Source organism: Thioalkalivibrio sp. ALE22 (assembly GCF_000381445.1).
In the GTDB taxonomy this organism is placed as follows: domain Bacteria; phylum Pseudomonadota; class Gammaproteobacteria; order Ectothiorhodospirales; family Ectothiorhodospiraceae; genus Thioalkalivibrio.
On sequence record NZ_KB906509.1, the window covers coordinates 55,729 to 104,902 of the forward strand.

The following is a 49,174-nucleotide window of genomic DNA, read 5'->3' on the forward strand; positions in this document are numbered from 1 at the left end:
CGCCTTGGCCGCCTGAGTGACCAGGCGCCGCGCCATGCTGATGATCCGCAGCTGGCGTTCCATCTCGGCCATGCTCAGCGAGCCGAAGGTGCCCTCGCGTAGCAGGGCGGCCTTCAGTTCGGCATAGGCGGTTTCCACCGTGTCCACGGCCTCGGCGGCGGCCAGGTCATGGCCGTTGTCGCCATCGTCCGCCTCCAGGTTGCACAGGTCCAGGGCGCGGATCGCCTGTTCCTGCCAGGCGCGGCGCTGCTCGGTCACGATCGGGCGCTCCTCGCCGCTGGACTGGCGGCGCAGGTCAGCGATGTCGTCGGCCAGTATGGCGACCTCGCGGTGGTAACGGGCGATGCGCACGGCCTCGGCGATGCCGTGCCCGACCTGTTCCGGCATCGGGTGGTTGGCGGTATGCGCCGCGAACTCGGCAATCGCCTGGGTCAGCTGCTCCGCGGCCAGGCGCCGGCGATCGAGGATGCCGGCCGCCGGCGGTGCGGTCTGCAGGGCCTCGCGCGCCATCGAGTGGCCGATGTCGGCCAGGCGTTCGGTCTCCTGGATCAGCGACTGCAGGGCGAGATCCGGGACCCCGGAGCTGCTGCGGTCCAGATAGCGGGGCCGGGCGATGTCTTCCTCGATGGTGCGGAAGCGGCCCTGCAGCCAGCGGATCATCGGCGGGGCGACCGGGACCATCAGCGCCACCCCGAGCAGGTTGAACGCGGTATGGAACAGCGCCAGCAGCACCGCCGGGGCCGGGGCCTCGCCGGTGCTGCCCCAGATCCAGGCGATCGCGGCCAGGAACCAGGGCAGGATCAGCAGCGCGACGATCGCGGTCAGGCCGTTGAAGATCACATGGGCCGCGGCGACACGCTTGGCGTTCGGGGTCGCGCCGATCACGACCAGCAGCGCCTTGACCGTGGTGCCGAGGTTGGCGCCGATCACGGCGGCGGCCGCCGCCTCCAGCGGGACCGCGCCGCTCATTGCGGCGGTCAGGGCCATGGCCATGGAGGCCGAGGAGCTCTGCATCAGCACCGTCAGCAGCGCGCCGATCCCGACCATGATGACCAGCCCGAGGAAGCCGGGGCGGGCCAGCGCGCCGAGGTCGAAGGTGGTACTGAGCCCCTCGAAGGCCTCGCGCAGGACGTCGATGCCGAAGAACAGCAACCCGAAGCCGGCCAGGGCCAGACCCAGGTAGCGCGGCCGCGCGGCCTTCATGAACAGGTAGAGCAGGGCGCCGATGCCGATTGCCGGCAGGGCAAAGGCCTCGATACGAATATTGAAGCCGATCAGCGCGACCAGCCAGCCGGTCATGGTGGTGCCGACGTTGGAGCCGAAGATCACCCAGACCGACTGTCCGAGCGTCAGCAGGCCGGCGTTGGCGAAACCGATGGTGGCAACGGTGACCGCGCTGGAGGACTGCACCAGCGCGGTCACGCCCATGCCCGAGGCGAGGGCGCGCGGTCGGGTGCGGGTCCACTGCCCGAGGATGTGCTGCAGCGCCTTGCCGCCGGCGGTCTTCAGGCCGTCGGTCAGCAGGGTCATCCCGAGCAGGAACAGGCCGAGGCCGCCGAGAAAACCGGCGATCAGGGCGTAGGTGCTGACGGCTTCGGCCTCCGGCATCGCAGCTCTGGGGATGCGGCGTTACAGGGTGATGGTCTCGCCGAAGGCGGGCACATGCGCCTCGGCCCCCAGCTCGTCACGCAGGCCGGCAGCCAGGGCCTCGCGCGCCTCTGGCTCGCCGTGTACCAGATGGAACACCGGCTGGTCCTGAAAGCCGCGTGCCCAGTCGAGCAGCTGGCTGCGCCCGGCGTGAGCGGAAAAGCCGCCCAGGGTATGGATCTTGGCGTTCACCGCGACCTCGTCGCCCAGCAGCTTGACCTTCTCGGCGCCGTCCACCAGACGCCGCCCGAGCGTGCCGGCGGCCTGGAAGCCGACGATCACCAGATGCGCCTCGCGCCGCCACAGGTTGTATTTCATGTGGTGACGAATGCGCCCGCCATTGCACATGCCGGAGCCGGCGATGATGATCGCGCCGCCCGTGATGCGGTTGATCGCCATGGATTCGTCCACCGTGCGACAGACCTGCAGCCCGGGCAGGTAGGCAGCCGGATCCCCATTCGCGGCCTGGTGCAGCCGGTCCATGTCCTCCGGGTCCAGCGTCCGGCGCAGGCGGGCGTACAGCTCGGTGACCTTGATTGCCATCGGGCTGTCGAGGAAGACCTTTTGCTGCGGCAGGCGCCCGGCGTGGTGCAGCATGCTCAGGTGGTAGAGGACCTCCTGGGTACGGCCGACCGCGAAGGCCGGGATCAGCACGTTGCCGCCGCTCTTGTCGGCCTCGGCCAGCACCTGCGCGAACTCTTCGACCGTTTCCTCCATCGGGCGGTGGTCGCGGTCGCCGTAGGTGCTCTCCAGCAGCACGTGGTCGGCGTGTTCCGGGCGCGCGGGCTCGTGCATCAGCACGGCGTCGGCATTGCCGAGATCGCCCGAGAACACCAGATGCCGGTCGCGACCGCCAGCGGGCACGATCAGGTCCACGATCGCGGAGCCGAGGATATGCCCGGCATCGCGAAAGGTCAGGCCAATCCCGCCCGCGATCTTGCGCGCCTGGCCGTAGGGCACGGCCTCGCACAGCCCGAGGGTGGTGGCGACATCATCGATGTCGTAGACCGGCTCCAGCAGCGGCTTGTCCGCACGCCGGCGCCACTTGTTCTCCCACTCGATGTCCTTGCTCATTACGAACGCGGCATCCTCGAGCATGATCTCGAGCAGCTCCTCGGTGCCCGGCGTGCAGTAGATCGGGCCGCGGTAGCCATCGCGCACCAGCTTGGGCAGGAGCCCCGAGTGGTCGAGGTGGCCGTGTGACAGCACCACCGCGTCGAGGCTTTCCGCCAGTTCGGCGAGCGGGGCGCGGTTCGCCTCGTCCGCATCGCTGTTGCCCTGATACATGCCGCATTCCAGCAGGATGCGGGCATCGTCGGTCTCGAGGAGATAACGCGATCCGGTGACCTCGCCGGTCGCCCCCTGAAAGGTCAGTTGTGCCATGGGGAGAAGTGTACGCGGGACGCGGGTGCGATGGGCAGTCAAAGTGTCCGGGCTTGATCCCGATCAATCCGGCCCCGGATTGTCCGACGCACGGCTTGACCCGCCCTCGGCCGCGGGCGAGCCTGTAATCGGGTCATGGAGGAGGATGCGGGCCATGCGATTGAGCAGTCCGGCGTTTGCTGACGGAGAACGGATGCCGGTCGAGGTCTCGGCGCGGGATGCCAACGAGCTGCCGCAACTGGAGATCCGCGAGGTGCCGGCGGGCGCGCGCAGCCTCGCGCTGATCCTGGAGGACCTGGATTCGCCGCTGGGGGAGGTCACTCACTGGCTGGTCTGGAACCTGCCGCCGGATACGCATTGCGTGGATGCCCTGCACCTGCCCCGCGAGGGGCGCTTGGGGATGGATGCCTTCGGCAAGGTCGGCTATCTCGGTCCGGTACCGCCGGAGGGCTGTCATCACTACCGCTTCCGCCTGCTGGCGCTGGATGCCGAGCTGGAGCTGGAGGCGGGGGCGACCCGCAGCCAGTTCGATGCCGTGGCCGAGGGGCACGTGCTGGACGAGGCGGATCTCACCGGGGCGCTGTGCTCCGCCGACGAGGGCACGGATCCCGATGCGCCGGGCTGATCCGGCCCGCGGGGAGGCCGCGGCATGAGCCACTATCGCCCGGAGGCCTTCTTCGCCACGGTGAACCCGACGGTGTTCACCGCCTCCGCGATCATGGTGGTGGTGTTCGTCGCCTTCGGGGTGATCTTCCCCGCCACGGCCAGCGAGGTGTTCGCCAGCATCCACGGCTTCATCACCGAGTATCTCGGCTGGGGCTACCTGCTGGTGGTGACCTTTTTCCTCGGCTTCCTGATCTGGCTGGGTTTCAGCCGCTACGGCGTGATCCGGCTGGGGCAGCCGGACGACCGGCCGGAGTTCGGCTTTGCCGCCTGGTTCGCGATGCTGTTCTCCGCCGGCATGGGGATCGGCCTCGTGTTCTGGAGCGTGGCCGAGCCGATCCTGCACTACCAGCACCCGCCGACCGGCGATGGCGAGACCGATGCGGCCGCGCGCCAGGCGATGGTCTACACCTTCTTCCACTGGGGCCTGCATGCCTGGGCGGTGTACGTGGTGCTGGGGCTGTCGGTCGCCTATTTCAGCTTCCGGCACCGCCTGCCGCTGACCATCCGCTCGATCTTCTACCCGTTGCTGGGGGATCGCATCTACGGTCCGATCGGGCATGTGATCGACATCCTGGCCGTATTCGGCACGCTGTTCGGGCTGGCCACCTCGCTGGGGTTCGGGGCGATGCAGCTCAATACCGGGCTCAACGTACTGGTCGACATGCCGGTCTCGCACTGGTGGCAGGTGGGCATCATCACCGCGATCACCGCGGTGGCGGTGCTGTCGGTGATCTCCGGGCTGGATCGCGGGCTGAAGTGGGTCAGCGTGTTCAACCTGGTGCTGGCGGTCAGCTTCATGCTGTTCGTGCTGATCGCCGGGCCCACATTGTTCATCCTGCGCTTCTTCCTCGACTCCACCGGCGGCTATTTGCAGCAGATCGTCCAGCTCAGCCTGCACACCGACGCCATTGGCGGCTCGCAGTGGCAGAAGGACTGGACCATGTTCTACTGGGCGTGGTGGATCGCCTGGTCGCCGTTCGTCGGCATCTTCATCGCGCGCATCTCGCGCGGGCGCACCATCCGCGAGTTCATCGTCGGCGTGCTCGCCCTGCCCAGCCTGTTCGTGTTCGCCTGGATGGCGATCTTCGGCGGCACCGCGCTGCACATGGAGCTGTTCGACGACGGCGCGGGCATTGCCGCAGCGGTCGCCGAGGACACCACCGTGGCGCTGTACGCAACCCTCGCGCAGCTGCCCTGGACCACGATCGCCTCCGGCGTGGCAACCCTGCTGATCGCGACCTACTTCATTACCTCGTCGGCCTCCGGCACCTACGTGGTGGATGCGCTGATCTCGCGCGGCTCGAAGCACTCGCCGAAGCGCCAGCGCGTGATCTGGGGGATTACCGAGGGCGCGGTGGCCGCGACCCTGCTGATCGTCGGCGGCGAGCGCGCGCTGGACAGCCTGCAGACCGGTTCCCTGACCGCCGGGCTGCCAGTGGCAATCATCCTGGTCTTCTGCTGCGTCAGCCTGCTGCGCGCGCTGGGTCGCGAGTACCGCGTCGAAGGCGTGGACCCGCCCTGGCGCTGAAGGGAACTATTCGGGCGCGTCCGGCAGCGTGCGCAACAGATGCTCGATCTGTTCCGGCTTGATGCCGGCGATGTCCTTGATCGGCAGGGTCACGGCAAACCCGTTGCCCAGCCGGCTCAGTTCCAGTTCCGCGTCCAGGTGTTCCAGCATGCGGCGGGCCAGACCCGCCTCCAGCACCATCAGCAGCACCTTGCGGCCAGAGGTGTCCTTCAGGTCCATGACCGGGTTGCGCCGCAGCTGGGCGATGCCCTGGGCATCCAGTAGGGTCAGGCCGGCGGCCCCGTCGCGCTGAACGATCTCGATCGCGCGGTCGGCCAGGCTGCGCGGGATGACGGCGGCGAGCAGAACGAATTGCATGGCAGAGTCTCCGTATCCGGGCGCGTCAGGGCGTGGTGGTCAGGTGGCCGACGAACTCCATGCCCTGAAGGGCGTTCACGTCCAGGGTGAAGGCAAGCCCGTTGTAAGGCTGGAACAGGTCGAGCTCCAGGTTCAGGCGCTGCGCAATGCGTTCGGCGCGCGCGGTATCCAGCTGCCAGATGCAGACCGACTCGTTGCCCTGGTAGGTCACGCCGAGAAAGGTCATGTGCTCGGGGAAACCGAGGCCCGAACCCTGGATCACCGCCCCGTCCGCGCCGCCTTCCTCGGCGGCGATGGCCAGGGCCTGCTCCTCGCGGTCCTGGTCGACGATCGCGATCAGAAAGGTCTCCTCCATGATGGTGTCCCCCCGTGACGGGCTCCGTCAGTTGCCGAGATAGCGCCGCAGCACCCGCTGCCACTCGTCGGATTCCAGAATCTCGAGGATAGCGACGTTCATCGGCGCGCGCAGTGGCGACCCCTGGGGCAGGGCCAGGGCATAGTCCTGGCGCAGAAACTCGACCGGCAGGACCTCCAGTTGCCCCGCAAAGTGCTCGCGGACCTGATAGCGCAGCAGCGGAGCGTCGTAGACCATGGCGTCGGCGCGGCCCTCGGCGACTGCGCCCAGTGCGGTGGCGAGGTCCGCATGGTCGCGGTAGGCAAAGCCCTGGTCGTCCAGCCAGGCGGCGGCACTGGAGCCGCCGATGGTGGCGATGCGCTGGCCCTCCAGGTCGGAGACATTCTGGATGCCGGTATCCAGCGAACTGACCGTCAGCGTGGTCGCAATGGCGGCGGTGAAGGTGGAGACCAGAATCAGCGCCGCGAACATCCAGACCAGCGCAATCGCGCGGCCGGGCAGCGTGCGCGGGGCCTTGTCGCCATAGCCCACCGTGGTCATGGTCACGGCGGCCCACCAGAACGCGGAGCCGAGCCCTTGTGCGGCACTGCCGCCGAACTCGTCAGCGTTGCGCCGGCGTTCGAACAGCCAGAGCAGCGCACCCACCAGCAGGAGCAGTCCGGAGAGCGCGAGGATGACCATCAGGAAGGGTATGGAGATGAACGCGCGCAGGGCCCCGGCGACCGGGTTGCCCTGCTGGGGCACGGCAATCGACAGCCCGGTGCTGTAGTACGGATGGGTGAAGTCGACCCGTTCGGCGCGTTCAGCGGTCGCGGTTAGGGCCGCGACCGAGATATCGATACGGTCATCCCCCAGGCCCCCGATGAGTCCCTCGAGGCTGGTCTCCCGGTAGTTGGAGTCGAGTTCCATGCGTTCCGCGACCCGCTCCCACAGTTCGATGGCAATGCCGGAAGGAGCGGCGCCCGGCTCCTCCGGCGCAATCACGAACGGTGGCACGAAGCGCGTCCCCACGCGCAGGGTCGAGTCGGCGCCGATGCCGCGGGCCCCATCTCCCTCGGCCTGAGCGGACGGCAGGCTCAGCAACGTGGCGAACACGAACACTGCGCCGGCCAGCAGCGACACAAACGGGAGCGAGCAGAGGGTGCGGGGCATGCGGACATCCGGTGGGGGCTTGCCCGTACCATAACCGTAAGATCGTCAACGAGGCAGTCTACGGGAGGGTGTTCATGCGGGATCCATTCGCCAATCCGAATAACAGTGAAGCGCGACCGACGCAGGGAATGGCTGTGGATGTCGGCTTCACGCTGGACTGGGTGAGTGCCGAGGCCCGTCACCGGGAGTGTCTGTTCCTGCCGTGGCTGGAGCCGGAACGGGACCGCTGGCCGGGCGATCTCGGGGCCGCCCTGCGCGGGTGGGGGGCGGGGGCGGCGCACGAGGCCTCCCGCGAGGCCGCCGCGGCCCTGGTTCCGCAAGGGGAGCCCGATCGCGTGCTGGAGCTCCCGGCGTCGGCGTTCAACCGGGGCTTGCGCCGGCATCGCCGGGTGGAGCCCCGTGCGGGGCGTTTCTACCCGCGTGCGTTCCTTGCCGGTCATGCGGGGATCGAGGCCGGGGATCGCGAGCTGTTCCGGATCGGGGCGCTGGAGGGTGATCACCTGGTGGCGGATCTGAATCATCCGCTGGCAGGGCACGACCTGCGGCTGCAGGCGCGGGTTATGGCGCGCCACGAGGTTGGGCGTGACGATGAGCGGGCGGTGGATGTCGCCCGGCTGCTGACGGCCCGCGGGCCGGGCATGCAGGCCCGCTGGCGTGGACGGCCGACTGATTTCTGGGTCGACGGGGCGCTGGGGCGCGCGGACCCGGGGTCCGATGCGGTGTTCTATGCCGCGCCGCGCCGGGTGCACCACCTGGACGCGACCGCGCGGGCCGAGATCGCCGCGCTGTATGCCGCCTGCATCCCGGCGGGTGCGAGGGTGCTCGACCTGATGAGCAGCTGGGAGTCCCACCTGGACCGGGTCGAGGCACCGGAAGCCGTGATCGGGCTGGGCATGAACGCCGAGGAACTGGCGGACAATCCCCGGCTGACGTCATCCCTGGTGCACGACCTGAACCTCCGTCCGGAACTGCCATATGCGGCGGCGAGCTTCGATGCCGTGGTCTGTACCGCGTCGGTCGAGTACCTGACGCAGCCCGAGGCGGTGTTCCGTGCGGTACGCGAGGTGCTGCGCCCGGACGGGGTGTTCATGGTCACGTTCTCCGATCGCTGCTTTCCGACCAAGGCGATCGCGGCCTGGGAGCCGCTGTACGACTTCGAGCGTATGGGGCTGGTCCTCGACGTCTTTCTGCGCGCCGGCTTCGTGGATCTGTCGACCTTCTCCCTGCGTGGGCTGCCGAGACCCCCGGACGACCCGTATGCCGGGCGACTGGAGCATGCCGATCCGGTGTTCGCGGTCTGGGGCCGGCGGCCGTGAGCGGCACCGTCCGCATCATCGGGGTCGATTGTGCGACCCAGCCACGCAAGACGGGCCTGGCTCTGGCCCGCTGGTCCGGCGGGGTTCTGCGTCTGGAGGCGGCACGGCGCGCATCCCCGACTGAACCGCCCGCCGCGATCCTGGGCGGCTGGATGGATACGCCGGAACCCGTTCTGCTGTGCCTGGATGCGCCGCTTGGCTGGCCATCGAGCCTGGCAAGCGAGCTGGCCGGGCACCAGGCCGGGGCGGGCATCGCGGCGCACGCCGATGCAATGTTCCACCGTCATACGGACCGGGTGATCCGGGAGCGCCTTGGCAAACGCCCGCTGGAGGTGGGGGCGAACTTCATCGCGCGCACCGCGCTGGCGGCGGTCAACCTGTTGCAGGCCCTGCGCGACCACAGCGGGCAGTCGCTTCCGCTGCCCAGGGTGGCCGGGCCGATTGCCGATTCGACCGCGATCGAGGTGTATCCGGCCGCCTTGCGCAAGGTCCGAGGCTGGGAGACTCGGGTCGACGTCCGAGCCCGGCTTCCGGGGTCCTTCGAGGTGTCCGTGCCGGACCTGGACGATGTCACTGACGATGTGGTGGATGCCGTGCTGTGCGTACTGGCCGGGGCCGATTTTCTGGACGGGCAGGCGGTTGCGCCGACGGCAGACGAGGCCGCGATCGCCGCGCGCGAGGGATGGATCTGGTCCGCCGACCCGGAACCGGTTCGCAGCCCGGGCCGGGCGCGCCCACGAACGCCGGTTTAACCGGTAAACTGCGCGATGATTCGAGTTGCCCGCGGCGCGGGCCTGACCAGTGGGGAGTGCATGGCCGCAAGCAAGGCCAAGACCGGGGGCAAGGGCAAGAAGACGGCGGAGCCGGTGGCCCCGCCGAGCCTGAGCGGGCAGCTGCTGCGCGGGCTGCGCGAGGGCGCGCTGCTGATCTTCGGCATGCTGGCGCTCTATCTGCTGGTGGCGCTGGCCAGCTATCACCCCGGCGATGCGGCGTGGTCGACCACCGGCGACGGCGAGGGCCTGCGCAATCTCGGCGGTACCACCGGGGCCTGGTTCGCGGATATCGCCTTTCACCTGCTGGGCTATCTGGCCTACCTGATCCCGCTGGCGGTCGCCGGCATTGGCTGGTGGCTGTTCCGGCATCGCCGCGAGGCGCAGATCGCCAGCCCGATGGAGCTGACCGTGCGGGGCCTGGCGCTGATCGTGGCGCTGATCGCCGGGTCGGCGCTGGCCGCGCTGCACCTGATGCCGGGCGGCATGCCGGTGCATGCCGGCGGCATCCTGGGCGATCTGTTCGGTGGCTGGGCGGTCGCCGGGTTGAGCCTGGTGGGTGGCACGCTGGTCCTGCTGGCGCTGTTCCTCGCGGGGGTGACCCTGTTCACTGGGTTGTCCTGGTTTCTGCTGATGGACCGTCTTGGCCAGCTGGCCGTGCGCGGTTGGGAGCGGACCCGCGCGGCGATCGACTCAGCCCGTGACCGGCGTATCGGCGCCCGCGAACGCGCCGAGCGCGAGACCCGCGTGGAAAAGGAACGCAAGCGCACCGAGAAGCGGCCGCCCTCGCGGGTAGAGCCGCGCATCGAGACGCCGCCGCCCAGCCCGCGCGTGCAGAAGGAGAAGCAGGTCCCGCTGTTCACCGAGGGCAGCGGGGCCGATCCGCACCCGCCGCTGTCGCTGCTGGACGAGCCGCCACCGCCGCCCGAAGGTTTTTCGGAGGAGTCGCTGCAGGCGCTGTCGCGGCTGGTCGAGCTGAAGCTGAAGGATTTCGGCGTGGAGGTCGAGGTGGTCGCGGTGCAGCCGGGCCCCGTGATTACGCGCTTCGAACTGCAACCGGCCGCCGGGGTCAAGGCCTCGCGTATCTCCGGGCTGTCCACCGACCTGGCGCGTTCGCTGTCGGTGATGGCGGTGCGCATCGTCGAGGTGATCCCGGGCAAGTCCACGGTGGGCCTGGAGATCCCGAACGAGAATCGCGAGATCGTGGCGCTCTCCGAGATCCTGCGCTCCGACCTGTTCGACTCGAACAAGTCGCCGCTGACCATGGCGCTGGGCAAGGATATCGGCGGTGCCCCGGTGATGGCCGATCTGGCGAAGATGCCGCACCTGCTGGTGGCCGGGACGACCGGTTCCGGGAAGTCGGTGGGCGTGAACGCCATGCTGCTGTCGCTGCTGTACAAGGCGACCCCGGACGAGGTCCGGCTGATCCTGATCGACCCGAAGATGCTGGAGCTGTCGGTCTACGAAGGCATCCCGCACCTGTTGTGCGAGGTCGTGACCGACATGAAGGATGCCTCCAACGCCCTGCGCTGGGCGGTGGCGGAGATGGAACGCCGCTACAAGCTGATGTCGGCAATGGGCGTGCGCAATATCGGCGGCTACAACAAGAAGGTGCGCGATGCCCAGGCGGCCGGCGAGCCCCTGAAGGACCCGCTGTTCAAGCCCGAGGAGGCGATTACCGAGACCGAGGCGCCGGAACTGGAGCCGCTGCCGTTTATCGTGATCGTGGTCGACGAGTTTGCCGATATGATCATGGTGGTCGGCAAGAAGGTCGAGGAGTTGATCGCGCGCCTGGCGCAGAAGGCCCGCGCCGCCGGTATCCACCTGATCCTGGCGACCCAGCGTCCGTCGGTGGACGTCATCACCGGCTTGATCAAGGCGAATATCCCGACCCGCATCGCCTTCCAGGTTTCCTCGCGGGTGGATTCGCGCACCATCCTCGACCAGATGGGGGCCGAGCACCTGCTGGGCCACGGCGACATGCTCTACCTGCCGCCGGGCAAGGCGATGCCGGAGCGCGTGCATGGTGCCTTCGTCGGCGACAACGAGGTACATCAGGTGGTCGAGTACCTGAAGTCCACCGGCGAGCCGGACTACAACGAGGCGATCCTCGAGGAGCCCGAGGCGGGTGCGGCCAGCATCCCCGGGCTGGAGTCGCCCGAGGGGGGCGAGAGCGAGTCGGATCCGCTGTATGACCAGGCGGTGCAGGTAGTGATCGAGTCGCGCAAGGCCTCGATCTCGTTCGTCCAGCGGCGCCTCAAGATCGGCTACAACCGCGCTGCGCGCATGGTCGAGGACATGGAGGCCGCCGGCCTGGTCAGCCCCGTCCAGTCGAATGGTAACCGCGAGGTCCTGGTGCCCGGGCCGAACGACTGAGCACCTTGAACCCCGGCGCAGCGACAGGGTCCATGTTCCCGATCGGTGACGTGGTGCGCCATCCCCGAACGATACATTCACGCCCGGTTAAGCGACCGGGCGCAGGATGAGGTCAACCATCCTTCCGGAGCTTGCATGAACGTTCGTCTTCTTCCCCGCTTGTTGGTGGCCGTGGTCGTCGCGACCGTGCTGTTCGCCGGCGCCGTGCAGGCGGCTGACCGCACGCCCGCCGCGGATGCCCGCGCCGCGCTGGATCGCTTTGTCGACGGGCTGGAGAGCTTCTCCGCCGTGTTTACCCAGACGGTGCGCGACGACACGGGGTACGTGCTGCAGGAGTCCGACGGGCGCATGCAGCTGGGCATGCCCAACCGCCTGCACTGGGAGGTGACCGAGCCGTTCCCGCAGACCATCGTCTCCGACGGCCAGGACCTGTGGATGTACGACCCGGACCTGTCGCAGGCCACGGTGCGCCCGCTGGGCGATGCCTTCGATGCGACCCCGATCGCCGCGATCACTCAGCCGGAGCGCCTCGACGAACACTTCCGCATGTCATTGCAGCCGGTGCCGGATGGTGACGCCCTGCGCCTGGTGCTGGTGCCGCGCAACGAGCAGGCCGACTTCACCAGCCTGGACCTGGACCTGACCGCGGAGGGGGATCTGACCCGCATGGCCTTCCGCGACATCTTCGGCCAGGAGACCGTTATCCGCTTCCACGAGACCGAGCGCAACGCCGACCTCGACCCGGCCATCTTCACCTTCGACCCACCCTCCGGCACCGACATCTACCGCCCGTAACCAAGCCCGCGCCCTGTTATTCACCACGAAGCGCACGAAGGCACGAAGAAGGTCAAGGGCTTTTGCAGGAGGGTGGGTAGACTGCAAGGAGGGCGCAGGAACTGTGGCGCTTTGGCCTGAATGCCGACGGCCCGGGCTACGTGACGACGTTGGTGTAATCCCGACCACCCCGCAACGCCGAACCATCCGTCATGGTGTGTCTGGACGGACGCCCTGCGCGCTGTCATTCCGGCCGGAGCGTTCGTACATCCTCTTTGCTGTGGAGTTTGCAACGCCAACAACAGCTCTTCTCCGTGTTCTCTGTGCCCTCCGTGGTGCAATCCGGCCTTGACCTTCTTCGTGCCTTCGTGCGCTTCGTGGTGAAAAAAGGGTTTTCGCCCGAAGGGTTACAATCTCCGTTATGAGCGATTCCCCCGAAGGCGATCTGTTCGGTCCGGATCCGGACATGGCTTCGCCCGAACCCGAACCGGAGCCGCCCCCGGCTGGCCCCGACCCGACCGCGCCGCTGGCCGAACGCATGCGTCCGGCGCGGCTGGACGAGATGGTCGGCCAGGATCACCTGGTCGGTCCGGATGCCGCCCTGCGCCAGGCGATCGAGCAGGGCCAGACCCCCTCCATGATCCTGTGGGGCCCGCCCGGCTGTGGCAAGACCACGCTGGCGCGGCTGGTCGCGGCGGCCGGCGCCCAGCGACTGGTGACGCTGTCCGCCGTACTGGCCGGGGTGAAGGACGTACGCGCGGTGGTGGAGTCCGCGAAGGCTCGGCGGCGCAACGGCGTCGGCACGCTGTTGTTCATCGACGAGATCCATCGCTTCAACAAGGGCCAGCAGGATGCGCTGCTGCCGCATATCGAGGACGGCACGCTGACCTTCGTCGGCGCGACCACCGAGAATCCGTCGTTCGCCTTGAACAGCGCTTTGCTGTCGCGGGCGCGGGTGTATCGCATGGAGGCGGTGGGGGCGGACGCGGTCGAGTCCCTGATCGAGCGCGCCCTGAACGACCCGGAGCGGGGCCTGGGCGACCGCGGCCTGACACTGGATGCGGAGGAACGCCAGCGCCTGGCGCGGGCGGCGGACGGGGATGCGCGGCGCGCGCTGAACTGGCTGGAGACCGCCTCCGACCTGGCCCGCGACGGGGCGATTACCGGAGACGCCCTGCGCGCGGTCATGGGCGCGCAGTCGCTGGCCTTCGACCGCCAGGGCGATGCCTTCTACGATCAGATCTCCGCCCTGCACAAGTCGGTGCGCGGTTCCGACCCCAACGCGGCGGTGTACTGGCTGACCCGTATGCTGGATGCCGGTTGCGATCCGGACTACCTGGGCCGGCGGCTGCTGCGCATGGCCTACGAGGACATCGGCCTGGCCGCAGTCGGACTGGGCGCGCGGGTGCTCGCGGCCTGGCAGACCCTGGAACGCCTGGGCCGGCCGGAGGGCGACCTGGCGCTTGTGCAGGCGGTGATCGAACTGGCCGCCGCACCCAAGAGCAACAGTGCCTACGTTGCGTTGAACCAGGCGCGCGCGGCGATCCGCGAGACCGGGAGCCCGGGCGTGCCGCTGCATCTGCGCAACGCGCCGACCGAGCTGATGCGCGCGGAAGGTTTCGGGGCCGGGTACCGCTACGATCACGACGAGCCCGATGGCTTCGCCCGCGGGCAGGTCTACCTGCCGGAGGGTCTGGAAGACGAGCGCTTCTACAGCCCGCGCCGGGACGGCACCGAGCGCGCGCTGGCGGAGCGCCTGGACCGTCTGCGCGACGCGGGTGGAAACCCCGGCGCGGAGGGCTGACCGGGTTGCGCATCCGGCATCACAAGCGGTGGCTGACGGTGGCGGCGATCCTGTTCGGCGTGTCGCTGGCGTGGATCCTGCTGACCACCGAGTGGCCGAGCCTTGGCTTCCCGCTGGGCGAGGTGGAGGCCTGGCTGCGGGGCTGGGGTGCGGGTGCCTATCTGGTGTTCGTGCTGGCCTTCATGCTGCTGGCCCTGTTCCCGCTGCCCAGTACCTTCTGGATCCTGCTGGGCGGGGCGTTGTTCGGCCCCTTCACCGGCGCCGCCCTCAGCCTGCTGGCAGCGACCCTGGCGGCGGTCATTGCCTTCCTGCTGGCGCGTACCTGGCTGCAGCCCTGGCTGGCCCCGCGCATGGGCCCGCGTAGCACGCGGCTGCGCGCCGATGTGGAGGCCGAGGGCTGGCGGGTCGTGGCCCTGACCCGCCTGGTGCCGGTGTTTCCGTTCGCCCCAACCAATTACGCCCTGGGGCTGGTGCGTCTGCCGCTGCCGGTCTTCGCGCTGACCACCATGCTGGCCCTGATCCCCAGCCTGTTCGCCTATGCCTGGCTGGGGCACGCCACCCGGGAGATGGCCAGTGGCGCCGACAGCGGGGTCCAGCTGGGGCTGGCCCTGCTCGCGGTGCTGGCGCTGTTGCTGTTGCTGCCCCGCCTGGTGCGCCGCATCTGGCTGGGCCAGAAGACACTGCACACCGAGGCGCCGTTGACTTCAGTATCTTCCTCAGACCCAGGCGAGCAGGACCCCGATGCCCAGGGCGAGGAACAGCAGGGCGGCGAGCGCGCGTAACAGCCGCAGGGGCAGGTGGCAGGCGAAGCGCTGGCCCAGCCACACCACCGGGGCATTCGCGAGCACCATGCCGATGGTCGAGCCGATCACGACCAGGGTCAGGCTGTCGAAGGTCGCGGCCAGCGCGCCGGTGGCGACCTGGGTCTTGTCGCCCATCTCGACCAGGAAGAACAGCACCGTGGTGGTCCAGAACACGCCGTGTTTCGACGCGGCCGGCAGCTCGTCCTCGCCATCCGGGACCAGTACCCAGGCGGCCATCACGATGAACCCGATCCCCAGACCCCAGCGCAGCCAGTCCTCCGGGATGCTGGCGCCGATCCACACGCCCACCAGCGCGGCCAGGAAGTGATTGGCCAGCGTGGCCACCACGATGCCCCAGATGATGGGCCAGGTCTGCTGGTAGCGGCAGATCAGGAGCAGGGCGAGGAGCTGGGTCTTGTCGCCCATCTCGGCGATGGCGACGATGACGGTAGAGACGAGCAGGGCTTCCATGACGGTCTTCCGGGCCGGGTGGGTGGGCAAGACACGTGACATCGCACCACCCACCCGGCCACGGATCGGGGCGCCATGCCACAGGTCTCGCGGGGCCCGGTGCCGCATCGGCGGCGGGGCTGTCCGCACCACGGTCCTCCGGGCGGAGGATCGAATCTGTTGATGCAGACCCCGGTGAGGCCAGGCCACCCGGGTCGCTACTCCCCTGAAGCTGGCCGGATTCTAGTCATCCCGGTCCGCGCGGGCAAGGACGATCGCGGCTCCGGGCTGCGGCGCTGACGAGGCTTGGGTAGCATGCGCGCGATGAAAACCTTCGTTCACTGGGTCGATCGCGCACCCCTGTGGCTGTTTGCCCTGCTGGTTGCGACCGTCGGCCTGGCCCCCTGGACCCCCGAGCCGCATGTTGCGGAGAAACTGCGCTGGCTGTTCGCCGGTGAGCTGACGCGGCTACCGGACATTCTTGACCTGGTCCTCCACGCCACACCGTGGCTGTTTATGGCCTTCAAGCTCTACCGCAACAGCGTCACGGCCCGCGGCACCCCCTGACCCGAGTGTTTCCCCGCCGCTTGTGGGAAATCGACGCCGCGATCACCGGCCGCTACCGTTTTCGCACCTTTTCAACCCCGGGAGACTCCCATGCGCTTTATTGTTGCCGTCACCGCCGGTACCGACGACCCGACCCGCGCCACGCTTGGCATGATTGCCGCCAATGTGGCCAAGCAGCAGGGCCACGATGTGACCGTCTGGCTGCAAGGCGAGGCCGTGAACATCGCCAACCGCAACGTGTACGACAAGATCGTTGGCCACAACATGCCGGCAATGAAGGACATCGTGGATTCGCTGGTGAGTGAAGGCGTCCCGTTCTGGGCCTGCGAGGCCTGCGCCAAGGGTCGCGACGTCGGCGAGCACAACTTCCTCCCGAACGCCGAGATGGCCGGCATGGGCCACTACGTCCAGGCCGTCGCCGAGTTCGACCGCTCCATGAGCTTCTGATCGGCCGGGCCGTTCCGCGGGCGGGGCGTGATGCCCCGCCCGTTTTTGCTTGTACCCCCCGCTGTCAGTCGGTCGAACTGGCACATCGCATGCTTGTTTGTTCCGGGAGTGATTCACGGACGACGAGCATGACCCAGAACACATCCCCGAATTTTTCCCTCGAAGAGTCCATTGGCGATTTCCTGGTCGCCTCGCGCAAGTGCGAGGTGGTGAGCCTGGAGCGCCTGCTGGAGGCGGTGCAGCTGGTCGGGCGCATCCGCGCGCTGGTGCATGCCCTGCAGCGCGAGCGCGGGGCCTCCAGCCTCTGGATCGGGTCCGGCGGCCAGCGCTATACCCGCGAACTGGAGCAGTACCGGGCCGAATCGGACGCCGCCGCGGCCGCGTTCCGCGAGCACCTGGATGGCTGGCTGGCCCCGGACGCCTGCGCCCATGGCCGCAGTCGGCTGCTGGGGCGCATGGCGCTGGCGCTGCATGGCCTGTCCGGCCTGGGCAGCCTGCGCGAGGAGGTCCTGGAGCTGACCCTGAGCCCGATGGACTCGACCCGCGGCTTCAGCGAGCTGATTCGCGCCCTGATGGCCCTGGTGTTCGAGGCTGCGGATTCGGCGACCGATCCCGAGGTCTCGCGGGCCCTGGTGGCCCTGCTGAACTTCATGCAGGGCAAGGAACTGGCAGGGCAGGAGCGCGCGATCGGGGCCGCCGGGTTTGGCGCCGCGAACTTCGAGCCCGAACTGCGCCAGGCGCTGGTCCATCGGATCGATGCCCAGGAACGGGCGTTCCGCATCTTCTCCGAGTTCGCGGCACCGGCGGCCTGTGCCGCCTGGCGCGAGCTGCAGACGGCGGCCTTCGCCGCCGACATCGAGCGCCTTCGCCGTCGGGCCTGTACCGAGGCTTCCGGGCACCACGACCCCGCCCGGGCCGAGGAATGGTTTGCCTGTACCACCGCGCGCATCGACGCGATGAAGGAGATCGAGGATCTGCTGGAGATGCACCTGAACGAGTGCTGCTCGGCACGCATCACGGCGGATCGCGCGGACCTCGGCGCGGTGCGTGACCGGGTCGCGCAACTCGCCGAGTCGGAACTGCGCGACAGCGTCCCGTATGCGGTGTTCTTCGGCGCGCCGGAGGGCCTGGAGCCCGCGCAGGAGGAGGGCGATGCCGCACTCAACGTACCCATCGTCGGACACTCGGTGATGGACCTGGTGCAGCGCCAGGCGGCCCGGCTGCAGTCGGTGGAGGACGAGCTGCATGCGGCACGCCAGGCCCTGGCCGAGCGCAAGACCATCGAGCGTGCCAAGGCGCTGCTGATCCAGCACCGCGGCCTCAGCGAGGATCAGGCCTACAAGCTCCTGCGCCAGACGGCGATGAACCAGAACCGGCGCCTGGCCGAGGTCGCCGAGGCGACCGTCGCGATGTCCGATCTGCTGGGAAAGGGCGGCCTGTAGCTAATACGCGGGGAAAGGGATTCCGCCCCTGTGGGAGCGGGCTTGCCCGCGAAGCCCCTGCCAGTGTCCGACAATGGCAGGGGCTTCGCCGCCAAGGCGGCTCCTACAGGTAGTGCACCAGCGCGGTTCATCTGCACTGCCGGTGTGCCCCAGGGTGGTGCCCCTTGCGGGTGGTATTTCCCTGCGAATATTCGATTGAGTACCGGGAACCGTCCGATTTTTCCGCGTCAGGATAGGCTTTGAGCCCTATCGGTCGATTAGCAACGGCTAATTGGCACACCTCCTGCAGGAATACCGGCAAGACGAGCCAACGGCGGTTCGTCGCCTGACAACAGGGAGACCCGACGACCGGGCCTCCCACGGGACTGGACAAAGGCGTCCATCACCCGGCTGCAAACGCGGCCGGGCTGATGCGACGCCTTTTTTCGTTTTTGGGATGTGTTTGCTGACAAGGGGAGTGAACCCGCAATGACCGATCACACGAATGACACGAAAAAGACCTCCGGCCTGTCGCGCCGGCGTTTCCTGGGCGGCATGGCCGCCGGGATCGGCGCGACCGCGCTGGGTGTTTCCGGGGCCGCGCCGTGGGGCTATGCGAAGGCCGGCAACGGCAAGCCGGAGACGACCGAGGCGAAGCTGGGCTTTATCGCCCTGACCGACGCCGCGCCGCTGTTCGTCGCGCTGGAGAAGGGATTCTTCGCCGCCCATGGCATGCCCGACGTGCAGGTGCTGAAGCAGTCCTCCTGGGGCACGGTGCGCGACAACCTGGAACTGGGCTCGCGCCGCGGCGGTATCGATGGCTCGCACATCCTGACGCCGATGCCCTACCTGATCCACCGCCGTGGCACGCCGATGACGATCCTCGCGCGGCTGAACCTGGCCGGGCAGTGCATCTCGGTGGGCGACGAATACGCGGACCTGAAGGTCGGGACCGACACTACCGAGTTCAAGGGCGCGCTGGCCGAGAAGGCCGCCGGCGGTGACGACATCCGCGCGGCGATGACCTTTCCCGGCGGGACCCATGACCTGTGGATCCGCTACTGGATGGCCGCCGGTGGGATCGACCCGGATCGCGACATCGCCACCATCGTCGTCCCGCCGGCGCAGATGGTCGCCAACATGCGCGTCGGTTCCATGGACACCTTCTGTGTCTGCGAGCCCTGGAACATGCAGCTGATCAACCAGGGCATCGGCTACACCGCGAACACCACCGGCGAGCTCTGGCACAACCACCCGGAAAAGGCGCTGGGGATGCGCGCGGACTGGGTGGAAGCCAATCCGAATGCGGCCCGCGCCCTGACAATGGCGGTAATGGAGGCGCAGATGTACTGCGAGGATCCGGCGAACAAGGAAGAGGTCGCCGAGATCTGTTCGCGCCGGCGCTACATCCACGCCCCGTACGCCGACATCATCGATCGCATGCAGGGGAACTTCGACTACGGCACCGGCCGCGTGGTCGAGGACCACCCCGACCAGATGCGCTACTGGAAGGACCAGGCCTCCTATCCCTTCAAGAGCCACGACCTGTGGTTCCTTACCGAGGACATCCGCTGGGGTTACCTGCCGCCGGATCTCGACATGCAGGCCCTGGTAGACGAGGTCAACCGCGAGGATATCTGGCGCGAGGCGGCCGACACGCTTGGCATCGATTCGGCCGACATCCCCGAATCCACCTCGCGCGGCCAGGAAACGTTCTTCGACGGCAAGGTCTTCGACCCGGAAGACCCGCAGGCCTACCTCGACAGCCTGGAGATCAAGGCGATCGCGTCCTGACGCGGTGGCCCGCCGACACCTGCACAGACGATTCAAGAGGATTCGATGATGAGTGCCATTCTCGATCGCAACATGACCTTCGGCGCCGGGCGCGAACGCCCGGCGGCCGCGGAGACCTCCACGGCCCCGGTGGCCCGCTCGGCCCCGCCGTCGGCCCGGTCCGGCGGTGCCCCGCCGCCCGACCCCGGGCTCTGGGGCCGGCGTATGCGCCACGCGGCCACCGTGGTGCTGCCCCCGGTGATCGTGACCGCGATTTTTTTGTTTCTGTGGGAAATGATGACGTCCTCCCAGGGAGCCGTACTGCCCGGCCCGAGTCAGGTGATCACCGACACCTGGGAACTGATCGTCAATCCGTTCTATGACCACGGTGGCAACGACGTGGGCATGGCCTGGCAGCTGCTTGCCAGCCTGGAACGTGTGGCCTACGGCTATGCCCTGGCGGTGGTGGCCGGGATCGGTCTCGGCGTGCTGGTCGGCCAGTCCACCTGGGCGATGCGCGGGCTGGACCCGCTGTTCCAGGTACTGCGCACTGTACCGCCGCTGGCCTGGCTGCCGATCTCCCTGGCCGCGTTCCAGGCCAGCAACCCGTCGGCCATCTTCGTGATCTTCATCACCGCGATCTGGCCGATCATCATCAACACCTCGGTCGGCATCCGGAACATCTCGCAGGACTACGTGAACGTGGCCCGCGTGCTGCGCCTGAACGGTCTTGAGTACTTCACCAAGATCATGCTCCCGGCCGCCGCGCCGTATGTCTTCTCCGGTCTGCGCATCGGCATCGGCCTCGCCTGGCTGGCGATCGTCGCCGCCGAGATGCTGATCGGCGGGGTCGGCATCGGCTTCTTTATCTGGGATGCCTGGAACGCCTCCATGCTCAGCGACATCGTGCTGGCCCTGGTCTACGTCGGCCTGGTCGGGTTCTTCCTCGACCGCCTGGTCGCGATCGTCGGCAAATGGGTCACCCGCGGCACGCAGGCCGGCTGATCCGGCCCCTCACAGGAGAATCATCATGACCAGCTATCTCTCCATCGAACACGTCCACAAGACCTTTGGCGAAGGCCCGACGGCCAGCGAGGTGCTGCGCGACGTCGACCTGCACGTGGACCGCGGCGAGTTCATCTCCATCATCGGCCACTCCGGCTGCGGCAAGTCGACGGTGCTCAACATCGTCGCCGGGCTGCTGGAGACCAGCACCGGCGCGGTGATCCTGGATGGCAAGGAGGTCAGCAAGCCGGGTCCGGATCGCAGTGTCGTGTTCCAGAACCACTCCCTGCTGCCCTGGCTGACCGTGCGCGACAACGTGGCGCTGGCGGTGGACAAGACCTTCAAGGGCACCAAGTCCGCCGCCGAACGCCGCGAGTGGATCCTGCAGACGCTGGATATGGTCGGCATGAGCCACGCGCTGGACAAGCGCCCGGACGAGATCTCCGGCGGCATGAAGCAGCGCGTGGGCATCGCCCGGGCGCTGGCGATGGAGCCGAAGGTCCTGCTGATGGACGAACCCTTCGGCGCGCTTGACGCGCTGACCCGGGCGCACCTGCAGGACGAGGTGATGCGCATCCAGTCGGAGCTGGGCAATACCGTGCTGATGGTCACTCACGACGTGGACGAGGCGGTGTTGCTGTCCAACCGCATCGTGATGATGACCAACGGCCCGGCGGCGACCATCGGCGAGATTCTGGAGATCGACCTGCCGAAGCCGCGCGAGCGCCTGGCGATGGCCGACAACGCCGATTACAACCACTACCGGGCCGAGGTGCTGCGCTTTCTCCACGAGCGCCACAAGAACCCCGAGTCGGAGGCCGCGTGATGGATACCGCGAACGACAAGCCGCGGCTGGTCCTGATCGGCAACGGCATGGCCGGAATGCGCACGGTCGAGGAGCTTTTGAAGCTCAAGCCGGACATGTACGACATCACCGTGTTCGGTGCCGAGCCCTGGGGCAACTACAACCGCATCATGCTCTCGCCGGTACTGGCCTCGGAGAAGACCGTCGACGAGATCATGCTGAACGACGATGCCTGGTATGCCGAACGCGGCATCACCCTGCACAAGGGCAAGCGCATTGAGCGGATCGACCGCGTAAACCGGCGGGTGATCGCCGAGGACGGCACCGAGGCGCCCTATGACCGCCTGCTGCTGGCGACCGGCTCCGACCCGGTGATGATCCCGGTGCCGGGGCACGAACTCGAGGGCGTGGTCGCCTTCCGCGATATCCACGACGTGGACGCGATGCTCGCGGCCAGTCGCGCACACCGGCATGCGGTGGTGATCGGCGGTGGCCTGCTAGGCCTGGAGGCCGCCAACGGTCTGATGCGCCAGGGCATGGAGGTCACCGTGGTGCACCTGATGGATCACCTGATGGAGCGCCAGTTGGATGCCGAGGCCGCCGGGATGCTGCGCGGCTCGCTGGAGCAGCGCGGCATGCGTTTTCGCATGGCGCACCAGACCGAGACGATCCTGGGCGAGGACCGCGTCACCGGCGTGCGCTTCACCGACGGCAGCGAGGTCGATGCCGATCTGGTGGTGATGGCGGTCGGCATCCGCCCGAACACCGCGCTGGCCGAGTCCGCCGGGCTGCACTGCGAGCGCGGCGTGGTGGTGAACGACACCATGCAGACCTATGACCCGTCGATCTATGCGGTCGGCGAGTGCGTGCAGCACCGCGGCGCCACCTACGGCCTGGTCGCGCCCCTGTGGGAGCAGGCGAAGGTCTGCGCCAACCACCTGGCCGAGTACGGCATCGGGCGTTACGAGGGCTCGATGACCTCCACCAAGCTGAAGGTGACCGGGATCGACCTGTTCTCTGCCGGCGACTTCACCGGCGACGAGACCACCGAGGACCTGGTGTTCAAGGATGCCGCGCGCGGCGTCTACAAGCGCCTGGTGCTGAAGGACAACCGGATCCAGGGGGCGGTGCTGTACGGCGATACCCTGGACGGCTCCTGGTACTTCCAGCTGATGCGCGATGCCACGCCGGTGGCCGACATCCGCGAGAACCTGCTGTTCGGCCAGGCGCATATCGGTGACTCCGGCCACGGCGACGAGGCCTCGCGGGTCGCGGCGATGCCCGACGAGGCCGAGATCTGCGGCTGCAACGGCGTGTGCAAGGGCGAGATCGTCCAGGCAATCAGCGAGCACAAGCTGTTCACGCTGGAGGACGTGCGCGCCCACACCAAGGCGTCGAACTCCTGTGGCTCCTGCACCGGGCTGGTGGAGTCCGTGCTCGCCACCACGCTGGGCGGCGACTACTCCGACGCCCCGGCGAAAAAGCCGGTCTGCGCCTGCACCGACTACAGCCACGACGAGGTGCGCGCGGCGATCAGCCGCGACGGGCTGAAGACCATGGACGCGGTGTTCGAGGCCCTCGACTGGAAGACCCCGAACGGCTGCCATGTCTGCCGCCCGGCGCTCAACTACTACCTGCTGGCGGCCTGGCCGAAGGACTACCAGGACGACGCCCAGTCGCGCTTCATCAACGAGCGTGCCCACGGCAACATCCAGAAGGACGGCACCTATTCCGTCGTGCCGCGCATCTGGGGCGGAGTGACCACGCCGGCCGAGCTGCGCGCGATCGCCGAGGTGGCCGAGCGCTACCAGGTGCCCACGGTCAAGTTCACCGGTGGCCAGCGCATCGACCTGTTGGGGGTCAAGAAGGTCGACCTGCCGGCGATGTGGCGCGATCTCGGCGCCGCCGGGTTTGTCTCCGGGCATGCCTACGGCAAGGCCCTGCGCACGGTGAAGACCTGTGTCGGTTCCGAGTGGTGCCGCTTCGGCACCCAGGACTCGACCGGGCTCGGCATCCAGCTGGAGCGGATGACCTGGGGCTCCTGGACCCCGCACAAGTTCAAGATGGCGGTCTCCGGCTGTCCGCGTAACTGCGCCGAGGCGACGATCAAGGACCTGGGCGTGGTCTGCGTGGACTCGGGCTACGAGCTGCACGTGGGCGGCAACGGCGGGGTGAAGGTCCGCGCCACCGACTTCCTCTGCAAGGTGGAAACCGAGACCGAGGTGCTCGAATACGCCGGGGCCTTCATGCAGTTCTATCGCGAAGACGCGCGCTACCTGGAGCGCACCGCCCCGTGGATCGAGCGCGTCGGGCTGACCCGCGTGAAGGAACGCCTGGTGGACGACGCCGAGAACCGCGCCGCGCTGTACGCCCGCTTCCTGGAGTCGCAGGAGGTGGCGCAGGTGGACCCCTGGGCCGAGCGGGCCGCCGGGCATGCGGCGCACGAGTTCATCCCGATCACGCCGGTGGACGCGGCCCCGCGCCAGGGGGTGTCGGCATGAGCTGGCTCGCGATCTGTCCGCTCGAGGACATCCCGTCGCTGGGTGCGCGCGTGGTGGCGGGCCCGAACGGCGACATCGCCGTGTTCCGCACCGCGGATGACCGCGTGTTTGCCCTGCGCGACCAGTGCCCGCACAAGGGCGGGCCGCTGTCGCAGGGCATCGTCCACGGCGAGCGCGTGACCTGCCCGCTGCACAACTGGGTGATCGACCTGCAGTCCGGCGAGGCCACCGGGGCGGACAGTGGCTGCACCCATGCCTTCCCGATCCGGGTGACCGACGGTCAGGTGTGGCTGGATCTCTCCGGCGCCACGGCCAATTCCGCGGACGATCCCTCGGCAGTGCCGGTCGCCTGCCGCGAGGCGGGCTGAGATGGCCACGGCTGAGCCGGCGACCCGCACCACCTGCCCCTATTGCGGGGTGGGCTGCGGCGTGGAGGTGACCGCGACGCCGGAAGGCGAGTTTCCGGTCGCGGTGCGCGGCGACCTCGCCCATCCGGCGAATGCCGGTCGCCTGTGCTCCAAGGGCGCGGCACTGGCGGAGACCCTCGATGACGAGGGCCGGCTGCTGCACCCGGAGATCGGCGGGCGGCGCGTCGACTGGGAGACCGCGCTGGATCATGTGGCGGACGGCTTTCGCGAGACCATCGCGGCATACGGGCCGGATGCGGTCGCCCTGTACGTCTCCGGGCAGATCCTGACCGAGGACTACTACGTCGCCAACAAGCTGATGAAGGGCTTCGTCGGCTCGGCCAATATCGACACCAACTCCCGGCTCTGCATGTCCACGGCCGTGGCCGCCCATACCCGCGCCTTCGGGGTGGATGGCGTGCCGGGGAGCTATACCGACCTCGAGCAGGCCGATCTGGTCGTGGTGACGGGCTCCAACATGGCCTGGGCCCACCCGGTCCTGTTCCAGCGCCTGCAGGCCGCCCGCGCGGCGCGGCCCGGGATGAAGCTGGTGGTGATCGACCCGCGGCGCACGGCCACCGCCCAGGCGGCCGACTTGCACCTGCCGCTGGCGCCGGGCACGGATGCCTGGCTGTTCAACGGCCTGCTGGACCACCTGCGCCGGGAGGATGCGCTGGACCCCGGCTTCCTGGAGCGCCACGTCGACGGCTTTGCCGATGCCCTGGCGGCCGCGCGGGCCTCCAGCCCGTCGATCGCCGCGACCGCCGAGGCCTGCGAGCTGGAGCCGGAGGCGGTGGCGACGTTCTTCCAGTGGTTTGCCCGTACCGAACGCACCGTGACCGCCTTCTGCCAGGGCATCAACCAGTCCGACAGCGGCGTGGACAAGGCCGGGACGATCCTGAACGTCCACCTGGCCACCGGCCGCATCGGGCGCCCGGGCATGGGCCCGTTCTCGCTGACCGGCCAGCCGAACGCGATGGGCGGGCGCGAGGTCGGCGGACTGGCCAGCCAGCTGGCCGCGCATATGGGCTTCGACGACGCGGCCCTGGACCGGGTCGGGCGTTTCTGGGGCGCGCCGAATCTCGCCCGCCAGCCGGGGCTGAAGGCGCTGGACCTGTTCCGCGCGGTCGAGTCGGGGCAGGTGAAGGCGGTCTGGATCATCGGCACCAATCCGCTGTTCAGCCTGCCCGAGGCCGCGCGCTTCGAGCAGGCCCTGGCCGAATGCCCGCTGGTCGTGGTCTCCGACTGCGTGCGCGAGACCGAGACCACGCGGGTGGCCGACGTCCTGCTGCCGGCGACCACCTGGGGCGAGAAGGACGGCACGGTAACCAACTCCGAGCGCCGCATCTCGCGCCAGCGCCCGTTCCGGGCGCCCCCGGGCGAGGCCCGCCACGACTGGTGGGCGCTGGCCCGAGTCGCGCAGCGGCTGGGTTTCGCCGACGCCTTTCCCTATACCCATCCGGGCGAGATCTTCCGCGAGCATGCGGCGCTGTCCGCCTTCGAGAACCACGGCACGCGCGACTTCGACATCGGCGCACTGGCCAGGCTGTCCGACGCCGAGTACGAGGCCCTGGAGCCGGTGCAGTGGCCGCTGCCGGCGGGGAGTCGGACGGGCGCCGAACACCTCTATGCCGATGGCCGTTTCTTCACCGCCAATGGCCAGGCGCGGCTCGCGGCCGTGACTCCGCAGGCCCCGACCGACCCCGTCGCTGCCGACTATCCGCTGCGCCTGAACACCGGCCGCATCCGCGACCAGTGGCACAGCATGACCCGTACGGGATGCACCCCGCGCTTGAGTGCGCATCAGCCGGAGCCGTTCGTCGAGATCCATCCGGTGGATGCCGGGCTGTTCCGGGTCCAGGCCGGCGATCTCGCCGAGGTGACCAGTCGCCACGGACGCCTGCTGGCGCGGGTACAGGTGAGCCGCGAGCAGCGCCCGGGCAGCGTGTTCGTGCCCATGCACTGGAGCCGGCCGATCGCGCGGCTCGCCCGGGTCGATGCGCTGGTGCCCGCGCATGTCGACCCGGTCTCCGGCCAGCCGGCGTTCAAGCACACGGCCGTGGCCGTGCGCCCGGCGGCACTGGACTGGCACGGCTTCGTGCTGAGCCGCGAGCCGATCGCCGCACCGGACGCGGACTATGCGGTGACCGCCCGAGGTCCCCGACACCTGCGCACCGAACTGGCTGGGCGCGGCGCACCGCCCACGATGGATGCGTGGCGCGAACGTCTGGACGGGCCGGGGGAATGGCTGGAGTTCGCCGACCCCGCCGGGGGGCGCTACCGCGCCGCGCGGATCCACGAGGGCCGGCTCGCCTGCGTGCTGTTCGCGGGCCCCGACCGGGGCCTGCCCGAGCGCGAGTGGCTGGGTGGCCTGTTCGCGGCCGAGACCATCAGCGATACCGAGCGCATGGCGCTCCTGACCGGGCGACCGCCGAATGGCCAGGCCGCGCGTGGGCGCATGGTCTGCGCCTGCTTCGGCGTGGACGAGACACGCATCCGTACCGCGATCCGCGAGCAGGGGCTGGCCACCTGCGAGGCCGTGGGTGCGGTGCTCGAGGCGGGGACCAACTGCGGCTCCTGCCGATCCGAGATCCAGACCCTGTTGAATGAAGAAACCGAGACGCCCACGGACCCCGTGGCGCGGGAGGGATAAGCATGGAACACCTGCCGATCTATATGCAGTTGCACGGCCGCGAGGCCCTGGTGGTCGGGGCCGGGCCGGTGGCCACGCGCAAGGCGGCGCTGCTGCTGGAGGCCGGGGCGCGGGTGCGCCTGCGGGCCCCGGCGTACAGCGACGCCGCCGAGCGCCTGCTGCGCGAACAACCGGGAGCGATCAGCCGCGATCCGGGGATCTATGACACCGAATGCCTGGCGGGGGTGGCGATCGTGATCGCCGCCACCGGCGACGCGGCGGTCAACCGCCAGGTCTCGGAGGACTGCGTCGCGCGCTCGATCCCGGTGAACGTGGCCGACCAGCCCGAGCTGTGCAGCTTCATCCTGCCGGCGATCGTGGAGCGCGGGCCGCTGACCATCGCGATCGGCTCCGGCGGCCGCGCCCCGGTGCTGGTGCGCCTGCTGCGCGCGAAGATCGAGAGCCTGATCCCGGCCGGCTATGGTCGGCTGGCCGAACTCGCCGGGCGGCTTCGCGACCGGGTGCGCGCCCGTTTCGAGCACGTGAACGCCCGCCGCGCCTTCTGGGAGCGGGCCTTTGCCGGGCCGGCCACCGAGCTGGCGCTGGCCGGGCGCATGGACGCGGCCGAGGCGCGCCTGGAACAGGAACTGGCGGACGCTGCGGCTAGCACGCCGGGCGAGGTCTACCTGATCGGCGCCGGGCCGGGCGATCCCGACCTGCTGACCTTTCGCGCGCTGCGCCTGCTGCAGCAGGCGGATGTGGTCGTCTACGACCGCCTGGTGTCCTCCGAGGTGGTGAACCTGGCGCGGCGCGAGGCCGAGCGTTTCTATGTCGGCAAGGAGCGCGACCACCACTGCGTGCCGCAGGAGGAGATCAGCGCGCTGCTCTCCCGGCTGGCGCGCGAGGGCAAGCGCGTGGCGCGGCTGAAGGGCGGCGACCCGTTCGTGTTCGGCCGTGGCGGCGAGGAGCTGGACGTGCTGGCGCGCGACGGCGTGGCCTACCAGGTCGTCCCCGGCATTACCGCGGCCAGCGGCTGCGCCGCCTTTGCGGGCATACCGCTGACCCACCGCGACCATGCCCAGTCGGTGCGGTTCATCACCGGCCATACCCGCGAAGGGCGGCTGGATGTGGACTGGTCGCAGCTGACCAGTACCCGCGAGACCCTGGTGTTTTATATGGGCCGCAAGGGGGTGGGCGAGATCTGCCGGGGGCTGAAGGGTGCCGGCCGCGCCGGACAGACCCCGGCGGCGATCATCGAGAACGGCACCACCGCCCGCCAGCGCGTGGTCAGCGGCACGCTGGATACCCTGGCCGCGCGTGCCGAGCGCGAGCAGGTGGGTTCGCCCAGCCTGATCGTGATCGGCGAGGTGGTGGCCTGCCACGCGCGTCTGGCCTGGTTCCAGCCGGATGACGGGGCCGCCACGGTGTTTCCACAGCCGATGCCGGTGCCAATGTCGGGGTCGGGGCCGCGCACTGCGGCGGCGAGTGCGGCGTGACGGCCGCATCCGTCCTGCCGGAGGCGGCGGCCGGCGCCCTCGCGGGTCGCCGGGTGGCCTTGCCGGAGAGCCGGGCGCTGGAGGTCTTCGCCGGTCTGCTGGAGCGGCGCGGGGCCGAGGTCTGGCGCTGCCCGCTGATCGCGATCCACGACAGCCCCGACCGCACGGCGATCGAGGCCTGGTTGCACAGGGCGATCGAGGCCCCGTTCGATCGCCTGATCTTCCTGACCGGCGAGGGCTTTACCCGCCTGACCGGCTTTGCCCGGCGTGCCGGAGGAGAGGACGCCTGGCTGGCCGCCGTGGCGCGGACGCCCACCCTGGTGCGCGGCCCCAAGCCCGGCCGGGCGATGAAGCCTTTCGGCGTGCGGCCGGATGCGATCGCGGCCGCACCGACGACCGAGGGCATCATCGAGACCCTTTCTGGGCAGGATCTGGCCGGACAGCGTATCGGGGTGCAGCTCTACGGCGCGGAACCCAACCGCCGCCTGCTCGGGTTCCTGGAGCAGGCGGGCGCCGAAGTCTTTCCCGTCTGGCCCTATCGCTATGCGGACGCCGCCGAGACCGGGCGCGTGAGCGGGCTGATCGAGGCCCTGATCGCGGGGGAGGTGGATGCGATCGCCTTCACCAGCCAGGCCCAGGTCCGGCGCCTGCTGCACGTCGCCCGCGACGCGGGGCGCGAGGACGCGCTGCTGGCAGCGCTCGGCCGCACCGTCGTCGCCGCGATCGGCCCGGTGGTGGCCGACGAGCTGCGCGCCCACGGGGTGCACCCGACGGTGGTCCCCGAGAGCCGCTACTTCATGAAGCCCCTGGTCTCGGCGCTCACCCGACATCTGCGGGCGGCTGCGTAGGGAACTTGTGGCCTGGGCGGATGGCCCACGGATTGAATCCCCTGCGGTGATCCGGGCCATGAAACCAACGTCCACACGGCGTTCGCGCCGATCCTTCCTGCGCTGGATGGCCGGCTCCGCCCTTGCGGCCGGGGCGGGCTGGCCGGTCGTCGCGGGCGCCTCCGAAGGCCGTGAACCGCAGCGCAAGCCGATCCCGTCGTCCGGGGAACGCATCCCGGTGATCGGCATGGGGACCTGGATTACCTTCAACGTGCCGGAGGACCCGGAGGCGCTGGCGGTGCGCACGCGCATCCTCGACACCTTCATCCGTCGCGGCGGCGGAATGATCGACTCCTCCCCGATGTACGGCCGCGCCGAGGCGGTGGTGGGCCACGGGCTGCGCGAGCTGGGGCATCCGGAAGGTGCCTTCGCGGCCACCAAGGTCTGGACGCGCAGCACCGCTACCGGGCGCGAGCAGCACGCGAAATCCCGGGAGCTGTGGGGCGTCGACACCCTCGACCTGCAGCAGGTGCACAACCTGCAGAACTGGGAGGCCCACCTGGAGACGCTGCGCGAGCGTCGCACGGCGGGGGAGCTGCGCTATATCGGCGTGACCACCTCGCACGGACGCCGCCACGACGAGCTGGAGCGTATCCTGCGGCGCGAGGATCTGGACTTCGTGCAGCTGACCTACAACATCCTCGACCGCGAGGCGGAACAGCGCCTGTTGCCCATGGCACGGGAGCGCGGGGTCGCGGTGATCGCCAACCGGCCGTTTCGGCGCAAGGCGCTGATCAATCAGTTCGAGGGTCATCCTCTGCCGGACTGGGCGGCGGAGATCGAATGCGCGAACTGGCCGCAGTTCCTGCTCAAGTTCATCGTCTCGCATCCGGACGTGACCTGCGCGATCCCGGCGACCTCGGTCGTGGCGCACATGGAGGAGAACATGGGCGCGCTGTACGGCCCGCTTCCGGATGCCGATATGCGCAGCCGCATGGTTGCCTACGTCGGCGACCTGTAGGAGGCCAGCCCTCTGGCCGACGAGTCTAGTCGCACTCCGAATCGGCCAGAGGGCTGGCCTCCTACAGTAATGACTTTCAACCCATGGATACGGGGTAGATAGATGCTGCCGTTCGATAGCGCCACCTGGCTGGCCATCCTGGGCCAGTACAACACCGCCATCTGGCCGCTGCACGCGGTCGGTGCCCTGCTCGCGCTGGTGGCCGTCGCGCTCGCGTTCACGGGCTGGCGCGGGGCGGCCCGTGTCTTGGGCCTGATGCTGGGCGTGCTGTGGATCTGGACCGGAGTGGTCTTCTTCGGCGGCTCGCTCGCACCCTTCCACTTCGCCTCTGAATGGCTGGCCGGGGTCTTCGTCGCCCAGGGCCTGATGCTGCTGTTCGCGCTGACCCTGATGGGCCAGGCCCGCTTCGGCTGGCCCGGCGGGCTGGCGGGCAGCGGCGCGGTCTTGATGATCGTCTCCGCGCTGGCCGGCTATCCATTGCTCGATCTCGCGCTGACCGGTGCACCCTGGGCCCAGTTGCAGTACGTCGGCGTCGCGCCCGGTCCGACCATGCTGCTGACGCTCGGGCTCCTGCTGCTCGCCCGCCCGCGGCCCCCGCTGGTGCTGGCCATCATCCCGCTCCTGTGGGCGCTGGTCACCGGATTCATCGCCTGGGAGCTGGGCCTCTGGCTGGAATACCTGCCGGCCGCGCTGGGTGTGCTCACCTTCGGGTTGCTGCTGGTGCGCTGGCTGCGTTCGGGTGATCGGGCTCGTTAAGATGACGGCTGATTCCGACAAGGAGACCGTCATGTCCATCGAAGTGATCCATCGGCCGGAGCAGGACCATCTGGAGCGTCTGGGGGTGTTCGACTGGCCGGTGTGGGAGAAGGAGGTTTCGACCTTCCCCTGGCACTACGACGAGCGCGAGGTCTGCTACATCCTGGAAGGCCAGGTGACGGTGACGCCGGATGATGGAGGCGAGCCCGTCACCGTGGGCGAGGGCGATCTGGTGACCTTCCCCGAGGGTATGGGCTGCACCTGGGAGATACACCGCGACATCCGCAAGCACTACCGCTTCGGCTGAGGCTCGTGTCAGTGGATTGAGTTGACCACTGTAACGTTACAGATTACATTTTAGTCGTGTGCCAAGGAAGGCCGATGATCAGGAAGATTCGTCACAAGGGGCTCAAACGGCTTTACGTGAAGGGCGACCGCCGTGGGTTGCCGGCGGACCATGTGGAAGACCTGGAAGATATTCTCGCGCTGCTGGATGCGGCGACCCATCCCGGACAGCTGGATCTGCCGGGATTGGATTTTCATCCGCTACGTGGGGATCGCGCGGGCTTTTTCTCGGTGCATGTGAATGGCAACTGGGTTGTCACCTTCACGTTCAGTGGAAACGATGCGGATCAGGTGGATTATGAAGACTACCATTGAGCCTCAGGAACACGCGGCGATGCGGAACCCGCCCCACCCAGGGCGGATCCTGCGCCGGCGTGTGCTGCCCGGGCTGGGCCTTTCGGTGACCGAGTTTGCGCAGCATCTGGGGATGTCCCGCAACGCGGTCTCGCGCGTCCTGAACGAACATGCCGCGATCTCGCCGGACTTTGCCGTGCGCCTCGAGAGCGGTGGCATCGGCGAGGCGCGCCACTGGCTCGCCATGCAGACGAACTTCGATCTGGCGCGGGCCGAATCCCGCGACGAGAACCACATCCGGCGCTTCGCGGCCGCCTGATTGTGGCGGGCCCTTGCGGTCAGCCGCATTGGGCAAGAAGTTCAGCCAGTCGAAGCGTCGGTTCGCGCCCGGGCTGGCAGCAACCGCCAGCACAGGGTGCGGTTGCGCGCAGCGACACGCACCTTCGGGTCCACGATCCCCGGGCTTCGTCATCCCGGAAACCGCGTAGCGGTTATCCGGGATCTCCGCGGTTGGGGGTGTCCCGACGTGGGAGATCCCGGCTCTTCGCTGCGCTGCGGCCGGGATGACGAGGGGGGGGGAGTGCGGTGGCCGGGGTTGCTCCATCGAGGAACAGGGCCTGGGAGTAGTCCCCCGAGCTTGGGCTTCCTGCGCCGGGCTGTCGCCGGTACGGCTGACGCTCGGCGCCAATCAGGAAGGAAAAGGATTTCGCTCACGCCCTTCCCGCAGTTTTTGTGGGAGCGCGCGTGCGCGCGAATGCAGGGCCCGATCCGGGGCTGACGCCGGTTCGCGGCCAAGGCCGCTCCCACACGGGCTTTAGCGGGCGAGCCAGTGGGTGTCGAGGGGGGTGTTGAAGGTCTCCTCGACGCGGCGCAGGTAGTAGAGCATGTCGACGGGCAGGTTGATGCCGTCGTGCATCTGCAGGGGATAGAGGTCGGCGGCGATCACGCAGTCGGCGATGGAGGGGTGGCCGAGGTAGAAGCGACTGGCGGCCAGGTGTTTGGCCAGTTCCGGCAGGTGGCTGAGCTTGGCGAGCTGGTTGTAGCCGTCGTAGCGGTCGTTGGCCAGTTCTTCCAGCGACATGCCGAAGCGGTGCTGTACCTGAGCCTTGAAGTCGGCCAGGGCCTCGGCGCTCTCGCCGATGCCGTGAAAGCCCGGTGCCAGCGGGGCGTAGAGGCGGTCCAGTACGATCTCCACCTTGGCGCGCCAGTCCACCAGGGCCTGCCAGGCGTCCTCGGCGATCACGCCGTCGGACAGCGGTTCGCCGGTCGGGAACAGGCGGTCGATGTCGCGCAGCGCGGCGAGCGTGTCGGTGACCAGGGTGCCGTCATCCATCTGCAGGATCGGCGACTGGCGCGCCACGCCCAGCTCGAAGAAAGTCTCGTCGTCGAACCAGTCCAGCGCGCGGGTTTCGAGCTCCACACCCTTGTAGCCACAGGCCAGGCGAAGGCGGTCGGCCTTGGCGTCGTGCGGGAAGTGGTAGAGCGTGGCCACGGGGCTATTTCCCGCGCTGGGCGTGGCTCAGGATGAAGTCCCACTGGTCCTGGGTGATGGGCATGACCGACAGGCGGTTGCCGCGGCGCACCAGCGGGCAGTCCTCGAGCTGCGGCTGCTGCTTCAGCCAATCGAGGGTGATGATATCGCCGAATTTTTCCTCGAAGGCGACGTCGACGCGCAGCCAGCGCGGGTTGTCCGGGTCGCTCTTGGGGTCGTAGTGCGGGTCTTCGGGGTCGAAGGCGCAGGAGTCCGGGTAGGCCTCTTTCTCGATACGCAGGATACCGACGATGCCCGGTGGCTTGGCGTTGGAGTGGTAGAAGAAGGCGAGATCCCCCTTCTTCATCTCGTCGCGCATCATGTTGCGCACCTGGTAGTTGCGGATGCCGTCCCAGGGCTCCACGCCGACGCGCTCCAGGTCGTCGATGCTGAACTCGTCGGGCTCGGACTTCATCAGCCAGTAGGCCATGCGGGCTCCTCGTGCCAAGTGAGGGGGTGGTCAGGTGTGCGTATTGTGCCGCGCGCGGTCCGGCAGCGCATGCCAGCCCTGTTCGGTCACGACGGCATCCAGCGGCACGTCCCAGGGCTGGGTGGGCAGCGCCGGCACGCCCTGCAGCGAGTGGGCTACGCCGATCAGCTTCGGCCGGCCGATGCCGAAGCGGCGCCGGGCGAAGTAGCGGTCGTAGTAGCCCGCCCCCATGCCCATGCGGTTGCCAGCCGTGTCGAAGGCCACCAACGGCATCAGTACCACCTGCATCTCGCGGCGCCAGATGCGCGGGGCATCGGGGCAGGGTTCGGCGATGCCGAAGCCGTTGTGGCACAGCGCATCCCCGGGCCCCCAGGCATGGAAGTGCATGCGGCCGGGGCGTTTGTCGTCCATCACCGGCAGGGCAACGCGGGTGCCGCGTCCGGCCAGGGCGACGGTCAGCGGTGTCAGGTCGACCTCGCCGCGCAGGCCCCGGTAGGCGCCGACGCAGCGCGGCTGCCAGCGCTCGAACCAGCGCAGCAGGTGTTCGCAGATGGCGGCGGAGTGCTGGTCAAGCTGGGCGTCCGACAGCGCGGCGCGGGCGCGGCGCAGGCGCAGGCGCAGGGCGCGCAGATCGTCGGGCGATAGCGGGTCTGGGACGGAGACGGTTTCCGAAGACATAGGGATCGGGCTTGAGAAAAGTGGACGCGCCCCGCGGGCGCCGGCGTGACCTTTGACCTTGAACCTGAGGTTCAGGTGGGAGAAGTCTCCGAATCTTTAGGCTTTCCGCTCGAAGACGGACCTGCACAGCGAAACGGAAGTACTCGGTCCCGTGGTGAAGAATTAAGGCTCAAGGGTACCACCGGGCCACAATCGAACGCCGCAGCGACGCGTCCGGCTCCATTATGGACCAATCGCCCCGGGGTGCGCGCAACCCCCGTGACAGTGGGGGATCCACAGGGATATGAGTGCTTCAGCACTGCTCCCAGGGCAGGCCGTGGTAGCGCCAGCCGCCGCGGGTGGAGCGCTGGTGGTGTTCGTCCAGCGGGCCCTCGAAGCCTTCCTCTACCGAAAAAACATGTTCGATGCCGGCATCCACCAGGGCCTGGCCGGCATCCAGAGTGCGCTTGCCGCTGCGGCAGATCAGGTACAGGGCCGGGGCTTCGTCGCTGTGGTCGCTGACGCCGCCCAGCAGCAGCTTGCGGACCTGGGGCACGAACTGCGGGTTCACCGTCCAGTCCGGTTCGTCGATCCAGGGGATGTGGACCGAACCGGTCGGATGGCCGACAAACAGGTATTCCATGGTCGAGCGGATGTCGATCAGCAGGTCCCGTGGGCGTGCCTGCAGCCGCTCGTAGGTCTCCACCGGCGAGATGCGAATGGGGGTTCTGGAAGGGTTGTCTGGGGGCATGGTCTCGATCCGGCTATCGGGGTGGGCGCCGTCCCTGGCGCCCGAGTGGACTACATCACGAAGTCGAGACGTTCCTGGACCCGGTCGATCCCGGCTTGCGCGCATTCCTCGTCGAGGTCGCCGCCCGGCGCCCCGGAGACGCCCACCGCACCCAGCATGCTGCCGGCCGCTTCGACGGGTAAGCCACCGGCCAGCATGATGATGCCGTCCACATGGTTCATCTCCATGCGGATGTCTTCGCGGTTGTCGCGGAAGTTGGCGGAGGTAGTGCCGGACATGGTGACGGCGCGGGCCTTGTCGCCGGCGATCTGGATGGTCTGCACGCCCGCCATGCGATCGCGCAGGACCACCTGGTCGTTGCCGGCCCGGTCGACCACAACGACCGAGGTCTGGTACCCCATGTCGCGGCAGGCCTCGACGGCGCCCATGGCGATGTCATTGGCCAGCTCCAGGGTCATGAAGCGCTGGGTGTAGACGTCATCGGCCTGGGCGCTGCTGGTCAGGCCCAGGCAGAGGGCGGCAACGGCGCCGGTGGCGAGTCGGGTCAGGGATTTCGGCATGGTGTCCTCCTTTTGTGGTCTTTAATGCTGCACACCGATCATGGCAGATAGGGGACGGGGTTGCCGAGGGCTGCATTCCACAGGCTGCCGACCGGCCGCCGGGTAGGGGAACAGGCGACAGCCGCGCCGCCCGCGGCTACACTACGCGCATGTCGGGAAACAGCTTTGGACGACTGTTCGTCGTCAGTACCTTTGGTGAGAGTCACGGGCCGGCCCTGGGCGCGGTGGTGGACGGTTGTCCGCCCGGTCTGGAGCTGTGCGAGGCGGATCTGCAGTTCGATCTCGACCGCCGCCGGCCGGGGCAGTCGCGCCACACTACCCAGCGGCGCGAGCCGGACCAGGTGCGAATCCTCTCGGGCGTGTTCGAGGGTCGCACCACCGGCACGCCGATCGGGCTGCTGATCGAGAACGTGGATCAGCGTTCCAAGGACTACAGCGAGATCATGGATCGCTTCCGTCCCGGGCATGCGGACTACACCTACCATCAGAAATACGGCGTGCGCGACTATCGCGGCGGCGGGCGCAGCTCCGCGCGCGAGACGGCGTTGCGGGTTGCGGCCGGCGGCATCGCCCGGCGCTACCTTGAACAGCGCTACGGCATCACCATCCGCGGCTGGCTGTCCCAGCTGGGCCCGATCGCGCTGGAGGCGAAGCAGCCGGAGATCGCCAACGACAACCCGTTCTTCTCCCCGGACCCGGACAAGGTGCCGGAGCTGGAGGAGTACATGGACGCCCTGCGCAAGTCGGGCGACTCCATCGGCGCGCGGGTCACCGTCGAGGCCACCGGCGTGCCGGCCGGCTGGGGCGAGCCGGTATTCGACCGCCTGGATGCCGAGCTGGCGCATGCGCTGATGAGTATCAATGCGGTTAAGGGCGTGGAGATCGGCGCGGGCTTTGAGTCCGTGACCCAGCGCGGCACCGAGCACCGTGACGAGATCACCCCCGAGGGTTTCCTCTCCAACCACGCCGGCGGCGTGCTGGGCGGGATCAGCACCGGCCAGGCGGTGCGCGCCAGCATCGCGATGAAGCCGACCTCCAGCATCCGTCTGCCCGGGCGCAGCATCAACACCGCGGGCGAGCCGGTCGAGGTGGTGACCAAGGGGCGGCACGACCCCTGCGTGGGCATCCGCGCGACCCCGATCGCCGAGGCGATGATGGCCCTGGTGCTGATGGATCACGCTCTGCGCCATCGCGGGCAGAACGCGGACGTGGCGGATACCGGCCTCGCACTGCGCGATCATTCCGGCGAATGACGCGGCCGTCCGGCCGTAGTCTCCTGAACCGCTAGGGCCCCTGCAATGGCCGTGACGCAGAACGCGCGCCTGTCCGGGGTCTATTTCTTCTACTTCGCCAGCCTCGGTGCGTTCATGCCGTTCTGGGGGCCGTATCTCTCCGAGGAGGGGTTCAGCGGCGCCCAGATCGGCGAACTGATGGCGATCGTGCTGGCGACCAAGATCATCGCCCCGAACGTCTGGGGCTGGCTGGCCGACCGTGCTGGCGCGCACATGCCGATCGCGCGCTGGGGCGCGCTGGGCGGGGCGGTGGCCTTCACCGGCGTGCTGCTGTACACCGGCTACTGGTGGCTGGCGGTGGTGATGGCCGCCTACAGCTTCTTCTGGAATGCGATCCTGCCGCAATTCGAGGCGACCACCATGCGCTCGCTGGGGCAGGATGCGCACCGCTATGCCCTGGTGCGGCTATGGGGCTCGGTGGGCTTTATCGTCGCGGTGGCGCTGCTGGGCTGGGCCTTCGATCACATCGACGTGGCCTGGCTGCCGTGGATCGTGCTGGCGATCCTGATCGCGGTGGTGGCGGCCGCGCAGTTCGTGCGCGAACCGGCGCGCAACCACGAGGAAGACAACAACGCCCCACCGCTGCTGACCGTGCTGCGCCGGCCGGAGGTGATCGCGCTGTTCGTGGCCTGCTTCTTCATGCAGGCCAGCCATGGGCCCTACTACGCCTTCTTCACCCTGTACCTGGAACAGGCCGGGTTCTCGCGCGCGGTGGCCGGGCAGCTGTGGGCGCTGGGGGTCGCGGCCGAGGTGGTGCTGTTCCTGCTGATGCCGCGGCTGATCCTGCGCTTCGGGGCCTGGCTGCTGGTGTCGGCGGCCCTTATTCTGACCACGCTGCGCTGGGGGCTGCTGGCGGCGGTGCCGGATTCGCTGCCGATGTTGCTGTTCATTCAGGTGCTGCATGCGGCCAGCTACGGGGTGTACCACGCGGCGGCGATCTCGCTGATCCACTATTTCTTCCCGGGCCGGCTGCAGGGGCGCGGGCAGGCGCTGTACTCCTCGCTGGCCTTCGGGCTGGGCGGGGCGATGGGCTCGCTGGTGGCCGGCTATCTGTGGGACGGCATCAGCCCGGCCTCGGTGTACGTGTTCGCGGCGTTCCTGGCGGCGGCCGGGGTGATCGCCTCGGTGTACGGCGAATGGCGTTTCCGCACCCCGGTGCGAACCCTGTAACTGGCACGTTGCGGCAAAGCTTCGTAGGGTGCGCATACCCCGATGGAACGACAGAACCGGATGGAACAAACGATGATTCGAATTGCGATTGCGGGCGCCGGCGGGCGCATGGGCCAGAACCTGGTGCAGGCGGTGGACGAGCACCCCGAGGCGCAGCTGGGCGCGGCCAGCGAGCGGCCGGGTAGCGAGGCGATTGGAGAGGTCGTCGGTCAGGAGGGCCAGGTACGCCTGGTCGAGGACTTGGCAACCGTGACCGACGACTTCGACGTGCTGATCGACTTCACCGCGCCGCAGGCCACCATGCAGCACCTGGATCTGTGCGCGCGCGCCGGCAAGGCGCTGGTGATCGGAACGACCGGTCTCGACGCGGAGCAGGAACAGCGCCTGCGTAGTGCCGCGGAATCCTTGCCGATCGTCTATGCCCCGAACATGAGCGTCGGGGTCAACCTGACCTTCAAGCTCGTGGAGCTGGCCGCGCGGGCGCTGGGCGACAGCGTGGACGTGGAGATCCTGGAGGCGCATCACCGGCACAAGGTGGATGCGCCCTCCGGTACCGCGCTGAAGCTGGGGCGTGTGGTCGCGGAGACGCTGGGACGGGACCTGGAGCACGATGCCGTGTATGGCCGCGAGGGCCAGACCGGCGCCCGCGACCGTCGCACCATTGGCTTCGCCACGGTACGTGGTGGCGACATCGTGGGTGAGCACACCACGCTGTTCGCGGGCGACGGTGAGCGTGTGGAGATCACCCATAAGGCCTCCAGCCGGACCGTGTTTGCTTCCGGTGCGGTGCGGGCCGCCGTCTGGCTGGCTGGTGCCGGCAATGGGCTGTTCGATATGCAGGATGTACTGGGGTTGCGGGACCTCTAACCAGCGGCGCCGACAGGCGCTTCATCGGCCTCAGTATCCTTTGCTGTCCGTGTCTCGGTGCCTTCGTCTAGCCGCCTTCCTCGTGGTGGCTGGTCCTGGTTCGACATCCGGTGTTTAGGGTGCCTTCGGTCCGCCGCTTGCGCTGTATTGAAGGCTGGTCCCGGTTCATCCTTCGGTGTTTACGCTGCCTTCGGTCCACGTACTGCCGTGCGCTGACTCGCCAGCGCGCCCCGAGGCACTTTCTTGCTTGCCCAAGAAAGTGCCCAAAGAAGGGCACCCGGATTTCGCCCGGGAACCTTGCTCCAGGGCCCTCGGGCCGGCGGCGCTGAACTCGCTACGCTGCGCTTCGCTCAGACATCCAGCGCCTTCTTCCGGCCCGAGAACCCTTCCGCAAGGGGCTCCATACGGGGGAGGAAGGTCAAGACAGGAGGTATTCCGACCCCGCGACACAACAACGGCCCTGCCGCCTGAAAGCCCCCAGCGCCCGCTTGCGGGCGCGGCACGCAACGGCCAAAGGCCGAGCGTGCCCAAGATGTCCGAAAGCCTAGCCATCATCACATTAGCTATATCGCTGGGATAGCCGTTGTTTGGACCTGCCCCCCGTTGTCGTCGCGCCGAGTGGAGAGGGTTTTCGCGGGATCAGAGGCGCTGGATGTCTGAGCGGAGCCGAAGGCGCAGCGAGTTCAGCGCCGCCCGCGAAAAGCCTCGGAGCGAGGGAAACCCCGGCCCGCGCAGCGGGCCGGGGTCGCGGCAGTCGGGCGTGTTTCTTGGTGACTTCTTTGCACGAGCAAAGAAGTCACTCGGGGCGCGCTGGCGAGTCAGCGCCGGGCAGTATGTGGACCGAAGGCACCGTAAACACCAGAGGACGAACCAGGCCTAGCCAAAAATCGGCAGGTTGCGGACCGAAGGCACCCTAAACACCGGATGCCGAACCAGGACCAGCCACCACAAGGCAGGCGGCAGACCAAAGCCACCGAAAACACCGGATGACGAATATGGGGTAGCGGGTGGAGGGCCGTCCTTGGGCCGGGCATGCCCGGGAGAAAGGGAGGGCGGCGGGGCGGCGCCAACAGCGCTAGCGCGACGAGCCCAGGGTTTGTTCAATGCGGTCGGCGAGGGCGACCAGCCGCGCCGAACTGCCGGCGGAGTCGCCGCCGGCCTTCTGCTGCTGGCATTCCAGCAGCTCGTGCGCCAGGTTCAGCGCCACCATCACCGCGATGCGCTCGGCCCCCACCACGCGGCCGCCATCGCGCAGCTCGCGCATGCGTTCGTCAATCAGAGATGCGGAGGCAAACAGGTCGGCACGCTCGTCGGGCGGGCAGGCGATCTGGTACTCCTTGCCCATGATGGAGACGCGGACGGGTTCGGACTGGCTCATTCGCTGTGCTCCATCGAGCGCAGGCGCGCGATCATGTTCTCGACCCGGTGGCGGGCCTGCTCGTTGCGCTCCTTGAAGGCCGCGCGCTCGCCCTTGAGCTGGCGGACCTGCTCCTGCAGCAGGTGGTTTTCCTCGCGCAGGGCCGCGTGCTCCTCCAGCAGGCGCGTGATTGCGGTCTCCAGGCGTTCGGTCGGGTCGATCGCGGAATCGTCGTTCGGCTGCATGGCCTCGGTCCCGGTTGGCAGGCGGCCTTCGCCGCAGGGCATGTGATCCATGGAGTCTAGGAGGGCTTCGCGCGAAGCGTCAACTTGGGCCATCTTCTTGCTGGAACACCTTCACTTTTTACGGGTCGCATACTTGCCGATCCGAGGTTTGTTGCGGCCTGGTGCCCGCGCTGGCCACAATACGGCGAATCCCGTTCCCAGAAAGTGTTGCTGCCCATGACCCAGCCCCCCGAACCCGGCCCCGAAGCCACCGTGATCGAGGGCACGGCCCATAACGGAAAGCCGTGCCGGATCGTCGACAACACGGGGACCGTGCCGCACGCGGAGCTGGAACAGCTGTTGAACGCCTTGATCGAAGAGAAAAGGTTCGGTCTCAATATGCTGTCCTCCACCGGTTCCAGCGCGATCAAGCTGGGCGAGCCGCAGTTCACCCACCTGCAGGTGGGTGACGATCTCTACCGCTTCCTGCTGTTCCCCTACGAAGCGCGGCTGGAGAGCTTCTGATGGTCGGCGACCCAGGCACCGGCAACGCGAAGGCGCAGGACGGACTGGAGCGCGATCCCGTCGCCCTGCGCGAACAGCTGGAGCACGGACTGCGCAGCATGGGTTTCGCGCAGACCCCGGCCTCCGCCCACGGGCTGTTCACCGGCTGCCTGGTGGCGGACCCGGGCGCCGACGTCGACGCCCTGGTGCGCAGCCTGGGCGAGGCGTTGCCTTTGACCGAGGGCGCCGGGGAGAACTTCGGCAAGACCGTGGAGGCCATCCGCCGCGCGCTGCTGGCCCAGTTGTACGACGTGGAGCTGGGCTTCGGCCCGCTGCTGCCGGAGGACGAAGCCATCGAGGCGCAGGCGCAGGCTCTGTCGGAATGGGTGGACGGCTTCATCGCCGGGCTGGGGCAGACGCCGCGCCTGGGCAAACTCAAGCCGTCGGCCGAAGCCAGCGAGATCCTGCGCGACTTCGCCGAGATCGCGCGTATCGAGCTGGAGCCGGACGACGACGAGGAAAACGCCGCCGCCTTCGAGGAGCTTAATGAGTATGTGCGCGTGGGCGTGCTGCTGATCGCCGACGAGCTGGCCCCGGACGACCCGAAACGGATCCCGATGCAATGACGCGAACGCGACAAGCCCCCCGGCCGGGCCGGATGCCGGAGATCCCCCAGGGCGAGTTCGCCCGGCGCCGCCAGCGTCTGATGCGGGCGCTCGGACCCGAGGCGATCATCGTCGTTCCTGCCGCTCACGAGCGCACCCGCAACCGGGATGTCGAGTATCCCTTCCGTCAGGACAGCGACTTCCTCTACCTGACCGGCTTCCCGGAGCCGGATGCGGTGGCGGTGCTGGTGCCGGGGCGGCCGGCCGGCGAGTACATCCTGTTCTGCCGCGACCGCGACCCGACCCAGGAGACCTGGCAGGGCCGCCGCGCCGGGCCGGACGGTGCGATGGAGACCCATGGGGCCGAGTGCGCCTTTCCGATCGAGGACATCGACGAGATCCTGCCGGGGCTGATGGAGAACCGCGCCGTGCTGGCCGCCCCGTTCGGGCGCGACGAGCCGCTGGATCAGCGCCTGTTCGGTTGGGTTAACCGGGTGCGGGCCAAGGCCCGCAACGGCGTGCGCGCACCGCACGAGTTCGTCGCGGTGGAGCACCACCTGCACGAGCAGCGGCTGTTCAAGAAGGCCCCCGAACTCAAGTTAATGCGCCACGCGGCCGCCATCTCGTCTCAAGCGCATGTGCGTGCCATGCAGGCCTGCCGGCCGGGGCTGACCGAGTTCGCGGTGGAGGCCGAGCTGCTGCACGAGTTCCACCGCTACGGAACCGAGACCGCGTATCCCTCCATCGTCGGTGGCGGCGAGAACGGCTGTATCCTGCACTACATCGAGAACCGCGCGGAGCTGAACGCCGGTGACCTCCTGCTGATCGACGCCGGCTGCGAGGTGCAGGGCTATGCGTCCGACATCACCCGCACCTTTCCGGTCTCCGGTCGCTTCGACGAACGCCAGCGCGAGGTCTACGAGTGCGTGCTGGCCGCCCAGCTCGCCGCGATCGACGAGGTGCGCCCAGGCAACGACTGGGACACCCCGCACGCCACCGCCGTGCGCGAACTGACCCGCGGGCTCAAGGAACTGGGGGTACTCAAGGGTCGCCTGGACAAGCTGATCCGCGACCAGGCCTACCGCCCGTTCTACATGCACCGCACCGGCCACTGGCTGGGGCTGGACGTGCACGATGTCGGCGACTACCGCGTCGGCGACGCCTGGCGTCAGCTGGAACCCGGCATGGTGATGACCGTGGAGCCCGGGCTTTATTTCGGGCCCTACAGTGATGCGCCGAAGGAACTGCGCGGCATCGGCGTGCGCATCGAGGACGACGTCGCCGTCACCCGCGACGGCTTCGAGGTCCTCACCGCCGACTGCCCCAAGGCCGTCGCCGACATCGAGGCCTGCATGGCCGGCGACCTCCCGGGCTGGGACTGACCATGCCCGCCCATCGTCTCTTCCGATTTCGTGAACGACCCGGAGTCCGGACCGGGGCGATTCGCCTGCAAGCAGGCTCCTACAGGAAGCAGCATGCACGATCCTCCGTGGGAGCCTGCTTGCAGGCGAATGGGGCGTCGGACCCACCCTTGCGGGGTGCGTCTTGACAACAAACACCTGCGACATCGCCATCGTCGGCGGCGGGCCGGTCGGCGGCCTTGCCGCCTGCACCCTGGCGCGCGCGGGCTATGCGGTCACGCTGTTCGAGCGCGGGTCACCACCCGCGCCGGATGCACACGCCAACGACACCCGTGGCTATGCCCTGGCGGCCGGCTCCGTACAGTTCCTCGACGATCTCGGGTACTGGGCGCCACTGGCGCAGCGGGCCACCGCGATCCGCTCCATCGTCGTCAGCCGTCGCGGCGGGCTGGGGCGGGTGCATCTGAATGCCGCCGACCATGGCCGCCAGGCCCTCGGGCAGGTGGTGCCGGCCGTCGCGCTGGAGCCGATGCTGGACGCGGCCTGCCGCGACGCCGGTGTGGATGTGCGCTACCAGTCCACGCTGGCGGGCGTGGGGGACGTGACGGATGGGCGCCGCGTGCTGCGCATCGACGGCGCTGAAGGCGAGGACACCTGGGCCGCCCGCCTGATCCTGGCCGCCGACGGCATCCAGTCCCCCACGCGCAAGGCCCTGGGTCTGCCGGTGAACCGCCTGCGTTACGCGGCGGATGCCCTGGTCTTTGACGTGCAGCCGGCGCGGCCGCACAACGGCCAGGCCTTCGAGCGCTTTACCGACGAGGGGCCGCTGGCCCTGCTGCCGCAGGCGGACGGGCGTATGAACGCCGTCTGGGTGGCCCCGCCGGAGGCCTGCGAGCGCCGCCTGGAACTGGACGACGCCGAGCGCCTGCGCGAGCTGCAGGCCCGTTTCGGCTGGACGCTGGGCCGCCTGCGCCCGGCCGGCCGCGTGGTGCGTTTTCCGCTGGAGCGGGTGCATGCCCCCGAGCCGGTCGCGGAACGCGCGCTGTTGCTGGGCAATGCCGCGCACGCAGTGCACCCGGTGGCGGGGCAGGGGCTGAACCTGTCCCTGCGCGATGTCGCGACCCTGCTGGGCGCACTGCGCGACGGCCGTGAGCCGGATGGCACCCCGCGTTTCGTGGCCGACCCCGGCGCGGCGGCCACGCTCGAGGCCTATGCGCGGGCCCGCCGTCGCGATGTGACCGGGGTGGTCGCCACGACCGATTTCCTGGCCCGCGGCATGCTGCACGCGGCTGGCCTGCGCGGACATGCGCTGGGCGGCGGCATGATGGCCGTCGACCGCCTGCGCCCCGCGCGGGACCGCCTCGCCCGCGCGGCCATGGGCCTCGGCCCATTGCCGCGCCACACCGCCCGGCATCTCGCCCGGCCGGATACGGAGGGGGTGGCATGAGCACGCGTGGCGCAGGCGACTTACTCGACCTGCTCGTGGTCGGTGCCGGTGCCGTCGGCGGCGCAATCGCGCTGGGCGCGGCGCGCCAGGGCCTGCGCGTGGGGCTGCTGGAACGCAATGCCGCGCCCACCTTTACTGACGCCACGCCCGTCACGCGGGTGGCCACGCTGAACATCGCCTCGATGGAGTTCCTCGCCACGCTGGGCGTGCAGGACGCGCTGGAGGCGCGCCGCGCCCATGCCTTCTCCGGCATGAGCGTGTGGGACGCGCACGGCCCGGGGCATATCCGCTTCAATGCCGACGATCTGGGTGTGCCGGCGCTGGGCTGGACCGTGGAGCACGCCGCGCTGGAGGCCGTGCTGTGGGCTGAGCTTGAGGCCGCCGGTGTCGACCTGTGGCCGGAGACCGAATGGAAGAGCGTGGATGCGCGCCCGGATCGGGTCGACCTCTACGGACCGAAGCACGCGCGGCTCGCCTCCGCCCGTTTGGTGGTCGCGGCCGACGGTGCGCAGTCCCCACTACGCCACCGCATGGGCATCCCGGTGCGCGAGCAGGACTATCACGCCCGCGGCGTGGTCGCGACCGTGACCACCGAGCGCCCGCACGAGGACACCGCCTGGCAGCGCTTCGTCGACGACCAGATCATCGCGTTCCTTCCGCTGGCGGACGGGTGCAGTTCTATCGTCTGGTCCCAGCCCGAGCACCAGGCGGACGCGACGCTGGCGCTGGACGACGCTGGATTCTGCGCGGCGCTGGCAGAGGCGATCGACCACCGCCTGGGTGTCGTCACCGACACCTCCCGGCGCGCCAGCTTCCCGCTGGTGGCGCGCCATGCCCGTGACTACCACGCCGGCCGCGTCGCGCTGGCGGGGGATGCCGCCCACACCATCCACCCGTTGGCCGGCCAGGGCTTGAACCTCGGTCTGGCCGATGCCCGTGCCCTGGTCGAGCGCCTGCATGGCCCCGCCCGCCGCGACCCGGGTGCGGAGACCGTACTGCGCGCCTACACCCGCGACCGCCGCGCCGGGAACGCCTTCATGCAGCGCGCCATGGACGGCTTCCGCCTGATCTTCGCCACCCACGCCGCCGGCCTCCCAGAGCTACGCGGCCTCGGCATCCGCCTGGTCGACCAGGCCACCCCCCTCAAGCGCCGCCTGGCCCTGCGCGCCTTCGGCCTCGACTAGCCCCAAACGCGCGGCTATCCAACCGCCGAATCTCCTCCGCCCGCATTCGCCCCGTAGGAGCCGCCTCGGCGGCGAAGCTCCTGCCAAAGCTCGGCACGGGCAGGAGCTTCGCCTGCAAGCAGGCTCCCACGGTGCAGCCCCGTAGGAGCGGGCTTGCCCGCGAAGCCCCCGCCAAAGCCCGAACGCCCCGACGGCATCACCTGCGCGCCACAAGCCGAATCATCCCTATACCGCTCCGTCCCAACCGCCGCATCTTCGCCGCCCGCTTTCGCCCCGTAGGAGCCGCCTTGGCGGCGAAGCGCCTGCCAAAGGTCGGCACGGGCAGGCGCTTCGTCTGCAAGCAGGCTCCCACGGTGAAGCCCCCATAGGAGCGGGCTTGCCCGCGAAGCCCCCGCCAAAGCCGGGACTCTTCATCGGCGCTATCAACCTCTTACCCGCGCGCCGCCACAGGTTTTCGTGCGTGCTAAATTGATATCAACCAGTCCACCCACCGGTCCATTAGGGTGCAGCCATGTCTCATCACGAAATCATCGGGGCTCACGATGCCAAGACACACCTTTCCGGTTTCCTCCGAAAGGTGCAGGCGGGCGGGCGTTTTACCATCACGCAGCGGGGCCGTCCTGTGGCTGCGCTTGTGCCACTGGAGGAGGACGATGCGCCCAGGCGTGTGCAGGCCGCGCGGAGTCTCCGGCAGCTGATGGCCGAGGCTCCAGCGCGCGGGGCAGTGGATATCAAGGCCCTGGTCGAGTCGGGGCGTGACTGATGGATCTCGTGTTCGACAATTCCATCGTGATGCGCTGGTTGCTGTCCGATGGTAGTCCCGCCGACCAGGAAGTCGCGGTTACGGTCCTGCGTTCCATCGAGTCGGGCGATATCCGTCTGATCGCGCCATCCGTCTGGCCGTTGGAGGTCGCCAACGTAGTCGCCCGTGCGGAAAGCCAGGGCCTGGTGACCGAGGCTGAAACCACGCGTTTCCTCGCGCTCCTGCAGGATCTCATGGTGGCCGTTGACCCCGGCGGCATCGATCCGGTCTTCGGCCTGACGCTTCAACTGGCCAGGCGTTATGGCCTTTCCGCTCACGATGCCTCCTATCTCGCACTCGCGCTTCAGTACGGCGCCACCCTCGCCACCCTGGACCAGGCCCTGATCACCGCGGCTCGCCGAGCCGGGGTCGCTGTGTTTGCGAGCAGCGCCTGACGGTCCCGTCGAGTTTCAATCGGATCGCCGTAGCCAGCGCTGTCACCCTCGACCCGCCTCAACAGCATGCGCCGCCCGTATCCGCCCCCGTCGGCATCCCGGCCGCACCGAAGCGAAGAGCCGGGATCACCAGCCTTGGAGCGATACCCCGCGTACCTACTACCACCCAGGCACGAGGTTCCGGATAACCCCAGCGTGGTTTCCGGGACGACCGAACGAGAGGCCCTCCCCTCGAGCCTCCGGCCTGCGCCCGGCTACCAGCCTCTCCATTTCTTTCCTTCCACCCTGTGGGAGCGGGCTCGCCCGCGAAGCCCCCGCCAAAGCCCGAAAACCCTCTAGTCGTCACGGCCCACGCTCATACCGCCGCACCGCTGTCTGCTTTCCGCAACACTCCGGGCGCGACCCTGCCCAAATCTCTGCTTGTTGCAAAAACCCAACGCATCCGACCCGTCGATCCGACCCCTTCAGATCCGAGAAATGCCGCGCTGCCCGCAAACCCGAGAAAAATAAGCAAAACCTGATCGAATTCTCGCCGCGCCTCGCGGGGCAACCATAAGCTGTAGCTCATTAACCCAGTAATTCAGCATGTTGCAATCCAATTCAAGCGCCCTCGAAGCCTCCGCACGCAAGTCGTTGATCTACCAAAAAGCGCTCCCCGTCACGGATACCCCCGTACTGTGGCAATTTTTTCCCGCACAGGGGTTGAAACGAGACACCGTGGTGTATATAAAACACCTGTCATTCGCGGCATCGACCGTGGATGCAGGCGTAGAAACGAACACATACCTCTCCTGGGAGATACGCAACATGAAAAAACAGATTCTCGCAGTCGCCGTTGCCGGCGCCTTCGCAGTCCCGGCCTTCGCCGCCGCCGACACCAACGTCACCCTGTTCGGTCAGCTGCAGACGCAGATCGTCCACCACAGCGCCTCGGGTGACGCCACCTTCAACGACGGCTTCCGCATGCATGACGGCGGCGGCGCAGGCCAGCCTGCTGATGGTGCCAACCCGAACCGTCTCGGCGTCATGGTCAACCACGACCTGGGCAATGGCCTGACCGCGCTCGCCAAGCTGGAACAGGACGTGCGCACCACCTCCGGCTTTAGCCGTCCGGCTCGTGACGTGTACGTTGGTCTGGATGGTGACTTCGGTCGCGTTACCGCTGGCCGCATGTCCAGCCCCTACAGCACTGCCGGCAAGGATCCGCTGAACGGCACCTTCATGCAGCAGCGCGTGAACGGTGGTCGCCTGGCCCCGGGTGGCTTCGGCTGGGGTGGCTTTGCGAATGGCTCGTACCTGGACCGCGGCATTCGCTACTCCAATGACTTCGGTATGGTGAACCTGGACGTTGCCGCGTTTATCGACAATGGCAACGACAGCGACACGGCCTACGCCGCGAAGCTCGGCTTCGATGTCGGCCCGGTCGAGATCTACGGTGCCTACCAGCGTGCCGATGACAATAACCAGACCTCCGGGATCCTGGGATTTGTTGACGGCACCGGATCCGACGACGACGCGACGACCGCGACCAAGCTGCGCACCGCCAAGATCGGTGTTGACTTCCGCCAGGGCCCGTGGCGTGTGAACTTCGAAGCGGAAGATTTCACCGCCGAGAACGAAAACAACATCACCGGCATGCAGGAGCGTAGCGGCAACACCTACTTCGCCGCCGGTACCTACTCCATGGGCAGCACCGACTTCACGCTGAGCCTGGGTCATACGGATAACGATCCGGCTGGCCAGGCGAACGTCGATAGCGTCGCCTTTGGTGTTACCCATCACATGAGCAACCGCGTGCGGGTGTTCGGTGGTGTGGCCCACACCGACGTGAAGTCCGGTGGTCCGGACTACACCGCGGTCGGTGGCGGCATGCGGGTGTCCTTCTAAGGGCAGCCACTGCTACCAAGCGGTATAACAACAAGTTTGTAGCTTGTTTTGCGGGGCCCCCAGGGGCCCCGTTTTTTGTGCGTATCTTTCGGCCCCGCTCGGGGTGAACCGCCCCGGGTTTCCCGGAGACCCGTTGGTTTGGGTCACGCTGCACGAACGGACCCCTGAAGTGGTTGATGGTACTGCGCTTCGATCGTTGCCGGCGGTCGATACCCGTTGGATTCCAACAGGCGTCGCCGGTTGAACCAGTCGACCCACTGGAGCGTAGCCCACTCGACGTCGCGTCGATCGTTAAGACGTCCCCAGTAGGCCCGGACCTCGGTCTTGTACAGCCCGTTGATGGTCTCCGCCAGGGCGTTGTCGTAGGAGTCACCGACCCGGCCCACCGAGGGCTGGAGCCCGGCTTCTCCGAGGCGGTCGGTGTAACGCACCGATACGTATTGCACGCCGCGATCGCTGTGATGGATGGGAC

At 68.5% G+C, this 49,174-nt stretch carries 49 protein-coding genes and 1 other RNA gene (1 of these 50 cut by a window edge); 35 read left to right on the forward strand and 15 right to left on the reverse strand.

Annotation, left to right across the window (positions count from 1 at the left end; genetic code table 11):
- Together F793_RS0110795 and F793_RS0110800 are read right to left on the reverse strand one after the other, a co-directional pair.
- Positions 1-1,608: the 5' portion of a Na/Pi cotransporter family protein gene (locus F793_RS0110795; protein ID WP_018881761.1), read on the reverse strand. Its footprint begins 63 nt before the window's first position; only the first 1,608 of its 1,671 coding nucleotides appear in the window; it begins with the start codon at positions 1,606-1,608; its stop codon lies beyond the left edge, outside the window.
- Between the two features lie 21 nt (positions 1,609-1,629).
- Positions 1,630-3,030: an MBL fold metallo-hydrolase RNA specificity domain-containing protein gene (locus F793_RS0110800; protein ID WP_018881760.1), complete on the reverse strand. Its 1,401-nt coding sequence runs from the start codon at positions 3,028-3,030 to the stop codon at positions 1,630-1,632.
- 193 nt (positions 3,031-3,223) lie between these two features.
- Here F793_RS0110800 and F793_RS0110805 point away from each other — a divergent pair, with 193 nt between their 5' ends.
- Both F793_RS0110805 and F793_RS0110810 read left to right on the forward strand, forming a co-directional pair.
- The gene (locus tag F793_RS0110805; RefSeq protein ID WP_018881759.1) at positions 3,224-3,655 is read left to right on the forward strand and encodes a YbhB/YbcL family Raf kinase inhibitor-like protein; all 432 of its coding nucleotides are present in this window, start codon (positions 3,224-3,226) and stop codon (positions 3,653-3,655) included.
- Positions 3,656-3,679: 24 nt separating this feature from the next.
- On the forward strand, positions 3,680-5,224 hold the full coding sequence (locus F793_RS0110810) for a BCCT family transporter (protein WP_018881243.1): 1,545 nt from the start codon (positions 3,680-3,682) through the stop codon (positions 5,222-5,224).
- A 6-nt stretch (positions 5,225-5,230) separates the two neighbouring features.
- Here the strand turns inward: F793_RS0110810 and F793_RS0110815 are convergent, their stop codons facing one another.
- The 3 genes from F793_RS0110815 to F793_RS0110825 are packed head-to-tail and all read right to left on the reverse strand — an operon-like array spanning position 5,231 to position 7,088.
- Positions 5,231-5,581 (reverse strand): hypothetical protein, encoded by a 351-nt coding sequence (locus F793_RS0110815; protein ID WP_018881242.1) that lies wholly within the window; start codon positions 5,579-5,581, stop codon positions 5,231-5,233.
- Between the two features lie 25 nt (positions 5,582-5,606).
- Positions 5,607-5,936 carry a hypothetical protein gene (locus F793_RS0110820; RefSeq protein WP_018876975.1) on the reverse strand — a complete coding sequence of 110 codons (330 nt, stop codon included), beginning with the start codon at positions 5,934-5,936 and terminating at the stop codon, positions 5,607-5,609.
- A gap of 27 nt (positions 5,937-5,963) precedes the next feature.
- On the reverse strand, positions 5,964-7,088 hold the full coding sequence (locus F793_RS0110825; protein ID WP_018881758.1) for a transporter substrate-binding domain-containing protein: 1,125 nt from the start codon (positions 7,086-7,088) through the stop codon (positions 5,964-5,966).
- Between the two features lie 74 nt (positions 7,089-7,162).
- Between F793_RS0110825 and F793_RS0110830 the strand changes: the two genes are divergently transcribed.
- The 6 genes from F793_RS0110830 (at position 7,163) to F793_RS0110855 (ending at position 14,910) form a co-directional block, all read left to right on the forward strand.
- A complete protein-coding gene (locus F793_RS0110830; RefSeq protein WP_026280821.1) occupies positions 7,163-8,404 on the forward strand; it encodes a methyltransferase domain-containing protein in 1,242 nt (413 codons plus the stop codon).
- The gene (locus F793_RS0110835) at positions 8,401-9,156 is read left to right on the forward strand and encodes a DUF429 domain-containing protein (protein ID WP_018876972.1); all 756 of its coding nucleotides are present in this window, start codon (positions 8,401-8,403) and stop codon (positions 9,154-9,156) included. The genes F793_RS0110830 and F793_RS0110835 overlap by 4 nt, the downstream gene beginning before the upstream one ends.
- Before the next feature lie 60 nt (positions 9,157-9,216).
- On the forward strand, positions 9,217-11,550 hold the full coding sequence (locus F793_RS0110840) for a DNA translocase FtsK (protein ID WP_038036977.1): 2,334 nt from the start codon (positions 9,217-9,219) through the stop codon (positions 11,548-11,550).
- 135 nt (positions 11,551-11,685) lie between these two features.
- Positions 11,686-12,345, forward strand: a complete 660-nt coding sequence (lolA, locus tag F793_RS0110845; protein ID WP_026280820.1) for an outer membrane lipoprotein chaperone LolA — start codon at positions 11,686-11,688, stop codon at positions 12,343-12,345.
- Between the two features lie 400 nt (positions 12,346-12,745).
- Entirely contained in the window at positions 12,746-14,128 is a 1,383-nt protein-coding gene (locus tag F793_RS0110850) for a replication-associated recombination protein A (protein ID WP_018881755.1), read from the forward strand.
- A 5-nt stretch (positions 14,129-14,133) separates the two neighbouring features.
- The gene (locus F793_RS0110855) at positions 14,134-14,910 is read left to right on the forward strand and encodes a TVP38/TMEM64 family protein (RefSeq protein WP_018881237.1); all 777 of its coding nucleotides are present in this window, start codon (positions 14,134-14,136) and stop codon (positions 14,908-14,910) included.
- Here F793_RS0110855 and F793_RS0110860 read toward each other — a convergent pair.
- Positions 14,845-15,402: a TMEM165/GDT1 family protein gene (locus F793_RS0110860; RefSeq protein ID WP_018881754.1), complete on the reverse strand. Its 558-nt coding sequence runs from the start codon at positions 15,400-15,402 to the stop codon at positions 14,845-14,847. The two genes, F793_RS0110855 and F793_RS0110860, sit on opposite strands and share 66 nt — an antisense overlap.
- Before the next feature lie 303 nt (positions 15,403-15,705).
- Here F793_RS0110860 and F793_RS0110865 point away from each other — a divergent pair, with 303 nt between their 5' ends.
- The 16 genes from F793_RS0110865 to F793_RS0110940 all read left to right on the forward strand — a co-directional run bounded on the left by F793_RS0110865 (position 15,706) and on the right by F793_RS0110940 (position 31,997).
- Complete coding sequence (locus tag F793_RS0110865) at positions 15,706-15,948, forward strand: hypothetical protein (RefSeq protein ID WP_026279213.1); 243 nt, start codon at positions 15,706-15,708, stop codon at positions 15,946-15,948.
- A 90-nt stretch (positions 15,949-16,038) separates the two neighbouring features.
- Positions 16,039-16,395, forward strand: a complete 357-nt coding sequence (locus F793_RS0110870; RefSeq protein WP_017941855.1) for a DsrE family protein — start codon at positions 16,039-16,041, stop codon at positions 16,393-16,395.
- Positions 16,396-16,523: 128 nt separating this feature from the next.
- Entirely contained in the window at positions 16,524-17,837 is a 1,314-nt protein-coding gene (locus F793_RS0110875) for a nitrate regulatory protein (protein WP_018876965.1), read from the forward strand.
- 468 nt (positions 17,838-18,305) lie between these two features.
- A complete protein-coding gene (locus F793_RS0110880) occupies positions 18,306-19,610 on the forward strand; it encodes a CmpA/NrtA family ABC transporter substrate-binding protein (protein ID WP_018866406.1) in 1,305 nt (434 codons plus the stop codon).
- A 48-nt stretch (positions 19,611-19,658) separates the two neighbouring features.
- A complete protein-coding gene (ntrB, locus tag F793_RS0110885; RefSeq protein ID WP_018866407.1) occupies positions 19,659-20,594 on the forward strand; it encodes a nitrate ABC transporter permease in 936 nt (311 codons plus the stop codon).
- Positions 20,595-20,619: 25 nt separating this feature from the next.
- The gene (locus tag F793_RS0110890; RefSeq protein WP_018876963.1) at positions 20,620-21,420 is read left to right on the forward strand and encodes an ABC transporter ATP-binding protein; all 801 of its coding nucleotides are present in this window, start codon (positions 20,620-20,622) and stop codon (positions 21,418-21,420) included.
- Positions 21,420-23,900: a nitrite reductase large subunit NirB gene (gene nirB / locus F793_RS0110895; RefSeq protein ID WP_018881234.1), complete on the forward strand. Its 2,481-nt coding sequence runs from the start codon at positions 21,420-21,422 to the stop codon at positions 23,898-23,900. The genes F793_RS0110890 and nirB overlap by 1 nt, the downstream gene beginning before the upstream one ends.
- Entirely contained in the window at positions 23,897-24,268 is a 372-nt protein-coding gene (gene nirD, locus F793_RS0110900; RefSeq protein ID WP_018881753.1) for a nitrite reductase small subunit NirD, read from the forward strand. The genes nirB and nirD overlap by 4 nt, the downstream gene beginning before the upstream one ends.
- A 1-nt stretch (position 24,269) precedes the next feature.
- Complete coding sequence (locus tag F793_RS0110905; protein ID WP_018881752.1) at positions 24,270-26,960, forward strand: nitrate reductase; 2,691 nt, start codon at positions 24,270-24,272, stop codon at positions 26,958-26,960.
- A 2-nt stretch (positions 26,961-26,962) separates the two neighbouring features.
- Positions 26,963-28,435 (forward strand): siroheme synthase CysG, encoded by a 1,473-nt coding sequence (gene cysG / locus F793_RS0110910; protein ID WP_018881751.1) that lies wholly within the window; start codon positions 26,963-26,965, stop codon positions 28,433-28,435.
- A complete protein-coding gene (locus F793_RS0110915; protein ID WP_018881750.1) occupies positions 28,432-29,283 on the forward strand; it encodes a uroporphyrinogen-III synthase in 852 nt (283 codons plus the stop codon). Before cysG ends, F793_RS0110915 begins: the two co-directional genes overlap by 4 nt.
- A gap of 58 nt (positions 29,284-29,341) precedes the next feature.
- Positions 29,342-30,283: an aldo/keto reductase gene (locus F793_RS0110920; protein WP_026280636.1), complete on the forward strand. Its 942-nt coding sequence runs from the start codon at positions 29,342-29,344 to the stop codon at positions 30,281-30,283.
- Between the two features lie 102 nt (positions 30,284-30,385).
- A complete protein-coding gene (locus F793_RS0110925) occupies positions 30,386-31,039 on the forward strand; it encodes a DUF6064 family protein (protein ID WP_018876956.1) in 654 nt (217 codons plus the stop codon).
- 31 nt (positions 31,040-31,070) lie between these two features.
- Positions 31,071-31,346, forward strand: coding sequence for a cupin domain-containing protein (locus F793_RS0110930; RefSeq protein ID WP_012982192.1), 276 nt, complete (start codon positions 31,071-31,073; stop codon positions 31,344-31,346).
- Between the two features lie 74 nt (positions 31,347-31,420).
- Entirely contained in the window at positions 31,421-31,699 is a 279-nt protein-coding gene (locus tag F793_RS0110935; protein WP_018877995.1) for a type II toxin-antitoxin system RelE/ParE family toxin, read from the forward strand.
- A 19-nt stretch (positions 31,700-31,718) separates the two neighbouring features.
- The gene (locus tag F793_RS0110940; protein WP_018877994.1) at positions 31,719-31,997 is read left to right on the forward strand and encodes a HigA family addiction module antitoxin; all 279 of its coding nucleotides are present in this window, start codon (positions 31,719-31,721) and stop codon (positions 31,995-31,997) included.
- Positions 31,998-32,492: 495 nt separating this feature from the next.
- Here F793_RS0110940 and F793_RS0110945 read toward each other — a convergent pair whose 3' ends face one another.
- The 6 genes from F793_RS0110945 to F793_RS0110965 all read right to left on the reverse strand — a co-directional run bounded on the left by F793_RS0110945 (position 32,493) and on the right by F793_RS0110965 (position 35,607).
- Entirely contained in the window at positions 32,493-33,170 is a 678-nt protein-coding gene (locus tag F793_RS0110945) for a glutathione S-transferase family protein (protein WP_018877993.1), read from the reverse strand.
- 4 nt (positions 33,171-33,174) lie between these two features.
- Positions 33,175-33,639 carry an EVE domain-containing protein gene (locus tag F793_RS0110950; RefSeq protein WP_017941841.1) on the reverse strand — a complete coding sequence of 155 codons (465 nt, stop codon included), beginning with the start codon at positions 33,637-33,639 and terminating at the stop codon, positions 33,175-33,177.
- A 30-nt stretch (positions 33,640-33,669) separates the two neighbouring features.
- Positions 33,670-34,317, reverse strand: coding sequence for a 5-formyltetrahydrofolate cyclo-ligase (locus F793_RS0110955; protein ID WP_018877992.1), 648 nt, complete (start codon positions 34,315-34,317; stop codon positions 33,670-33,672).
- Between the two features lie 25 nt (positions 34,318-34,342).
- A non-coding RNA gene (gene ssrS / locus F793_RS13840) (6S RNA) lies at positions 34,343-34,528 on the reverse strand.
- 81 nt (positions 34,529-34,609) lie between these two features.
- A complete protein-coding gene (locus tag F793_RS0110960) occupies positions 34,610-35,047 on the reverse strand; it encodes a rhodanese-like domain-containing protein (RefSeq protein WP_018877991.1) in 438 nt (145 codons plus the stop codon).
- A 50-nt stretch (positions 35,048-35,097) separates the two neighbouring features.
- Positions 35,098-35,607 (reverse strand): heme-binding protein, encoded by a 510-nt coding sequence (locus F793_RS0110965; RefSeq protein WP_018877990.1) that lies wholly within the window; start codon positions 35,605-35,607, stop codon positions 35,098-35,100.
- Between the two features lie 149 nt (positions 35,608-35,756).
- Here F793_RS0110965 and aroC point away from each other — a divergent pair, with 149 nt between their 5' ends.
- The 3 genes from aroC to dapB all read left to right on the forward strand — a co-directional run bounded on the left by aroC (position 35,757) and on the right by dapB (position 38,936).
- Positions 35,757-36,860: a chorismate synthase gene (gene aroC, locus F793_RS0110970; protein WP_018866423.1), complete on the forward strand. Its 1,104-nt coding sequence runs from the start codon at positions 35,757-35,759 to the stop codon at positions 36,858-36,860.
- A gap of 45 nt (positions 36,861-36,905) precedes the next feature.
- Positions 36,906-38,069 carry an MFS transporter gene (locus F793_RS0110975; protein ID WP_018879846.1) on the forward strand — a complete coding sequence of 388 codons (1,164 nt, stop codon included), beginning with the start codon at positions 36,906-36,908 and terminating at the stop codon, positions 38,067-38,069.
- Positions 38,070-38,141: 72 nt separating this feature from the next.
- Positions 38,142-38,936: a 4-hydroxy-tetrahydrodipicolinate reductase gene (gene dapB / locus F793_RS0110980; protein WP_018881749.1), complete on the forward strand. Its 795-nt coding sequence runs from the start codon at positions 38,142-38,144 to the stop codon at positions 38,934-38,936.
- 1,075 nt (positions 38,937-40,011) lie between these two features.
- On the opposite strand, the gene F793_RS0110985 is transcribed toward dapB, so the two are convergent.
- Positions 40,012-40,314 carry a cell division protein ZapA gene (locus F793_RS0110985; protein WP_018866426.1) on the reverse strand — a complete coding sequence of 101 codons (303 nt, stop codon included), beginning with the start codon at positions 40,312-40,314 and terminating at the stop codon, positions 40,012-40,014.
- Complete coding sequence (gene zapB / locus F793_RS0110990) at positions 40,311-40,538, reverse strand: cell division protein ZapB (protein ID WP_026280280.1); 228 nt, start codon at positions 40,536-40,538, stop codon at positions 40,311-40,313. Before zapB ends, F793_RS0110985 begins: the two co-directional genes overlap by 4 nt.
- Positions 40,539-40,754: 216 nt before the next feature.
- Between zapB and F793_RS0110995 the strand changes: the two genes are divergently transcribed.
- The 8 genes from F793_RS0110995 to F793_RS0111030 all read left to right on the forward strand — a co-directional run bounded on the left by F793_RS0110995 (position 40,755) and on the right by F793_RS0111030 (position 48,702).
- Positions 40,755-41,042 (forward strand): hypothetical protein, encoded by a 288-nt coding sequence (locus F793_RS0110995; RefSeq protein WP_017941481.1) that lies wholly within the window; start codon positions 40,755-40,757, stop codon positions 41,040-41,042.
- On the forward strand, positions 41,042-41,647 hold the full coding sequence (locus F793_RS0111000) for a UPF0149 family protein (RefSeq protein ID WP_018881747.1): 606 nt from the start codon (positions 41,042-41,044) through the stop codon (positions 41,645-41,647). The genes F793_RS0110995 and F793_RS0111000 overlap by 1 nt, the downstream gene beginning before the upstream one ends.
- A gap of 32 nt (positions 41,648-41,679) precedes the next feature.
- Complete coding sequence (gene pepP / locus F793_RS0111005) at positions 41,680-43,008, forward strand: Xaa-Pro aminopeptidase (RefSeq protein WP_018881746.1); 1,329 nt, start codon at positions 41,680-41,682, stop codon at positions 43,006-43,008.
- 163 nt (positions 43,009-43,171) lie between these two features.
- Positions 43,172-44,434 carry an FAD-dependent monooxygenase gene (locus tag F793_RS0111010; RefSeq protein WP_018881745.1) on the forward strand — a complete coding sequence of 421 codons (1,263 nt, stop codon included), beginning with the start codon at positions 43,172-43,174 and terminating at the stop codon, positions 44,432-44,434.
- Positions 44,431-45,618, forward strand: coding sequence for an FAD-dependent monooxygenase (locus tag F793_RS0111015; RefSeq protein WP_018881744.1), 1,188 nt, complete (start codon positions 44,431-44,433; stop codon positions 45,616-45,618). Before F793_RS0111010 ends, F793_RS0111015 begins: the two co-directional genes overlap by 4 nt.
- Before the next feature lie 511 nt (positions 45,619-46,129).
- Complete coding sequence (locus tag F793_RS0111020) at positions 46,130-46,381, forward strand: type II toxin-antitoxin system Phd/YefM family antitoxin (RefSeq protein WP_018880416.1); 252 nt, start codon at positions 46,130-46,132, stop codon at positions 46,379-46,381.
- Complete coding sequence (locus F793_RS0111025; RefSeq protein WP_018881743.1) at positions 46,381-46,815, forward strand: type II toxin-antitoxin system VapC family toxin; 435 nt, start codon at positions 46,381-46,383, stop codon at positions 46,813-46,815. The genes F793_RS0111020 and F793_RS0111025 overlap by 1 nt, the downstream gene beginning before the upstream one ends.
- Before the next feature lie 807 nt (positions 46,816-47,622).
- On the forward strand, positions 47,623-48,702 hold the full coding sequence (locus F793_RS0111030; RefSeq protein ID WP_018881742.1) for a porin: 1,080 nt from the start codon (positions 47,623-47,625) through the stop codon (positions 48,700-48,702).
- A gap of 143 nt (positions 48,703-48,845) precedes the next feature.
- Here the strand turns inward: F793_RS0111030 and F793_RS0111035 are convergent.
- A partial coding sequence (locus F793_RS0111035; protein ID WP_019592814.1) for an integrase core domain-containing protein occupies positions 48,846-49,174 on the reverse strand: 329 nt, incomplete at its 5' end.

What these genes read in the sequence shown, in the direction of transcription:
- F793_RS0110955 (WP_018877992.1), bottom strand. Translation starts at nt 34,317, where the DNA reads ATGTCTTCGGAAACCGTCTCCGTCCCAGACCCGCTATCGCCCGACGAT.
- ntrB (WP_018866407.1), top strand. Translation starts at nt 19,659, where the DNA reads ATGAGTGCCATTCTCGATCGCAACATGACCTTCGGCGCCGGGCGCGAA.
- F793_RS0110995 (WP_017941481.1), top strand. Translation starts at nt 40,755, where the DNA reads ATGACCCAGCCCCCCGAACCCGGCCCCGAAGCCACCGTGATCGAGGGC.
- lolA (WP_026280820.1), top strand. Translation starts at nt 11,686, where the DNA reads ATGAACGTTCGTCTTCTTCCCCGCTTGTTGGTGGCCGTGGTCGTCGCG.
- zapB (WP_026280280.1), bottom strand. Translation starts at nt 40,538, where the DNA reads ATGCAGCCGAACGACGATTCCGCGATCGACCCGACCGAACGCCTGGAG.
- F793_RS0110815 (WP_018881242.1), bottom strand. Translation starts at nt 5,581, where the DNA reads ATGCAATTCGTTCTGCTCGCCGCCGTCATCCCGCGCAGCCTGGCCGAC.
- F793_RS0110875 (WP_018876965.1), top strand. Translation starts at nt 16,524, where the DNA reads ATGACCCAGAACACATCCCCGAATTTTTCCCTCGAAGAGTCCATTGGC.
- F793_RS0110905 (WP_018881752.1), top strand. Translation starts at nt 24,270, where the DNA reads ATGGCCACGGCTGAGCCGGCGACCCGCACCACCTGCCCCTATTGCGGG.
- F793_RS0110865 (WP_026279213.1), top strand. Translation starts at nt 15,706, where the DNA reads ATGAAAACCTTCGTTCACTGGGTCGATCGCGCACCCCTGTGGCTGTTT.
- F793_RS0110850 (WP_018881755.1), top strand. Translation starts at nt 12,746, where the DNA reads ATGAGCGATTCCCCCGAAGGCGATCTGTTCGGTCCGGATCCGGACATG.
- nirD (WP_018881753.1), top strand. Translation starts at nt 23,897, where the DNA reads ATGAGCTGGCTCGCGATCTGTCCGCTCGAGGACATCCCGTCGCTGGGT.
- F793_RS0110975 (WP_018879846.1), top strand. Translation starts at nt 36,906, where the DNA reads ATGGCCGTGACGCAGAACGCGCGCCTGTCCGGGGTCTATTTCTTCTAC.
- F793_RS0110825 (WP_018881758.1), bottom strand. Translation starts at nt 7,088, where the DNA reads ATGCCCCGCACCCTCTGCTCGCTCCCGTTTGTGTCGCTGCTGGCCGGC.
- F793_RS0110965 (WP_018877990.1), bottom strand. Translation starts at nt 35,607, where the DNA reads ATGCCGAAATCCCTGACCCGACTCGCCACCGGCGCCGTTGCCGCCCTC.
- F793_RS0110810 (WP_018881243.1), top strand. Translation starts at nt 3,680, where the DNA reads ATGAGCCACTATCGCCCGGAGGCCTTCTTCGCCACGGTGAACCCGACG.
- F793_RS0110830 (WP_026280821.1), top strand. Translation starts at nt 7,163, where the DNA reads ATGCGGGATCCATTCGCCAATCCGAATAACAGTGAAGCGCGACCGACG.
- F793_RS0111000 (WP_018881747.1), top strand. Translation starts at nt 41,042, where the DNA reads ATGGTCGGCGACCCAGGCACCGGCAACGCGAAGGCGCAGGACGGACTG.
- F793_RS0110940 (WP_018877994.1), top strand. Translation starts at nt 31,719, where the DNA reads ATGCGGAACCCGCCCCACCCAGGGCGGATCCTGCGCCGGCGTGTGCTG.
- F793_RS0110800 (WP_018881760.1), bottom strand. Translation starts at nt 3,030, where the DNA reads ATGGCACAACTGACCTTTCAGGGGGCGACCGGCGAGGTCACCGGATCG.
- F793_RS0111025 (WP_018881743.1), top strand. Translation starts at nt 46,381, where the DNA reads ATGGATCTCGTGTTCGACAATTCCATCGTGATGCGCTGGTTGCTGTCC.
- F793_RS0110935 (WP_018877995.1), top strand. Translation starts at nt 31,421, where the DNA reads ATGATCAGGAAGATTCGTCACAAGGGGCTCAAACGGCTTTACGTGAAG.
- aroC (WP_018866423.1), top strand. Translation starts at nt 35,757, where the DNA reads ATGTCGGGAAACAGCTTTGGACGACTGTTCGTCGTCAGTACCTTTGGT.
- F793_RS0110880 (WP_018866406.1), top strand. Translation starts at nt 18,306, where the DNA reads ATGACCGATCACACGAATGACACGAAAAAGACCTCCGGCCTGTCGCGC.
- F793_RS0110890 (WP_018876963.1), top strand. Translation starts at nt 20,620, where the DNA reads ATGACCAGCTATCTCTCCATCGAACACGTCCACAAGACCTTTGGCGAA.
- pepP (WP_018881746.1), top strand. Translation starts at nt 41,680, where the DNA reads ATGCCGGAGATCCCCCAGGGCGAGTTCGCCCGGCGCCGCCAGCGTCTG.
- F793_RS0110860 (WP_018881754.1), bottom strand. Translation starts at nt 15,402, where the DNA reads ATGGAAGCCCTGCTCGTCTCTACCGTCATCGTCGCCATCGCCGAGATG.
- F793_RS0110985 (WP_018866426.1), bottom strand. Translation starts at nt 40,314, where the DNA reads ATGAGCCAGTCCGAACCCGTCCGCGTCTCCATCATGGGCAAGGAGTAC.
- dapB (WP_018881749.1), top strand. Translation starts at nt 38,142, where the DNA reads ATGATTCGAATTGCGATTGCGGGCGCCGGCGGGCGCATGGGCCAGAAC.
- F793_RS0110820 (WP_018876975.1), bottom strand. Translation starts at nt 5,936, where the DNA reads ATGGAGGAGACCTTTCTGATCGCGATCGTCGACCAGGACCGCGAGGAG.
- F793_RS0110870 (WP_017941855.1), top strand. Translation starts at nt 16,039, where the DNA reads ATGCGCTTTATTGTTGCCGTCACCGCCGGTACCGACGACCCGACCCGC.
- F793_RS0110920 (WP_026280636.1), top strand. Translation starts at nt 29,342, where the DNA reads ATGAAACCAACGTCCACACGGCGTTCGCGCCGATCCTTCCTGCGCTGG.
- cysG (WP_018881751.1), top strand. Translation starts at nt 26,963, where the DNA reads ATGGAACACCTGCCGATCTATATGCAGTTGCACGGCCGCGAGGCCCTG.
- F793_RS0110925 (WP_018876956.1), top strand. Translation starts at nt 30,386, where the DNA reads ATGCTGCCGTTCGATAGCGCCACCTGGCTGGCCATCCTGGGCCAGTAC.
- F793_RS0111015 (WP_018881744.1), top strand. Translation starts at nt 44,431, where the DNA reads ATGAGCACGCGTGGCGCAGGCGACTTACTCGACCTGCTCGTGGTCGGT.
- F793_RS0110805 (WP_018881759.1), top strand. Translation starts at nt 3,224, where the DNA reads ATGCCGGTCGAGGTCTCGGCGCGGGATGCCAACGAGCTGCCGCAACTG.
- nirB (WP_018881234.1), top strand. Translation starts at nt 21,420, where the DNA reads ATGGATACCGCGAACGACAAGCCGCGGCTGGTCCTGATCGGCAACGGC.
- F793_RS0110930 (WP_012982192.1), top strand. Translation starts at nt 31,071, where the DNA reads ATGTCCATCGAAGTGATCCATCGGCCGGAGCAGGACCATCTGGAGCGT.
- F793_RS0110840 (WP_038036977.1), top strand. Translation starts at nt 9,217, where the DNA reads ATGGCCGCAAGCAAGGCCAAGACCGGGGGCAAGGGCAAGAAGACGGCG.
- F793_RS0111030 (WP_018881742.1), top strand. Translation starts at nt 47,623, where the DNA reads ATGAAAAAACAGATTCTCGCAGTCGCCGTTGCCGGCGCCTTCGCAGTC.
- F793_RS0111020 (WP_018880416.1), top strand. Translation starts at nt 46,130, where the DNA reads ATGTCTCATCACGAAATCATCGGGGCTCACGATGCCAAGACACACCTT.
- F793_RS0110950 (WP_017941841.1), bottom strand. Translation starts at nt 33,639, where the DNA reads ATGGCCTACTGGCTGATGAAGTCCGAGCCCGACGAGTTCAGCATCGAC.
- F793_RS0110960 (WP_018877991.1), bottom strand. Translation starts at nt 35,047, where the DNA reads ATGCCCCCAGACAACCCTTCCAGAACCCCCATTCGCATCTCGCCGGTG.